The organism is Pseudomonas sp. WS 5051, from assembly GCF_012985715.1.
GTDB classification, from domain to species: domain Bacteria; phylum Pseudomonadota; class Gammaproteobacteria; order Pseudomonadales; family Pseudomonadaceae; genus Aquipseudomonas; species Aquipseudomonas bubulae.
Map to the genome: position 1 here is coordinate 57,672 of NZ_JAAQWV010000011.1, position 56,093 is coordinate 113,764.

A 56,093-nucleotide genomic window follows, 5' to 3' on the forward strand; every position below is an offset into this window, starting at 1 on the left:
GCTTTTGCTTAATGGGTCAGCGATAAAACAACGGATAGGCAATCTGCCCTACCACTTCATTGATCAATAGCCCGGACTGCCAGAACGCTTTGTACTCAGGCATCCAGCCCCCCAGCGGTCGCGCATTGTCGGCACTGAAAAAACCGACCGGCGCAGGCACCACGTCAAAACCAGCCTTTTCAAAACTCCACACCGAACGCGACATATGCCAGCCGTGCGTCACCACGACCACCCGCTTGACCCCCAGCGGCAGCAGAATGTCTGCGGTCATTTTGGCGTTTTCCCACGTTGTGCGGCTTTGCTCTTCTTTCCACCGTACTTGCACGCCGAAATCATCACGCAATGAATCCGCCATCAACTGCGCCTCACTGGGCGGCGAGCCGTAGTGCAAACCGCCAGTGGTCAACACCGGCAAGCCCGAAGCCTTCGCCAGTCGGGCGGCATAGCGCTGGCGCTCCAGACCGATGCCGGTGGGCTGATCGCTGCCCCAGGCCGGATCCCCCCGCTCACGCCCCGAGCCCAGCACCACAATGGCATCGGCACGCGCGGCCAGCGTCGACCACTCGCTCTGCGCCAGCGGTGGTTCGCGCTCCAGCACACGGGCGCCCCACTCCACCATTATTGGCAAACTCATCAGCCAGAAGCCGCCCAGCCCCAGGGCAAACAACACACCCGCCACTCGCGGGCGCGAACGCCGTAGCCACCAGGCAAGCGCCAGGAGCAACAGAAAAATGCCAGGGGGTAATAGAAGCTGTTTTAAAAAGTATCGAATAGGCATCGAGCATCTCCAAAGATGCCCGAAGCCTAAGGGGGTTGATTGAGCGCATCAACAACGCAGGTGAGAAACCCAAACACAAACGTGTAATGCATCAACCCGGAGGTACAACTTTCTTGATGCGGCTTTGTTGAAGGCCGGGCTTGAATCGCCGTATGGCCTAAGCTCCCTGCACCCTGTCTTTAAGCCAGATAACCTTGGCCCTGGGGGCATCCTGCATGTTCACGCTGCCTTGCGAGCGTTTAATTGCCTCACGCCCGATCCGGTTCAAATAGAGGTTGATCAACTCCAGCTCGGCATGACTCAAGCCTCGCAATTCCAACTCGACTGGGCGTTCATCACGTAATTGGACAGCCGTCTTTGCTGAATCAAGAGCCACACTCAAACGATCAATCAGCCGCTCATACACTTGCGATGTTGCTACGCTGCGTTGCAACTCTGCCATCCGTCCACCTCATTTAAGGAAATGAATCTCCCCCACAGGAGAGCTTAGCTGCGCTTGTAAAAGCGGCGTGCTGCTGCGACCAACGGAGTGATGAGGCAATCAGGGTTTCCCTCGATAGAGCGGGGTCATGTATGCTACGGGACTTCCTGTAACCCCTGCTCCAACCTGACCGGGCAACACTGTCGCCGGTCTATGTTGAAGAGGATTAGGCCACCCTTTATCAGTACAAGTAGCCATGCACGAACAATATCAGCCCCGTGAAATAGAAGCCGCCGCCCAATCATTCTGGGACAACCAAAAGTCCTTCGAAGTCAGCGAAGATCTAGGCAAAGAGACGTTCTACTGCCTATCGATGTTCCCGTACCCAAGCGGCAAGCTACACATGGGGCACGTGCGCAACTACACCATCGGTGACGTGATCTCCCGTTACCAGCGCATGCTTGGCAAGAACGTCCTGCAGCCCATGGGCTGGGACGCCTTCGGCATGCCGGCTGAAAACGCCGCCATGAAGAACAAGGTGGCGCCGGCCAAGTGGACCTACGAAAACATCGCCTACATGAAAACCCAGCTGCGCAGCCTGGGTCTGGCCGTTGACTGGTCCCGCGAAATCACGACCTGCAAGCCGGATTACTACCGTTGGGAACAATGGCTGTTCACCCGCCTGTTCGAAAAAGGTGTGATCTACCGTAAAAACGGCACCGTGAACTGGGACCCGGTGGATCAGACCGTTCTGGCCAACGAGCAAGTGATCGACGGCCGTGGCTGGCGTTCGGGCGCGGTAATCGAAAAACGCGAAATCCCGATGTACTACTTCAAGATCACCGCTTATGCGGATGAGTTGCTTGAAAGCCTCGACGATATGCCGGGTTGGCCCGAGCAGGTCAAAACCATGCAGCGCAACTGGATTGGCAAATCCCGCGGCATGGAAGTGCAGTTCCCTTACAACGTCGAGTCCATCGGCTCAGCAGGCGCGCTCAAGGTTTTCACCACCCGCCCTGATACCTTGATGGGCGCGACCTATGTCGCTGTGGCTGCCGAGCACCCGCTCGCCACCCAGGCAGCGCAGGGCAACCCCGAGCTGCAAGCGTTTATCGCCCAGTGCAAAGGCGGCAGCGTGGCAGAAGCCGACATGGCAACCCAGGAAAAAATGGGCCTGCCAACCTCCCTGTTCGTCGAGCACCCGCTGACCGGCGAAAAGCTTCCTGTATGGGTCGCCAACTATGTACTGATGCATTACGGCGACGGCGCGGTGATGGCTGTACCAGCACACGACGAGCGTGATTTCGAATTCGCCACCAAGTACAACCTGCCGATCAAGCCGGTTGTGCGTACCAGTGCTGGCGACGAGTCACCGGCACCGTGGCAGGACGCTTACAACGAGCACGGCCCGCTGATCAACTCCGGCGAATTTGACGGCCTGGATTTCGACGCCGCATTCGCCGCCATCGAAGCCGCCCTGACTGCCAAAGGCCTGGGCCAGGCGCGCACCCAGTTCCGCCTGCGTGACTGGGGCATCAGCCGCCAGCGCTACTGGGGCTGCCCGATCCCGATCGTGCATTGCGATACCTGCGGTGACGTACCAGTACCTGAAGCCCAGCTGCCAGTGGTCTTGCCAGAAGATGTCGTACCCGATGGCGCCGGTTCGCCACTGGCACGCATGCCTGAATTCTACGAGTGCAGCTGCCCTAAATGTGGCGCACCGGCCAAACGCGAAACCGACACGATGGACACCTTCGTCGAGTCGTCGTGGTACTACGCACGTTACGCCTCGCCGCACTATGAAGGCGGTCTGGTCGAGAAATCGGCAGCAGACCACTGGCTACCGGTGGACCAGTACATCGGCGGTATCGAACACGCCATTTTGCACCTGCTGTACGCGCGCTTCTTCCACAAGCTGATGCGTGACGAAGGCCTGGTCAGCTCCAACGAGCCGTTCAAGAACCTGTTGACCCAGGGCATGGTAATCGCCGAGACCTACTTCCGTACGCTGGACAACGGCGGCAAGGATTACTTCAACCCGGACGACGTGGAAATCGAACGTGATGCCAAGGCCAAGATCATCGGCGCCACGCTGAAGAGTGACGGCCTGCCGGTGGAAATCGGCGGCACGCAGAAAATGTCCAAGTCGCTCAACAACGGTGTTGACCCGCAATACATGATCGAACAGTACGGCGCAGACACCTGCCGCCTGTTCATGATGTTTGCTTCGCCGCCTGACGCAAGCCTGGAATGGTCCGACTCGGGTGTTGAAGGCTCCCACCGCTTCCTCAAGCGTGTATGGCGCCTGGCCCATGCCCATGTAGGCCAAGGCCTGCCGGGCGCGCTGGATATCGCCAGCCTGAACGATGAGCAAAAAGTCATTCGCCGTGCCATCCACCAGGCTATCAAGCAAGCCAGCCAGGACGTCGGCCAGCACCACAAGTTCAACACCGCCGTCGCCCAGGTGATGACCGTGATGAACGTGCTCGAAAAAGCACCGCAAGCGACTGAACAAGACCGCGCCCTGCTGCAGGAAGGTCTCGAGACTGTAGCTCTGGTACTGGCGCCGATCACACCGCACATCAGCCATGAGCTGTGGAACCGGTTGGGGCATGCAGGTGCAATCATCGACGCTGCATGGCCAACCCTGGATGAAACCGCGCTGGTTCAAGACACCCTGCAACTGGTTATCCAGGTCAACGGCAAGCTGCGCGGGCATATTGAAATGCCAGCTGCTGCCAGCCGTGAAGAGGTTGAAGCTGCTGCCCGCACCAACGAAAACGTACTGCGCTTTACAGAAGGCCTGACGATTCGCAAAGTGATCGTGGTACCAGGCAAATTGGTCAATATCGTCGCCAGCTAACTGGAACAGGCGCCCGCGTCATGCGCGGGCGCCCAACAAGACCTTCAGGGCCGCGTGGTCGGCCCATCTGGTTTCAAGGGGAGCAACACATGATCAAACGCAACTTGCTGGTGATGGGTCTCGCAGTTCTGTTGAGCGCCTGCGGCTTTCAACTGCGCGGTACCGGCACCAACCAGCTGACGATCACCGAACTCGATGTCAGCGCGCGCAACGCCTATGGCGACACTGTGCGCCAGCTGCGTCAGGTGCTGGAAAACAGCGGCGTGAAAATCACTGCCAACGCACCATACAAACTGGTTCTGACCGACGAGAAGGAAACCCAGCGTTCTGCCAGCTACACCGGCAATTCGGGTACCGCCGAGTATCAGTTGAACAACGTAGTGAAATACGAAATTCAGGGGCCTAGCCATCTGACGCTGCTGAGCGACAAGGTTGAAGCCTACAAAGTCTACCTGCAGGATGGCAGTAACGTGGCAGGCAGCACCCAGGAAGGCGACATGATCCGTAAGGAAATGCGCCGCGACCTGATCCAGCAACTGGTTCTGCGCCTGGAGCAATTGACCCCGGCCCAGCTGGAAGTACTGCAACAGCAAGCCGAAGCGAAGGCCAAGGCTGAAGCCGATGCCATCGAAGCTGCACGCAAGGCTCAAGAGGAAACTCCTCAACAGTCGCCTCTCGAACTGCAAAACCAGTAAGGCATACGGGGCGCTCAAGCGCCCCGCTATCGTTATGGTCCTATGAAACTCGCTCCCGCCCAACTCGCCAAGCATCTGCAAGGCCCTCTTTCGCCCGTCTACATCATCAGCGGCGATGACCCGTTGTTGTGTCAGGAAACCGCCGACGCCATCCGCAGTACCGCCCGCAAGCAGGGTTTCGATGAGCGCCAGGTGTTCAGCGCCGACGCCAGCTTTGACTGGGGCACGCTGCTGCAAGCCGGTGCCAGCATGTCGCTGTTTGCCGAAAAGCGCCTGCTGGAACTGCGCCTGCCTTCGGGCAAGCCTGGCGACAAGGGTGCTGCGGCGTTGATCGAATACTGCTCGCGCCCTGCCGAAGACACCCTGCTGCTGATCAGCCTGCCCAAACTCGACGGCAGTGCGCAAAAGACCAAGTGGGGCAAGGCGCTGATTGAAGGGGCGCAAACCCAGTTCGTGCAGATCTGGCCGGTGGACGCCAACCAGTTGCCGCAATGGATTCGCCAGCGCTTGTCGCAGGCCGGGCTGTCGGCCACCCATGATGCGGTGGAACTGATAGCAGCCCGGGTCGAAGGCAATCTTCTGGCTGCTGCGCAGGAAATCGAAAAGCTCAAGTTAATGGCTGAAGACGGGCAAATCACTGTCGAAACCGTGCAAGCCGCAGTGGCTGACAGTGCGCGGTTTGATGTGTTTGGCCTGGTGGATGCGGTACTTAACGGCGAAGCTGCCCATGCTCTGCGTATGCTCGAAGGCTTGCGCGGTGAAGGCGTAGAGCCTCCTGTGATCTTGTGGGCCCTGGCGCGTGAGCTGCGGGTACTGGCCAATATTGCCCTGCAGTACAGCCAGGGCACGCCATTGGACAAGGCGTTCAGCCAGGCGCGACCACCGGTGTGGGACAAGCGCAAACCGTTGATGAGCAAAGCCTTGCAGCGTTATTCGGCGCAGCGCTGGGCACAATTGTTGTTGGACGCGCAGCGTATCGATGCCCAGATCAAGGGCCAGGCAGCAGGGTCTGCCTGGAGCAGCCTGAGTCGTCTGGTGCTGCTGATGTGCGGGCAACGCCTGAATCTGCCAGCTGAATAAACACTGCTTTCTGTGGGAGCGGGCTTGCTCGCGATGCGGGCGTCGCGGCCTGACAGGCTGATAGCGTTGATGCTAACGCGAGCAAGCCCGCTCCCACCGATCACTATCCTGTAGACAATACGAAAAAACCGGCCGATGATTTGCGCTTGTTCAACTCAAGCGAGAGCACATGCCATGAGCAAGCGCCCCAACAAGGCCAAATCCATTGTTGCCCAACCCCTGTTCCGCAGCCGCCAGGAACGCCCCGCCAAAGGCAAAGGCAGCTACCGCCGCGAAGCCTTCCAGTCGAGAGACCGGGAGGCTTTTTACTTTCTGGCTGCCTGACGGCGGGGATGATAAGGTCTGCTTCTGTTTTGCATTACCTGGACCTGCGCATGCTCTCACGTCATACACGCCGTTGGCCGATGCGCCAACTGATCGCTGCTTCCAGCGTCATCCTTTTAGTCGCCTGCGCAGAGAAACCGACCGCAGCCGATGCTCAAACCTTGCCTGTGGTACCTCCGGCACCTGCGGTCATCAGCAGCGCGCCAGTGCCAGGCACCGACACCCCTCTTGTTCAGCCCACTCAAAGCTTCAGCGAATGGCAAGCCGATTTCCGCGCCCAGGCGCTTAAAGCCGGAATCAACCCGCTGGTATTCGATAACGCCTTTGCCGGCATTACGCCAGACATGAGCGTGATCAAGGCCGACCGCAGCCAGCCCGAATTCAGCCGCCCGGTCTGGGAGTACCTGGACGGTGCCCTGTCGCCTTTGCGTGTACGTAATGGCCAGCGTTTGCTGGAGCAGAATGCCGAACTGCTGGGCCGCATCGAGCAGCGTTATGGCGTTGATCGCCAGGCGCTGGTTTCGGTCTGGGGCATGGAAAGCAATTTTGGCTCGTTCCAGGGCAACAAGTCAGTCATTCGCTCCCTCGCGACCCTGGCCTATGAAGGGCGTCGCCCGGAGTTTGCTCAAAGCCAATTGATCGCTGCACTGAAGATCATTCAGGAAGGCGATATAAGCCCCGAGAAAATGCTCGGCTCGTGGGCGGGCGCAATGGGCCAGACCCAGTTCATCCCCACCACCTATGAAACCCACGCCGTGGATTTCGATGGTGATGGCCGTCGTGATATATGGAACAGCTCGGCAGATGCCCTGGCCTCGACTGCCCACTACCTGCAAAGTTCGGGCTGGAAGCAAGGCCAGCCGTGGGGCTTTGAAGTGACGCTACCTGCCGGGTTCGATTACGCCCTGGCAGATGGCGCAATCAAAAAGAGCGTTGCCGAATGGCAAAAACTGGGAGTCAAGGTACCTGCCAGCGCGGCAGGCTCAGAGCAGTTAAGCGCTGCCCTGCTGCTCCCTGCAGGCTATCGTGGCCCGGCGTTTCTGGTACTGGATAACTTCCGCGCCATCTTGCGTTACAACAACTCATCATCCTATGCACTGGCCGTGGGCTTGTTGTCGCAACGTTTCAACGGTGGCGGGACCATTTTGGCCGACTGGCCAAAAGACGACCGACCGCTGAGCCGCTCCGAGCGCGTCGAACTGCAAATGCTGCTGAGCCAGCGCAATTATGATGCGGGTAATGCAGACGGCATTATCGGCGCCAATACCCGCAAGGCTATTCGCAGCGCGCAGCAGGCCATGGGTTGGCCAGCAGACGGCTATCCGAGCCACAAGCTGCTGGAGAGTTTGCGTAGCCGGTAAGGTTGCTACCCTCTCCCTATGGGAGAGGGTCTTCAGGTTCAGGCGCTTACAACTACATCCTGCTCAAGCACCAGCAACTGCTGATCAGCATCCAGCCTGACCTGCGCACCCATCGGCAAGGTCAGGTTCGGATCGCAATGCCCGCTGCGCCAACCGGCCAGCACCGGAATACCCAGACCGCCCAGCTCCTGGGTGAGCAACCGCTCCAGCGCCGCAACATCAACTCCGGCCACGTCCCCCACCAGCACTCCGCGCAACCTGTCGAGCTTGCCCGCCAGGCGCAAATGCGTCAGCAGACGGTCGACCCGGTACAACGGTTCGTTGACGTCTTCGATAAACAGGATGATGTCTTCGCTGTCCAGTTCAAACGCCGTGCCCATCACCGCGCAGATCATCGACAGATTGCCACCCAGCAAACGGCCACTGGCGCAGCCCGGGGCAATGGTCGTCAACGGCCAGGCCGCGGGATGCTCCAGCACGGGCGGCTGTTGCCCGCCGAGCATACGCAGCAATGAAGTTTCGGTAGGCGGTTGTTTGTTGCCCAGCAGATCAGCGTTCACCATTGGCCCGTGAAAGGTCACAAAGCCCGCGTAACGGGTGATCGCCAGATGCAACGCGGTGATATCGCTGTAGCCGACAAACGGCTTGGGATGACGACGCAACAGCTCAAAGTCGATGCCATCGAGCAAGCGCGGGCTGCCATAGCCGCCGCGCAGGCAGAAAATGGCATCAATGCTGTCATCGGCAAAAGCCTCATGCAGGTCGCGTAAACGCTCTGCATCAGAACCGGCAAGATAACCCTCCCGCTGCCACACCCCCGGATAGACCCGCAGCTGGTAGCCGCGTGCATGCATCCATTGGGTCGCGAGGTTCAGGTCAAGTTCGGCAGGGCCTGCCGGGGCGATCAGGGCGATCACCCCGCCAGCGGGCAACGCGGGCACCGCGCTATGGGCCTTGAAGGACACTGGCGCGGTGAGCCGGTTAGTCATGGAGTCAGGCACTCACCAGCATGGATTTGACCAGCTTGGCTTGTTCATCAGCGTGGTACGAAGAACGTACCAGCGGACCGGATGCCACGTTTTTAAAGCCCATTTTGTAGCCTTCCTCGGCAAACCACGCGAAGGTGTCCGGGTGTACGAAACGCTGGACCGGCAAGTGGTTGCGTGACGGTTGCAGGTACTGACCCAGGGTCAGCATGTCGATGTCATGTTCGCGCATGCGCTTCATCACTTCGATCACTTCCTCGTCTGTCTCGCCCAGCCCCAGCATCAGGCCCGACTTGGTCGGAATGTGCGGCATCATCTGCTTGAAGCGTTGCAGCAGGGTCAGCGACCACTGGTAATCGGAGCCCGGACGCGCAGCCTTGTACAGGCGCGGCACAGTTTCGAGGTTGTGGTTGAACACGTCCGGCGGCTCGGCTGCGGTGATTTCAAGCGCAACATCCATGCGCCCACGGTAGTCCGGAACAAGTGTTTCGAGCAGCACGCCCGGCGACAGTTTGCGGATTTCGCGGATGCAGTCGGCAAAGTGCTGGGCACCACCGTCACGCAGGTCATCGCGGTCTACCGAGGTGATCACCACGTACTTCAGGCGCAGATCAGCGATGGCAATCGCCAGGCTTTCCGGCTCATTGGTGTCCAGTGGCTTCGGTCGGCCGTGGCCCACGTCACAGAACGGGCAACGACGGGTGCAGATGTCACCCATGATCATGAAGGTCGCGGTACCGCCCGAGAAGCATTCGCCCAGGTTCGGGCAGGAGGCTTCTTCGCACACGCTGTGCAGCTTGTGCTTACGCAGCAGGGACTTGATACGGTCGACTTCCGGAGAAACCGGAATGCGTACGCGAATCCAGTCAGGCTTCTTCGGCAGTTCGGTGGTCGGAATGATCTTTACCGGGATACGCGCAACCTTCTCGGCACCGCGCAACTTGACGCCGGTCTCAACCTTGGAACGGGCCTCGCTGGCGCGGGCCGCACGTTCTGAGATATCCAGCGTTGGGATCAGGGTTTGAACAGCGTCTTGCGCAGTAGTCATATCAATCGATTCCGCCCGTCAGGGTCGTCTGCTCAGCATAGTCGAGGTGTTTGACGAGCTGCGAGCGCAGCCGGGCACCAACCTCGGCAAATTCAATCGGCCCTGCATGGTCACGCAGCTGGGTCATCGCCAGCCCCGCATAGCCACAGGGGTTAATCCGTCGAAACGGTTCCAGGTCCATGTCCACATTCAGGGCCAGACCGTGGAAGGAGCAGCCATTGCGGATCCGCAGGCCCAAAGAGGCGATTTTCGCGCCATCGACATACACGCCCGGCGCATCGGCCTTGGCTGCAGCGCTCACGCCATAGCTGGCGAGCAAGTCGATCAGGCACTGTTCCATCCGCGTGACCAGCTCACGTACGCCATAGCCCAGCCGGCGCACATCGAGCATCAGGTAGGCAACCAATTGGCCGGGGCCGTGGTAGGTCACCTGGCCACCGCGATCCGACTTCACCACCGGGATATCTCCCGGTAGCAGCAGATGCTCGGCCTTGCCTGCCTGGCCTTGGGTAAACACCGGCGGGTGCTGCACCAGCCAGACTTCGTCTTGCGTGTCCGGCACCAGCTTGCGCTCATCGGTAAAACGCTGCATCGCCAGCCAGGTGCGCTCGTAATCAAGCTGGCCCAGCTCACGAATACCCAAGACCTGCGACATCACAACACCATATGTACGAAGCCGGTGGCTCGCAATTCGCTGTTGATGTTGTAGAGCTGATCCTGATCAGTTGCCACGATATGCAGCTGGATCGTCGTGTACTTGCCGTTGGTGCTCTGGCGCTCATCGACACGATCATCGTTGACCGTCGCGTGTTTCTTGACGATATCGATGATTTTGTCCTTATTGCCCACACCCGTGTCGCTGATCACCTTAACCGGGTAATCCACGTTGGGGAATTCGATCTTTGGCGCCTTTACTTCGGTATCGCTCATGGCGTATTGGCCTCGTAAGCCCGGAACAACAAAGGTGGCCCCGCGCAGGGTAGGCGCGGGGTCACACAGGTGGGTGCAATCAGTTGAACAGCCCGTAGAAGAATAGACGGATGCTATCCCACACGCGTCGGAAAATACCACCTTCCTCGACGGGCTCAAGGGCGATCAGGTCAGCACTGTGCACAACCTTGTCGTCAAGTTTGACCTCAACCTTGCCGATCACATCACCTTTGGCGATAGGGGCCATCAGTTGCGGGTTCATGGTCATGCTTGCAGCCAGCTTTTTCAGTTGGCCTTTTGGCAGGGTCATGGTCAGGTCATCCGCCAGGCCAGCCTTGACCTGGTTGGTGGTGCCTTTCCAGACCGGAGCCTGAGCCAGCTCGGTGCCCTTCTGGTAGAAGGTCTGGGTTTCGAAGAAACGGAAACCGTAGGTCAGCAGCTTCTGGGTCTCTGCAGCACGGGCCGCTTCACTGTTGGTGCCGAACACCACGGCGATCAGGCGCATGCCATCACGTACGGCCGAAGACACCATGCAATAGCCGGCTTCGTCGGTGTGACCGGTTTTCAGACCATCAACGGTTTTGTCGCGCCACAACAACAGGTTGCGGTTAGGCTGCTTGATACCGTTCCAGAAGAACTCTTTCTGCGAGTAGATCGCGTAGTGAGTCGGGTCTTCGTGGATGATGGCGCGAGCCAGCAACGACATGTCGTGAGCCGACGAGTAGTGATCCGGGTTCGGCAGGCCGGTCGGGTTCATGAAGTGGCTGTTGGACATGCCCAGCTCACCGGCGGTCTTGTTCATCATGTCGGCAAAAGCGTCTTCGCTGCCGGCAATGTGCTCGGACAGGGCGACGCTGGCGTCGTTACCCGACTGGATGATGATGCCATGCAGCAGGTCGCTGACCGACACCTGGGTGCCGACCTTGATGAACATCCGCGAACCACCGGTGCGCCATGCGTTTTCGCTGACAGTTACCGGGTCGTTTTCGCCGATCTGGCCACGACGGATTTCCAGAGTCGCGATGTAAGCGGTCATCAGCTTGGTCAGGCTGGCTGGCGGCAGACGCTGGTCGCCGTTGTTCTCGACCAGCACGTTACCGCTGCTGGCATCCATCAGAACATAGGACTTGGCTGCAAGTTGTGGTGGCGACGGCATCATCTCGACTGCCCAGGCGGCAGGAGTGACGATCAGCGGTACTAGCAGGCACAGGCGTTTGGCAAAGGTGGTGATGTTCATCCGTCTCTCGAAGTTGTTAATGGAAACTTACCCTCGCGGGCAAAACTGTACAGGCAGTCGTTTGACTGACTGCCGCGTATTCAGTTGCAGTCCCGGCCCCTGGAAGGGCTTTTATTCTTGACCTCTGCAACTGCGTTTGGGCCCCGACTGCTCAGGGCCCAACGCTTTGTTCGGTGTTACTGATCCGACGTCACAACGCTCGGCTGGCCCAGATTGGCCAGGCGCACGCTGTTTTGTGTTTGTGCCACCTCACCCGCCGAAGCTATTGGCCCCATGCGTACACGGTGCAAGGTTTGCTGATTGCGCACAATCGAACTGATAAACACGGGGGTACTGACCATGCCACTGAGTTTGGAACGAAGCAACTCGGCAGCGTCCGGATTGGCAAAGGCACCGACCTGAAGGTAGGTACCCTGGCCCTTGGCCATTGGACTGACCGGAACCACATCGGCAGCATGCTGCTGTGCGGGCGGAGTCCATTGTTCAACCTTGCCGGTGGACACGGTCGGGGCGGTGTTCTGGGCCACTTTCGGTTCGTTGAGCATCAGTGGCGCAGGGCGACCGCGCTGAGCCCACCAGGCCTGAGGGTCAATACCTTCAACCTTGACCCGGGCCGTACCGGTTTCGGCATAGCCGAGCTTTTTGGCAGCAGCGTAGGACAAGTCGATAATACGATCCGAATAAAACGGGCCACGGTCGTTGACGCGCAGGATCACGGCCTTGCCGTTATCCAGGTTGGTCACCTTGACGTAGCTGGGCAGCGGCAACGTCTTGTGCGCCGCGCTCATGCCGTACAGGTCATAGACCTCGCCATTGGCGGTGTTCTGGCCGTGAAACTTGGTGCCGTACCAGGACGCGGTGCCCGAGGCCACATAGGTCTTGGACTCTTGCATCGGGAAATAGGTCTTGCCCAGCACCGAGTACGGCGCCGCCTTGTAAGGCCCGGTGTGCAGGGTCGGCGTGGCGTCGGGAATGCGCGAAACGTCAACATCCCACCACGGTGCACCGTCCTTGTGGGCACGGTTGATATCCAGGCCCGGCTTGGAACTGACCGCGGTCGATGTTTGCGGGGGCGTCGAGCGACTGCTCGAGCAGCTCACCAGCAGCAACGCAACAGCGGCGCAGGCGGCGAGTTTCAAAGGTGTACGGGTCGCTAGAAACGGCATTACTTGTTGCCCCGTGCTTGAACCAGCAGATCGGACAGTTGATGCACTGCCATGGCGTACATCACGCTTCGGTTATAGCGTGTGATCGCATAAAAGTTTTTCAGGCCCATCCAGTATTCAGGGCCGTCGGCACCTTCCAGACGAAACGCCGTGACCGGCATATCGTCGCGCAACGCATCATGACTCGACCAGCCCAGCGCTCGCAACTCCCCGACGGTCTTGACCGGTTCGATGCCCTGGGTCAGGCCTTCATCGGCGCGATCACCGGTCACATCGGCGCGAATCACCACCGGCTCACCGGCTACCCAGCCATGACGTTTGAAGTAGCTGGCAACGCTACCGATGGCATCGTCCGGGTTGCTCCAGATATTGATATGGCCATCACCGTCGAAATCCACGGCATAGGCGCGAAAGCTGCTCGGCATAAACTGCGGCAAGCCCATGGCTCCGGCATAGGAACCCTTCAGGGTCAGCGGGTCAACCTGTTCTTCGCGGCTCAGCAACAGGAACTCTCGCAGTTCCTTGCGGAAAAACTCGGCGCGAGGCGGGTAATCGAAACCCAGGGTCGACAAGGCATCGATCACGCGGTAGTTACCGGTGTTGCGACCATAAAAGGTTTCGACGCCGATAATCGACACAATCACCTGGGCCGGAACGCCATATTCCTGCTCGGCGCGGGCCAGTACGGCTTCGTGCTCACGCCAGAAATCTACACCGCGGGCGACGCGAGCGTCGGTCAAGAACATCGGGCCGTATTCTTTCCACTGCTTGACCCGTTCGGCCGGGCGCGAAATGGCATCGAGGATGCTTTGCTTGCGCTCGGCTTCGCGGAACACGCCCATCAGCTGCTCGCCGGCAAATCCGTAATCACGGGTCATTTCGCCTACGAACTCAGCCACCTGGGGCGAGCCTTCGTAGTCACCGGCCAGCGCACCCTGTGCGGTCCCGAACAGACCCAGCAGGCCTACCCACGACGCGTATCGAGCAGCCCAGCCACGCATTGCTTGCATTGAATAATTCACCTTAATCAAACTTGTGCGATCCACTTGCGATGTGTGTGGATCGACATCAAAACCCCGAACGCTGACAACAGCGTCACGAGCGAAGTGCCGCCGTAACTGATAAAGGGCAATGGCACGCCCACCACCGGCAGCAGGCCACTGACCATACCGATGTTGACGAAAACATAAACAAAAAACGTCATGGTCAGACTGCCTGCCAGCAATTTTCCGAACAGGGTCTGGGCCTGGGCGGTGATCACCAGGCCACGACCAATCAACAACAGATAAATAAGCAGCAGCGCGCAAATGCCGACCAGACCGAACTCTTCGCCCATCACCGCGATGATGAAGTCGGTATGGCTCTCGGGCAGGAAGTCCAGGTGCGACTGGGTACCCAGTAGCCAGCCCTTGCCGAACACCCCGCCCGAACCAATCGCGGCCTTGGACTGGATAATGTTCCAGCCAGTGCCCAGCGGGTCGCTTTCAGGGTCGAGGAAGGTCAGCACGCGCTGCTTCTGATAGTCGTGCATCACGAAGATCCACATGGCCACCGCCACTGGAACCGTCGCTGCCAGTACGCTGAGGATCCAGCGCCAGCGCAGACCGCCCATGAACAATACAAACGCACCGCCTGCCAGTACCAGCAGCGCCGTACCCAGGTCGGGCTGGCGCACAATCAGGGCAAAAGGCACCCCGATAAGCATCAGGCTGACCGCCACATGCTTGAGTTGCGGCGGCAAGGTTCGCTTGGACAGGTACCAGGCGATGGTCGCAGGCATCAGGATTTTCATGAACTCGGAGGGCTGAAAGCGAATCACCCCGGGGATATTGATCCAGCGAGTGGCGCCCATGGCGTTGTGGCCCATGACATCCACCACCACCAGCAACATCACCCCGATCAGATAGCCGATCGGTACCCAGCGCGCCATGAATCGCGGTTCCAGCTGGGCGATGATAAACATCGATACCAGCCCGATACCGAACGAAGTCGCCTGTTTGCTCAGCAAGTCCCAGCTTTTGCCGCTGGCCGAATACAGTACAAACAGGCTGCCAGCCGCCAGGGTCAGCAGCAGAATCAGCAGCGGGCCATCGATATGCAAACGCTGAAGCAGCGTGGCACGGCGACGCATCACGTCCTCACTGGAGAGGATGCGGTCAAAATTACTCATCATTGGCCGGAACCTCTGCCTTTACGGGGCCGCCGTACTCGGGTTTGAGTTTGCCGTCTTCACCCAGCAACCAGGCATCCATGACCTTGCGCACCACGGGCGAGGCGACACGACTGCCGGCTTCGCCGTTTTCAATCATCACCGAGACGGTGATCTGCGGGTTGTTGGCCGGCGCGAAGCCGACGAACAAGGCGTGGTCGCGGTGACGCTCCTGCACCTTGGAACGGTCGTATTTTTCGCCCTGCTTGATCGCCACCACCTGGGCCGTACCGCTCTTGCCGGCAATCAGGTATTGCGCGCCAACGCCCGCCACCCGCGCCGTGCCGCGAGCGCCATGCACCACTTGCTGCATGCCGTGGTTGACCTTGGCCCAGTTGGACGGGTCACGCAGGACAATATCCGGCACCGGGTCCGGGTCCACCGGCGGTACGCCCTCGATGGTCTTGGCCAGGTGCGGACGGATCCACTTGCCTTTGCTGGCGATCAACGCGGTGGCCTGGGCCAGTTGCAAGGGGGTGGACTGCATATAGCCCTGGCCAATCCCCAGAATCAGCGTCTCGCCCGGGAACCAGGCCTGGCGTCGGGTGGCACGTTTCCACTCGCGGGACGGCATCAGCCCGGCGGACTCTTCGAACATGTCCAGCGAGACCTTGCGGCCGATACCGAACTGGTTCATGTAGCTCGACAGACGGTCAATCCCCAGCTTGTGGGCCAGGTCATAAAAATAGGTGTCGTTGGAGCGCATGATTGCGGTATCCAGATCGACGTAGCCATCACCGCTACGGTTCCAGTTACGGTATTTGTGATCGTAATTGGGCAGCTGGTAATAGCCGGGGTCATACACCCGCGAGGAGCCGGTGATCACGCCGCTGTCCAGGCCGGCAATCGCCACTGCAGGCTTGATCGTCGAGCCCGGCGGATACAGGCCGCGCAGGATGCGGTTGAACAATGGTCGGTCAATCGAATCACGCAGCTCGGCATAGGCCTTGAAGCTGATGCCGGTCACGAACAGATTGGGGTCAAAACTCGGCTGGCTGACCATCGCCAGCACTTCCCCCGTCATCGGGTTGAGTGCCACCACTGCGCCACGACGCCCTGCCAGCGCCTCTTCAGCTGCTTCCTGCAGTTTGATATCGAGGCTGAGTACGATGTCTTTGCCAGGGATCGGGTCGGTGCGCTTGAGTACTCGCAACACGCGGCCACGGGCATTGGTTTCGACTTCTTCGTAACCCACCTGGCCATGCAGCTCGGCTTCGTAGAAACGCTCGATGCCGGTTTTGCCGATATGGTGGGTGCCGCTGTAATTGACCGGATCGAGGGTTTTAAGCTCTTTTTCGTTGATCCGCCCCATGTAACCCACCGAGTGCGCAAAATGCGCGCCTTGAGGGTAATGCCGCACCAGTTGCGCAACCACTTCAACCCCGGGCAGGCGGAACTGGTTTACGGCAATCCGGGCGATCTGTTCTTCGTTGAGCTCAAATAGAATGGGCACCGGCTCAAACGGCCGCCGCCCCTGCTTCATGCGCTTTTCGAACAGGGCGCGATCCTCGGGCGCAAGCTGCAACACTTCAACAATAACGTCGAGCACTTGCTGCCAGTCACCAGAGCGTTCGCGGGTCATGCTCAGGCTGAAGCTGGGGCGGTTGTCTGCGATCACCACGCCATTACGGTCAAAAATCAGACCGCGGGTAGGCGGGATCGGCTGCACATGCACCCGGTTGTTCTCTGACAAGGTGGAGTGGTAGTCGTACTGCACCACCTGCAGGTAATAAAGCCGCGCGAGCAGCACACAAATCAGCGTCACGACCACAATCGCACCGACCACGACTCGTCCACGCACAAGGCGTGCGTCTTTCTCGTGGTCTTTAAGGCGGATCGGCTGAGTCATTCAGAGCGCTGACTATTTGTGATACGGGTGCCCGGACAGCACTGTCCAGGCGCGATACAACTGCTCACCGATCAGAATCCTCACCAACGGGTGCGGCAGCGTCAATGGCGACAGCGACCAGCGCTGGTCAGCGCGGGCACAGACTTCCGGCGCCAGCCCTTCCGGGCCACCGACCATAAAGTTCACCGTGCGCGAATCCAGGCGCCAGCGGTCAAGCTCAACCGCCAGCTGCTCGGTACTCCACGGTTTGCCGTGCACTTCGAGGGTTACGATGCGCTCGCCCGGGCCTACCTTGGCCAGCATGGCTTCGCCTTCCTGGCGGATGAAGCGGGCCACGTCAGCATTCTTGCCACGGGTGTTGAGCGGTATTTCCACCAGTTCAAGTGCCAGCTCGGATGGCAGACGCTTGGCATATTCATGCCAGCCTTCTTCCACCCACTTGGGCATACGCGAACCGACAGCGATCAAACGCAGGCGCACAGCGAACCCTTACTCTTGGTCTTTGTTGAGCTTCAGGAAGTGCTCATGGGTGTTTTCCGGGCTGTGGTGAGCAGCGCTGCCTGCACGGCTTTGTTCAGCACCGGCCCACAGACGCTCCAGGTCGTAGAACTGACGGGCACTGGCGGTCATCATGTGAACGATCACGTCGTCCATGTCCAGCAGAACCCAGTCGCTGTCGCCCTTGCCTTCTTCGCCCAGCGGCTTGACGCCCAGAGCCTTCACCGCTTCGCGGATCTTGTCGAGCATCGCACCGATCTGACGGTTCGAAGTACCGGTAGCGATGATCATGAAGTCAGTGATGCTGTGCTTGTCACGCACGTCGATGACCTGGATATCCTGGGCCTTGACGTCTTCCAGGGCGGCAACAGCAACCTTGACCAGCTCTTCACCCTTGAGAGGCTCGGCGCTGAAGGTTTTTTCCGGCAATGGCGCGCTTTTGAAGGTGCCTTTGCGCTTTACTTTGCTTACATCTTTGTCAGTCATATAAAACTCGTTTTGCTCGTATGTTCGGGTGTTTCAATACACGACAATTGGCGCCTTGAAACACACCCTTTTTCAGTTCGACGCACGGTAAAGCCCGTGCGCATCGATGTAGGCCAGGACCGCGTCGGGCACCAGGTAACGTACCGACTTACCGCTGGCCAGCAGTTGGCGGATCTGGGTGGCGGATACCGCGAGCGGCGTCTGCCAAACGAATGCAATCTGTCCGCTTGCCCCCTTCAGGGCCAGCGGGTCGCTTACCGAGCGCGCTGCCAGCAGGTTGCGCAAGGCATCCGGCGGTTCGCTGTCGGCATCCGGGCGCTGTAGCACCAGGATATGGCAATGCTGGAGCAACTCTTCCCAGCGATGCCATGTGGGCAGGCCGCAAAACGCGTCCCAACCCAACAGTAAAAACAACTGGTCATACGCGGCCATCTCGGCCCGCATCAATTCCAGTGTATCGATCGTGTAGGACGGTTTGTCCCTTTGCAGCTCCCGGGCGTCCACTACCAGCGTAGCCACTCCTGCGACAGCGCACTCGACCATCGCCAAACGGTCGTGGGCTGACACCTGGGGGGTGTCACGGTGCGGTGGCCTGGCATTGGGGGTAAGACGCAGCTCGTCGAGCCCCATCATCTCCGCCACTTCCAGCCCGCCACGCAGATGACCGATATGCACCGGATCGAAGGTTCCGCCCAGTACGCCTATGCGCTGGGGTAACACGTCGATCACAGGTGCCGGCGCTGACGCTTTCAGCTTGACCAAGTCAGACTGGCTCCTGACCGCGCAACTGGCCATCGCCGACCACAATGTACTTCTCGCAGGTCAGACCTTCGAGACCCACCGGGCCGCGGGCGTGCAGCTTATCAGTAGAAATGCCAATCTCCGCACCCAATCCGTATTCAAATCCATCGGCAAAGCAGGTTGGTGTGTTGAGCATCACGGAACTGGAGTCCACTTCGGCCATAAAACGCCGGGCATCGCCCTGGTGTTCGGTGACGATCGAGTCGGTGTGATGGGAGCCATAGTGATTGATATGCTCAATCGCCTGGTCCAGACCCTCCACGATACGAATCGACAGGATGGCGTCCAGGTACTCGGTGCTCCAGTCGTCTTCAGTGGCGGCAACCACGTCGATCAACTCCCGGGTACGCTCGCAACCGCGCAGTTCGACGCCCTTGGCGCGAAATTGTTCAGCCATTGCCGGCAAAAATTCTGCCGCGACGGCCTGATCCACCAGCAGGGTTTCCATCGCGCCGCAAATGCCATAACGGTAGGTCTTGGCGTTGAACGCAATGCGCTGCGCCTTGGCAAGATCGGCATGGGCACTGACGTATACATGGCAGATGCCGTCCAGGTGTTTGATCACCGGCACCTTGGCATCACGGCTGACCCGTTCGATCAGCCCCTTGCCGCCGCGAGGCACGATGACATCAACGTACTCGGGCATGGTGATCAGCGCGCCGACAGCGGCACGATCGGTCACTTCAACCACTTGCACCACGGCGGGCGGCAAACCGGCTTCGGCCAGGCCGCGCTGGATGCACACTGCAATGGCACGGTTGGAGTGAATCGCCTCGGAGCCACCGCGCAGGATGGTTGCGTTGCCCGACTTCAAGCACAGGCTGGCAGCATCAATGGTCACGTTAGGACGCGACTCGTAGATGATTCCGACTACACCCAGCGGTACACGCATCTTGCCGACCTGAATACCCGAAGGGCGGTAGCTCATGTCGCGAATCGCGCCGATGGGGTCTGGCAGGCTTGCCACCTGACGCAAACCGACAATCATGCTGTCGATGCGTGCAGGGGTCAGCGCCAGGCGCTCCAGCATGGCCGGCTCAAGGCCGTTGGCCCGGCCGGCGGCCAGGTCCAGTTCGTTGGCAGCAACCAGCTCCAGACGTGCGGCATCCAATGCAGCAGCAGCGCCGTGCAGGGCACGGTTTTTCTGCGCCGTACTGGCACGGCCGATCACGCGGGAGGCTTCGCGAGCAGCGCGACCCAGGCGGGTCATGTAGTCAAGAACGGACTCAGTCATGGTCTCAAGGGTCTTGGCAGGGAGGAAAGCGGCCGATTATAGCGGTCCCGCCGCCTCACGCACAGCGGTGGCAGGCGGATGGTCGAAATGGACCACAAATACACTGCGTTCAGCCCCGATTAAGCATGACTTGCTATGATCTGCACCTTTTCAGCTATCCACTGACCGTCCTGCACATGCCCATGATGCTGCCTGATGACTTTTTCGATCGAGATGCCCAGCTTGTTGCTTGCCAACTGCTGGGCAAAGTCATTCGCCATCGGGTCAACGGGCTGTGGCTCAGCGCCCGGATTATCGAAACCGAAGCCTATTACCTCACCGACAAAGGCAGCCACGCCTCGCTGGGCTATACCGACAAGCGCAAGGCGCTGTTTCTCGATGGCGGGCATATCTACATGTATTACGCCCGCGGCGGCGACTCGCTGAATTTCAGCGCCCACGGCCCCGGCAACGCAGTGCTGATCAAATCGGCCCATCCCTGGCTTGATGAGCTGGCGGGCCCGGACAGCCTGGCGCAGATGCAACGCAACAACCCGGACGCCAAAGGCAACCCCCGGCCCGAACACAAACTGTGTGCGGGGCAAACCCTGCTGTGCAAAGCGCTGGGGTTGAAGGTGCGCGAATGGGATGCAAAATGTTTCGACCCCGAACGCTTGTGGGTCGATGACGTCAGAGAACAACCTTCGAAAATTATCCAGACCACCCGTCTGGGCATCCCCCACGGGCGCGACGAGCATTTGATGTACCGCTTTGTCGATGCTGACTACGCTGCGTATTGCACGCGTAATCCGCTGCGTCGCGGGCAGGTTGAGGGGCGGGATTTCATCACCCTGGAGCACAACTGATCCTGTGGGAGCGGGTTTGCTCGCGATGGCATCGCCGCAATTGTCCTGACAGACCGCGGGGCCTGCATCGCGTGCAAACCCACTCCCATAACTAGAGCCGGGCCAGCTTCAAGACTGTAGCGCCTACAAACAACCTAATAAGCAGACAAGGAAATCGGAACATGGGCCCATGGCTCGATAGCATCACCGGCTGGCTGACAGCCAACCCGCAGTGGCTGGGCCTCGCGGTGTTTATTGTGGCTTGCGTGGAGTGTCTGGCAATTGCCGGCATCATTGTTCCCGGCACCGTATTGTTGTTCGCCATTGCCGTCATGGCCGGCAGCGGCGCCCTGTCCCTGGGCCAAACCCTGCTGCTGGGCTTTCTCGGCGGGTTGCTCGGCGACGCGGTGTCCTACGCCCTGGGCAGGCGCTTCCACCAGAACATTCGCCGCTTACCCCTCTTGCGCACTCATCCCGAATGGATGAACGGGGCCGAGAGCTACTTCCATCGCTACGGTATTGTCAGCCTGTTGGTCGGGCGCTTTATCGGCCCGCTGCGGCCCATGCTGCCGATGGTGGCCGGGATGTGCGACATGCCGATCCCGCGCTTTATCGGCGTCAGCCTGCTGGCCGGAGCAGGCTGGTCGGTGGCGTACCTGCTACCGGGCTGGGCCACCGGTGCTGCCATTCGCCTGCCACTGCCCGAAGGCTTCTGGCTACAGGCCGCCATTGTTGCCGCGGGCCTCGCCGCCCTGCTGGGCCTGAGCATCAATGCCAGTATCCGTCGCCAACCCCGGGCCACGCTGCTGATCGGCACACTCAGCTTCGCCCTGCTACTGGCCGTCTTTATCGGTTATCCACACATGACCGCCTTCGACCAGGGCATCACGGCCCTGGTACAAGAGCATCGCAGCAGTGCCATGGACAGCGCCGCCGTGCTGGTGACGCAAATCGGCAACTTCCGTACCCAGTTTCTGGCGGCAGCCCTGGTGTGCGTCATTCTGCTGTTTACCCGGCAATGGCGGGCAATGTGGTTCTTTGGCGGGGTCACGCTGTTTACCGCGCTGGCCAATACCGCGACCAAGCACTTCTTCGCCCGGGTGCGCCCCGAAGTGCTGGTGGACCCGCTGACCAGCTACAGCATGCCCAGCGGCCACAGTTCAGGGGCATTCGCATTTTTTATAGCCCTGGCCATTCTGGCCGGGCGCAACCAGCCACAACGCATGCGCGTCACCTGGGTATTGCTGGGTTGCCTGCTGGCGATAACCGTGGCGATGTCGCGGGTGTACCTGGGCGCTCACTGGCCAACGGACATCACCGCTGGGGCCCTGCTCGCCATCACTGTCAACGCATTCGCTCTGGCGTTAAGCCAGCGATACATGCCCCTTGAGCCGGTCCCGCAGAAAATCTGGTGGCTGATCTTGCCGTCAGTCACTGCGCTCTACGGGTTTTTCATGCTCGGGCACTTGTCCAGGGAACTGCTGCGCTACGCCTACTGAGATCAGTTGAGGGCTTCGCCCTGGATCTCATCGAGCAGCACTTGTATCCCGTCCAGACGCTGCTGCGGGTCATTGACCTGCAGCAGTTCGATCTTGTCTGCCTCGGCAAAGGGCAACAGGTACGCCAGTTGATTGGACAGCGACTGTTGCCCCGCCACCTCGGTGTTCATGTTCAGGGCCGCCACCATCGGGTGCTCGGCCAGCGCCTTGAGCAAGGCCAGCAGGTCCTGGTCTTCTTCCTGCAGGGGCTGCTCGGGGGCGTCATCCAGCCACTCGACTTGCGCCAGCAGTAGCTGATCGCGCTGCAACTCAGTGCCCAGCACTTCAAAGCGCCGCCCGCCCTCGACGCGAATGCCCAGCAGGCCGTTGTCCTGCTGCTGAAAATCGCGAATCAAGGCTTCACAGCCAATCCCGGCGATACCCTGGGGTGCATTGCCGACCTCACGGCCATCCAGGATGCACACCACACCAAAGCCTGTGCCCTGCTTCATGCAGCGGGCAACCATGTCCAGGTAGCGCGCCTCAAATATCTGCAAATCCAGCACACAACCTGGAAACAGCACAGTATTCAAAGGAAACAGCGGCAATGTCATAGCTTCACCCTTACACCATGAGGGTCACGGCCAACGGCAGGAACACCGCCGTACCCAGACCCATCAGACTCATCGCCAGCGCCGCGAAGGCGCCACACTCTTCACTTTCCTGCAGGGCCACCGAAGTGCCAACCGCGTGCGCCGTCATGCCCAGGGCCATACCTCGGGCCTCCGGGCTGTGAACCCCGAGCAGGCGCAACAGGCCCGGCCCGCAAATTGCGCCGATCACCCCGGTAATCAGCACAAACACTGCTGCCAGCGCCGCCACACCACCAATCTGCTCGGCCACCAGCATGGCAATCGGTGAGGTCACCGACTTGGGCGCCAGGGTCATCAGCATCATGTGCTCGGCCCCGAACCACCAGGCCAGGCCCACCACCAACGCAGTGGCGAACACGCCGCCAATTACCAGCGTAGTAAAAATGGGCCAGAACAACTGCCGGATCCGCCGCAGGTTCAGGTACAGCGGCACCGCCAGCGCCACCGTTGCGGGGCCCAGCAAAATACTCAGGATATCGGTGCTCTTGCGGTACTCCGCGTAGCTCAGGCCGCAACTGAGCAGCACACCGATCACCAGCAGCATCGAGGCCAGCACCGGCTGCAGGAAGAGCCAGCGGGTTTTCTCGTAAGCGGCGAGCACCAGTTGATAGGCGCCCAGGGTGATACCGATACCAAACAACGGATGATGGATGACTGACTCCCAGGCGCCCTGCCATTGCAGATTCATGGCCGCTCCTCGGGATGGCTGTGATTCTTGAGCAGACGCTGCATCAGTACGCCGACGAATGCCATCGAGATCAATAGCGACAGCACCAGCGCCCCGACAATCGCCCAGAAGTCAGCGGCAATATCGGCGGCGTACACCATCACGCCCACCGCGGGCGGCACCAACAGCAAGGGTAAATAACGCAACAACCCGCCGGCAGCCTGACTCAATGGCTCGCTGACTTGACCGCGCACCATCAAGAAGCCCAACAACAGCAGCAATCCGATAATGGGCCCGGGCAATACGGGGACGAACAAGTGATTGAGGGCGGTACCGAGCAATTGAAACAGCACCAGCCAAGTCAAGCCGCGTAGCAACATTTCACCTCTCCAGCGAATATTTTTGTGCCGCATTATAAGCACGTCCTACCGACCAACGGCCCAGGCTTGCACCTTGGCATACAATAACTGCCGATGTTTCATCCGGGCCTATAGACAGCTTCCATTGCTGCGGCATACTCGGTGGCTTAATTATCCGGATCCCGTTATGCGCCCATTTGCCCCCCTTGCTTTGACCCTGCTGCTGACGGCCTGTGGAGACGGTGAATCACTGTTACCGCCCGACGCACGCCTGCCCGATGGCGGGCGCTATCGAGGCGAAGTGGTCAACGGGTTGCTGCAGGGCCAGGGCCGTATCGACTATCCGAATGGCAATTGGTACGCAGGGGAGTTCAAAAATGGCCAGTGGCACGGCCAGGGCGAGTGGCACGCCAGCAATGGCGATAGCTATCGCGGCGGTTTCGCGCAAGGCCTGTACAGCGGCCATGGCCGCCTGACCACCCACGACAGCACCTACGAGGGCGGGTTCAAGCTGGGCAACCGCGAGGGCGAGGGCACGCTCAAGCAAGGCACCCTGAGCTATCGCGGCGACTTCAAGGATGACCAGTTCTCGGGCGATGGCCATCTGGAGCTGGAAGACGGCAGCCAGTACCAGGGCCAGTTTGCCCACGGCAAACCCCACGGCACCGGCAGGCGCAGCGATGCCAGCGGCAATGAGTTCGTCGGCGAGTTCGTCAATGGCGAACTTGAAGGCAACGGCATCTTCAACAGCGCCGACGGCGACCAGTACGAGGGCGCGTTCAAGCACAACCAGCTCAACGGCAAGGGCCGCTATGAGAATGCCGACGGCGATGTGTGGAGCGGCGACTTCAAGGACGGCGCATTAACCGGCAAGGGCGAACTGACAGGCATCGACGGCAGCCACTACAGCGGCATGTTCAACGAGTGGCGCTTCAACGGTCCCGGCCATTTGAACCTGCCCGACGGCAGCACCTATGTTGGCGAGTTCGCCGCAGACACCTATCAGGGCCAGGGCACCCTGACCCTGAGCGACGGTACCGTACAAAGCGGCTACTGGCTAAACGGCCAGCGAGTGCGCGATGCCAAAGGGACAGTCTTGCCCGACCCGCTGGAGCTGGGGCTGCTCAACCAGGGCACATTGCTCAACAAGGCGCTGGACGGCGTTGCCCCATCCACCCCGGCAATCGAGCTGTACAGCCTGGTGCTGGCGGGCGACGGCAAGCAGAGCGTGTTCAAGCGCGAAGCCGATTACGTCAGCGACATGCTGGCCAGCCGTTTTGGCAGCCGTGGCCGGATCACCCTGGTGAACCACCGCGACCATCTGCTCGATAGCCCCATGGCCACCCGCGAAAACCTGTACCGCGCGGCAAAAACCCTGGCCGGGCGCACCGGCCCTGAAGACCTGATTTTCATTTATCTGACCAGCCACGGCACCCAGGAACACGAGCTGGTACTCGATCAACCGCGCATGGAGCTGGCAGACCTGCCCGCCGACGAGCTGGCTGCAGCCTTGGCCCCACTGAAAAACCGCGACAAGATCATCGTGATTTCATCCTGCTATTCAGGCGGTTTTATCCCCGCGCTCAAGGATGAAAAAACCCTGATCATGACCGCATCCCAGGCTGACCGCGTGTCTTTTGGCTGCTCTGAAGAAGCCGACTTTACCTACTTCGGCAATGCCTTGTTTGCTCAGGCGCTGAACCAGACCGACGACCTGCAAAAAGCCTTCAAACTGGCCAGGCAGTACGTGGCCGAACGCGAACAAGCGGATGGCTACGAGCCATCCGAACCGCAAATCTGGGCGCCAAAAGGCGTTCTGAACCACTGGCAACGCTTGCGTCAACAACAAGCGAAACAGGCTTTGCAGTAAGCAAATAACCCTGGAATGGCTAAGCTGGTTGTATCAAGGGAGAAACATTATGCACTTGACGCCTTCACATATTTTGCTCGCAGGCGCTACCGGCCTTACCGGCGAACTGCTACTTGACCGCCTGCTCAACGAGCCCACCATCACCCGCGTGCTCGCCCCTTCACGCAAGCCTCTGGCGGCACATCCGCACCTGGAAAACCCGGTAGGTGACCCCGCCGTGTTCCTGCCTCAACTCAGTGGCCGGGTCGATGTCGCCTTCTGCTGCCTGGGCACCACGATCAAGCAGGCAGGTTCCGAGGCAGCCTTCCGCGCGGTGGATCACGACATGGTGGTGGCTTTCGCCAAACGCGCGCGGGAGATGGGCGCACGCCATCTGGTGGTGGTCAGTGCCATCGGCGCCGATCCCAAGTCCTCGGTGTTCTATAACCGGGTCAAAGGTGAAATGGAGCAGTCGCTGCGCGCGCAAAACTGGCCGCAACTGACCATTGCCCGTCCTTCCCTGCTACTGGGCGATCGCGTCGAGCCACGTCTGGCCGAACAGATCGCCGGGCCACTGTCCAAACTGATTCCGGGCAAGTACCACGGTATCGAAGCCTGCCAGCTGGCCCGTGCGCTGTGGCGCCTGGCACTGGAAGAACAGGATGGCGTGCGGGTGATCGAATCCGATGAGTTGCGCAAGCTGGGTAAATAGTCACCCGCCCTGCTGGCTACAAACCACCGCTGGCCTGAAACCCGACACCCAGCACCGTCAGCACGGACAACGGCAATAGCACGGTATCGAGCAACGCGCTGGCGGGCAGGTCCAGGCCCGGATAGCGCGGAGCCTCGGCGCCAAAGCGATCCTTGGCACAGCACCCGCCCTCAAGGGCATACACGTCCAGCCGCGTACCCGAGTACACAACGGGAGCGCCCGGCTTGGCCGCATCCAGCGTTCGCACGCTGGCGCAACCACAAACCAGAGCCGCCACCAGCAGGGCCAATAGCGCCTTACTCATCGCCGCCCACATGGTACTCGCCCCAGCGCGGGAGCATGTCCTGGGGGATATTGAGCAGGTTGAGAATGCGCGCCACCACAAAATCCACCAGGTCATCGATAGTCTGCGGTTGATGATAAAAGCCGGGCGATGCAGGCACTATTACCGCGCCCATATTGGACAGCTTGAGCATGTTCTCCAGATGGATACTGGAATACGGCGCCTCACGCGGCACCAGAATCAGCTGGCGACGCTCCTTGAGCGTCACGTCTGCGGCCCGCTCGATCAGGTTGTTGCAAGCGCCGGTGGCAATCCCCGACAGGGTGCCGGTGGAACACGGCACCACTACCATCGCAGCGGGTGCTCCCGACCCCGAAGCCACGGGCGACATCCAGTCCTCCTTGCCGTATACGCGAATCTGCCCTGCGGCAGCGCCCGTGTATTCAGTCAGAAAAGCCTGCATTGCTTGTGGCTTTGGCGGCAGGCTGACATCCGTTTCGGTTGCCATGACCAATTGTGCGGCCTTGGAGATCAGGAAGTGGACTTCGCGGTCTTCGCGCACCAGGCAATCGAGCAGGCGCAAGGCGTACGGCATGCCGGAAGCACCGGTGACCGCCAGGGTTATGCGTTCCGGGCCACTCATTGCAGCGCTTCCGCCAGCTTGCCATGCAGCCCGCCGAAGCCGCCATTGCTCATGATCACCACATGGGTACCGGGCTTAACCTGGGCCTTGACCTCGGCAATGATGGCGTCCAGCGAATCGCACACCTTGGTCGGCACCGGGCTCGATGCCACCGTCGCGGCCAGATCCCAACCCAGATTGGCCGGGGCATACCAGACCACATGATCCGCCTGCACCACGCTTTGCGGCAGGCCATCGCGGTGGGCTCCGAGCTTCATGGAGTTGGAGCGCGGCTCAATCACCGCGATCAAGGGCGCGTCACCAATGTGCTTGCGCAGGCCATCGAGGGTGGTCGCGATCGCAGTCGGATGGTGGGCAAAGTCGTCGTAGAGGGTAATGCCGTGGACTTCGGCGACTTTCTCCATACGTCGTTTCACGCTTTTGAAAGCGCTCAACCCATCTATCGCCATGCTCGGCACCACGCCGACATGGCGCGCTGCGGCCAGGGTCGCCAGGGCGTTGGCCACGTTATGCTGGCCGGTCATGTTCCAATCGACGGTACCTTGCAGCGCGCCGTCAAACAGCACCTCAAAGCGAGAGCCGTCATCACTGAGCAGCCTGGCTTGCCATTGACCATCGACGCCCGTGGTTTGTACCGGCGTCCAGCAGCCCATTTCGATTACACGCTGCAATGCAGGCTCGGTGGTCGGGTGGATAACCAGCCCTTCACTCGGGATAGTGCGCACCAAATGGTGGAATTGCCGCTCAATGGCCGGCAAGTCCGGGAAGATGTCAGCGTGATCGAACTCGAGATTGTTGAGGATTGCCGTGCGCGGACGGTAGTGGACAAACTTCGAGCGCTTGTCGAAAAAGGCGCTGTCATATTCATCGGCTTCTACCACAAAGAACGGCGTATCACCCAGACGGGCCGACACGGCAAAGTTCTGCGGCACACCGCCAATCAGGAAACCCGGGGCCATGCCCGCGTACTCCAGCACCCAGGCCAGCATGCTGCTGGTCGTGGTTTTACCGTGGGTACCTGCCACGGCCAGTACCCAGCGGCCTTGCAGCACATGGTCAGCCAGCCATTGCGGGCCGGACACGTAAGGCAGGCCCTTGTTGAGCACGTACTCAACTGCGGGGTTGCCACGGGACAGCGCATTGCCGATCACTACTACATCTGGCGCCGGATCGAGCTGAACCGGGTCATAGCCCTGGGTTAGTTCAATACCTTGAGCCTGCAGCTGGGTGCTCATCGGCGGATAGACGTTGGCGTCTGAGCCAGTAACGTGATGGCCCAGTTCTTTGGCCAGAACCGCCAGCGACCCCATGAAAGTGCCGCAAATACCCAAAATATGAATGTGCATAGTTGACCTCGTAAACCATCGGCGAAGGGTAGCGTAGCAAGGTTCTTTTCGCACCTGATGATTCTGAAACCCTCACCCTAGCCCTCTCCCTGAGGGAGAGGCGACTAAAAGCAAAAGCGGATTTGCGCAACGCCTCAGGTCAGCCCCCTCACTCTCCGGGAGACGGTTGGGGTGAGGGGCTTTTAAGCATTACCGCTCAATCCCATGCTTGCGCAGCTTTCTATACAGGGTGTTGCGGCTCACCCCCAGTTGCAGCGCGGTATGGGTCATATGCCAGCGGTGCAGTTCGAGCGCCAGCAACAAGGCCTGCTTTTCGGCATCCTCAAGCGGGTATTCACATGCTTCAGGGGCTTTGGGCGGAGCCAGGCGAATAGTGGCCGGCAGATCTTCGTACTGGATCACGTCGTTTTCGCAGAGTGCAGCCAGGGTTCGCAGCACATTGCGCAGCTGACGCACGTTGCCTGGCCAGGCAAAATCCAGCAACGCCTCACGTGCCGCCGGGCTGATAAACAGGCGCTGCCCTCCCGCCTCTTCGGCCAGCAAGAAGTCCAGCAACTGCGATTTGTCCGTGCGCTCGCGCAACGCTGGCAAACCGATTTCCAGTCCATTAAGGCGGTAATACAGGTCTTCACGAAAACTGCCGTCCGCCACGCGCTCCTGCAAGTTACGGTGGGTGGCGCTGATAATGCGCACGTTGACCGCCATCGGCTCGCCACCAATGGGCACCACCACACGGTCCTCCAGCACTCTTAACAACCGGGTTTGCAACGCCAGCGGCATATCGCCAATTTCATCCAGAAACAGGGTGCCGCCATCGGCCTGCTGCAACTTGCCCTGCATGCCTTCCTTGCGTGCCCCGGTAAAACTACCACCGCGATAGCCGAACAGTTCGCTCTCGATCAGGCTTTCGGGGATCGACGCGCAGTTGAGCGCCACAAACGGCTTGCTGCTGCGCAAGCTGGCTTGATGCACAGCCTTGGCAAAGGCTTCTTTGCCGGAGCCGGTTTCACCATTGACCAACAGCGGCACATCGCGCTCAAACACCCGTAATGACCGGCGAAAATCCGTCTGCAGGGCCTCATCACCCAGGCAGATGCTGCTCGGGCGCGGTGGTTCGGCTTGCACCATGGCCGGGGCAGGCCCGTTCCGTGGTTGGCCGCGCAGTGCCGCAAATAATCGACGCCCGTCGCGGGTATGCAGCGGCCAACTGGCATTCGCCTGGAGGGTGGCCCGACTGAAAAGCTCATCCCGCGGGCAATCGAAAACACTGTCGACCGATTGCCCGAGCAAACTGCCACGCACATGCCCTAGCAGGTTCAGGGCACTCTGGTTAACCGCGCCTATAACTCCGTCGCCATCAAACGCCAGCATGCCTTCGCTGAACAATCCGATAGACTCGGCGTGCAGATGAAAACGCAGCAGCCACTGATTCTGAAAGTGCCCGAGGAAGTAGCTGTTTTCGATGATTTTCGCTGACAGATTAACCAGCGCCATCGTATGAAACTGGCTCTGACGGGAAGCCTCATGGCGGGCCGAAGACACGTCGAGCACCGCCAGCAACTCGCCCTGCGGATCGAACACCGGGCTGGCCGAGCAGGTCAGCCCGGTGTGCCGGCCACGAAAGTGTTCATCCTGATGGATGGTCAGTGCCTGACGCTCGACCAGGCAGGTACCGATGCCGTTGGTACCCTCCCTGGCTTCGCTCCAGTCGGCTCCCAGCCACAGCCCCGCCTGCTCGAACACCTTGCGTTCGGAGGGGGCAGTGACACAGTTGAGGATCACGCCACGGGCATCAGTCAATAGCACCGCGTGCCCGGCACCGGAGAGTTGCTGATGCAGGCTGTTCATTTCGTGACCGGCGATTTTCAGCACCTGCTGCAAACGCTCGCGGCCTTCAAGGATACGGCCTTGCTCAAGTACGGTCGGGGCTACGGTTTGCGCAGGATCGAGGTGATAGTCCTCCAGGCAACGCTGCCAGGAACGGACGATGGACGGGTCACACCCTTGCGGGCGACCGCGGGTGACATCAATGACTTGCCGTGCGTGACGGCGCAAATCGGTGCTGTGCATTTCTTATTGTTCTCCGCTCTGTCTCGGTGGTCCCGTGCTCAACAGAGGCAACTCGCCCTCAGCGGCAACAAAGATCCAGTCCAAACCGAACGCCCAGCATCCTCTTGCTCACCGGCCTTTGCAATCGCGAACTGACCGGCCGGTCATCGGTTGTGCCAGGACTGGTACAAATTGTCACCACAGCTGTATCAGGTGTGCCACAAGCCCCTCTCCCCAACGACCGGGTAAAACCCGCAAAGCCTTGGAAGACAAGGCCTGCACAAAGATGGCCCAGCCCTTGCTCATACTTTTGCCAGCGCCACAGCGCGTCCTCCCATAAGCACAATAAAGCCAGGAGACACTCACCATGCGTTACGCACAACCCGGTACTGAAGGCTCGATTGTTTCGTTCAAGAGCCGTTACGGTAACTACATCGGCGGCGAATTCGTGGCACCGGTCAAAGGCCAGTATTTCACCAACACCTCGCCGGTCAACGGCAAAGCCATTGCCGAATTCCCGCGTTCTACTGCCGAAGACATCGAAAAAGCCCTCGACGCTGCCCACGCCGCTGCTGATGCCTGGGGCGCGACCTCAGTGCAGGCACGTTCGCTGGTGTTGCTGAAGATTGCTGACCGCATTGAGCAAAACCTCGAACTGCTGGCCATTACCGAAACCTGGGACAACGGCAAAGCCGTACGCGAAACCCTGAACGCCGACGTGCCGCTGGCTGCGGATCATTTCCGTTACTACGCCGGCTGCATCCGCGCTCAAGAAGGCAGCGCCGCCGAAATTGACGGCAATACCGTGGCGTATCACATCCACGAACCGCTGGGCGTGGTCGGGCAGATCATTCCGTGGAACTTCCCGCTGCTGATGGCCGCCTGGAAACTTGCCCCTGCACTGGCGGCGGGCAACTGCATCGTGCTCAAACCGGCTGAACAAACGCCGCTGAGCATCACCGTTTTTATGGAACTGATCGGCGACCTGCTGCCACCGGGCGTCCTCAACGTCGTGCAGGGGTTCGGTAAAGAAGCAGGCGAAGCGCTGGCTACCAGCAAACGCATTGCCAAGATCGCCTTTACTGGCTCCACACCTGTAGGCGCTCACATCATGAAATGTGCCGCCGAGAACATCATCCCGTCGACCGTGGAACTGGGTGGCAAGTCGCCAAACATCTTCTTCGAAGACATCATGCAGGCCGAGCCGGCCTTTATTGAAAAAGCCGCTGAAGGTCTGGTGCTGGCATTCTTCAACCAGGGCGAAGTGTGCACCTGCCCGTCGCGGGCGCTGGTGCAGGAGTCGATCTACGACGACTTTATGAAAGTGGTGATGCGCAAGGTCGAGGCAATCAAGCGTGGAGACCCGCTGGACACCGACACCATGGTCGGCGCCCAGGCCTCCGAACAGCAATTCGACAAGATCCTGTCCTACCTTGAAATTGCCAGGAACGAAGGCGCTGAACTGCTGACCGGCGGTGCCGTAGCCAAGCTCGAAGGCGATCTGGCAACCGGCTATTACATCCAGCCGACCCTGCTCAAGGGCACCAACAAAATGCGCGTCTTCCAGGAAGAAATCTTTGGCCCGGTGGTCAGCATCACCACCTTCAAGGACGAAGCCGAAGCGCTGGCGATTGCCAACGACACCGAGTTTGGCCTCGGCGCCGGCCTGTGGACCCGCGACATCAACCGCGCCTATCGCATGGGCCGTGCCATCAAGGCGGGTCGCGTGTGGACCAACTGTTACCACCTCTACCCGGCACACGCCGCGTTCGGCGGGTACAAAAAATCCGGCGTCGGCCGTGAAACCCACAAAATGATGCTCGACCACTACCAACAGACCAAAAACCTGCTGGTGAGCTACGACATCAACCCGCTGGGTTTCTTCTAACCCAGAACCCTGTAGGAGCGGGCTTGTTCGCGAAAGGATCGCTGCGCTGTACTGAACGACCGCAGCGCCTGCATCGCGAGCAAGCCCGCTCCCACAAACTGGCATCAATAGCTCTACACCGGGCCTTCTGGCCTAGCTCTTGCTTATCTCCCTGTCATATTTTCTCAAACTATAAAAGAACAGGTGAATTCCCATGCCTAGCGAACCTACTGCCGCTGCGGCGGCGTCCTCTGTCGATTTTGAAAAAGTCGGCTCCGATTATTTCCAACAACGTGAACTGAAAAAAGGCGCTGCCGGCTGGGTCCTGCTGGTGGGCCTGGGCGTGGCCTATGTGATTTCCGGCGACTACGCCGGCTGGAACTTCGGCCTGGCCCAGGGCGGCTGGGGCGGAATGTTTATCGCCACATTGCTGATGGCCACCATGTACTTGTGCATGTGCTTTTCACTGGCCGAATTGTCCTCGATGATCCCCACCGCCGGTGGCGGCTACGGCTTTGCCCGCAGTGCTTTCGGGCCGTGGGGCGGGTTCCTCACCGGTACGGCGATCCTGATTGAATATGCCATCGCCCCTGCCGCGATTGCCTGTTTTATCGGCGCCTATTGCGAGTCGCTGTTCGGTATTGGCGGCTGGATGATCTACCTGGCGTTCTACATCATCTTTATCGGCATCCATATTTTCGGGGTCGGGGAAGCGCTCAAGCTGATGTTCATCATCACCGCCGTGGCGGCCATTGCCCTGGGGGTGTTTCTGGTCGCGATGGTGCCGCACTTCAGCGTCGCCAACCTGCTGGATATCCCTGTCACCGAGGCCAAGGGCGCCAGCGCATTTCTGCCCTTCGGTTATGTCGGTGTCTGGGCAGCCATCCCTTATGCGATCTGGTTTTTCCTCGCTGTCGAAGGCGTGCCGCTGGCTGCTGAAGAAACCAAGAACCCCAAGCGTGACCTGCCTCGCGGCCTGATCGGCGCCATGCTGGTTCTGGCCACCTTTGCCCTGCTGATTCTGGTGATCGGCCCGGGCGGCGCCGGCGCGCACCACTTGATGGCATCGGGTAATCCGCTGGTCGAAGCCCTGAGCAAGGCGTATGGCGGCTCGACCTGGATGGGCGGCTTTGTGAACTTGGTGGGCCTGGCCGGTTTGATTGCCAGCTTCTTCTCGATCATTTACGCCTATTCACGTCAGATCTTCGCCTTGTCCCGCGCCGGCTATTTGCCGCGCAAACTGTCCGAAACCAACAAGAGCAAGGCGCCGGTGCTGGCCTTGATCATCCCCGGCATTATCGGTTTTGGTCTGTCACTGACCGGCCAGGGCGACTTGCTGATTCTGGTGGCGGTATTTGGCGCGACCATTTCCTATGTGCTGATGATGGCCGCGCATATCACCCTGCGTATTCGCCGCCCTAAAATGGAGCGCCCGTATCGCACGCCGGGCGGGATTTTCACTTCGGGCACTGCTTTGGTGCTTGCCTGTGTCGCGGTGGTGGCCGGTTTCCTGGTTGACCCGCGGGTGGTGATTGGCGCTGCGGTGATCTATGGAGTATTAATTGCCTACTTCGCTTTTTACAGTCGGCACCATTTGGTGGCCGGTACGCCGGAAGAGGAATTCGCGGCTATTCAACAGGCCGAAAAAGCCTTGCACTGACCGCTGAGAATCCCGCCAGACGCCTTGCGTCTGGCGTCATGGAGCACCTAAATGGCAACTTTCTCTCATGCGGTTGGCACCCAGACCTACCGTTTCGATAGCCTTAAAGATGTAATGGCCAAGGCTGGCCCGGCCCGTTCCGGGGATTTTCTGGCCGGCGTGGCTGCGCAAAACGACGGCGAACGGGTGGCCGCGCAAATGGCGCTGGCTGACATCCCGCTCGCCTATTTTCTGCAAGAAGTTCTGATCCCCTACGAGACCGATGAGGTCACCCGGCTGATTATCGACAGCCATGATCTTCAAGCCTTCGCCCCGGTCAGCCACCTGACCGTCGGTGGCTTTCGCGACTGGCTGCTCAGCGACGCAGCCAGCGAGGACAGCCTGCGGGCCCTGGCGCCGGGCCTGACCCCGGAAATGGCCGCCGCCGTGTCGAAGATCATGCGCGTACAGGACCTGATTCTGGTCGCGCAAAAGATCCGTGTGGTTACCCGGTTTCGCGGCACCATGGGCCTGCGCGGCCGACTTTCGACACGCCTGCAACCCAACCACCCCACCGATGACCCGGCCGGCATTGCCGCCAGCATTCTCGACGGGCTGCTCTACGGCAACGGCGATGCCATGATCGGCATCAACCCGGCCACTGACAGCATTGCCTCGATCTGCGACCTGCTGAACATGCTCGACGCCATCATCCAGCGCTATGAAATCCCCACCCAGTCCTGCGTACTGACCCACGTCACCACCTCGATCGAAGCCATCAATCGCGGCGTGCCGCTGGATCTGGTATTTCAGTCCATTGCCGGCACCGAGGCCGCCAACGCCAGTTTTGGCATCAACCTGAATGTGCTGCAGGAAGGCTACGAGGCAGGTTTAAGCCTCAATCGCGGGACTCTGGGCAATAACCTGATGTATTTCGAAACAGGTCAGGGCAGCGCGCTGTCGGCCAACGCCCATTTCGGCGTGGATCAACAAACCTGTGAAACCCGCGCCTACGCCGTGGCACGGCATTTCAAGCCGTTTCTGGTCAATACCGTGGTCGGTTTTATCGGCCCCGAGTACCTGTACAACGGCAAGCAGATCATCCGCGCCGGCCTTGAGGACCACTTCTGCGGCAAGCTGCTGGGTGTGCCCATGGGCTGTGATATCTGCTACACCAACCATGCCGAAGCGGACCAGGACGACATGGACACCCTGCTGACATTGCTGGGGGTGGCCGGGATCAACTTCATCATGGGCATTCCGGGGTCGGACGACATCATGCTCAACTATCAGACCACGTCGTTCCATGACGCCCTGTATGCCCGCAAAACCCTGGGGTTAAAACCCGCCCCGGAGTTTGAACAGTGGCTCAGCAAGGTGGGCATTTTTACTCAGAACGATGGCCGCATCGAGTTCGGCCATCAGCTGCCACCTGCATTTCGCCAGGCGCTGGCTCATTTGGGAGGACGCTAGGCATGGCCGACAACCTTAACCCGTGGCTGGAACTGCGCCGCCTGACCCCCGCACGTATTGCCCTGGGACGCACCGGCACCAGCATGCCGACCCAGGCCCAGCTCGACTTTCAATTCGCCCATGCCCAGGCCCGGGATGCGGTGCATTTGCCGTTTGATCACCCCGGCCTGAGTGCACAGTTAACCGAGCGCGGGCGCGAGAGTCTGCTGTTGCACAGTGCCGCGGCTGACCGCCACAGCTACCTGCAACGCCCGGATCTGGGACGCAAGCTCAACGACGACTCTGCGCAGCAATTGCGCGACTACGCAGCGGCCAACCCCGGCGGCATCGATGTCGCCGTGGTGGTAGCGGATGGTTTGTCGGCACTGGCCGTGCATCGCCACACCTTGCCCTTCCTGGCACGCATGGAAGAGCACACGACGACTGAAGGCTGGTCGCTGTCGCCGGTGATTCTGGTAGAGCAAGGGCGAGTTGCCGTGGCCGACGAAATTGGCGAACTGCTGGGCGCACGCATGGTGGTGATGTTGATCGGCGAACGCCCCGGGCTCAGCTCCCCCGACAGCCTGGGGCTGTACTTCACCTACGCGCCGAAAATCGGCCTGACCGATGCGTATCGCAACTGTATTTCCAATGTACGGCTTGAAGGCCTGAGCTACGGCATGGCCGCTCATCGGCTGGCGTACCTGATGCGCGAAGCCTGCCGGCGGCAATTATCGGGAGTGAATCTGAAGGATGAAGCCCAGGTGCAGACCCTGGATGTCGAGGCGCCCAGCGAAAACTTTCTGCTCAAGGGCGATTAACTCTGCGTAGTAGCTGCCGAAGGAACGAGGCTGCTGCTACGGCTTTTGACTACCAATACACGCTTCGCTACAAACTCACACTGCAGAATTCGTCTCAATCCGTATAATCCGGTTCTTCAAAAAAGTACGAAAAAACTACAATTGTTGTAGTTAACTACGCATCCCTACCCGCACAGACCTGCAGAGCCGGGTCATCAACACAGGTGCTTCACATGGATTTCAACCCGATCGACATTATCCTGCACCTCGATGTGTACCTCGACATGCTGGTAAACAATTACGGGCCATGGATCTACGCCATCCTGTTTCTGGTGATTTTTTGCGAAACCGGTCTGGTGGTCATGCCGTTTTTGCCGGGTGATTCGCTGCTCTTTATCGCGGGCGCCGTAGCTGCCGGCGGCGGCATGGACCCGGTACTGCTCGCAGGCTTGCTGATGCTGGCTGCGATCATGGGCGACAGCACCAACTACGTTATCGGACGAACGGCAGGCGAGCGCTTGTTCAGCAACCCGAATTCGAAAATCTTCCGTCGCGACTACCTGGAAAAAACCCACGACTTCTATGAGCGTCATGGCGGTAAAACCGTAACCATGGCCCGTTTCCTGCCGATTTTCCGCACCTTCGCTCCGTTTGTTGCCGGTGTGGCGCGCATGTTCTACCCGCGCTTCTTTATGTTCAGCGTATTCGGCACCATCCTGTGGGTTGGCGGCCTGGTCACTCTGGGTTATTTCTTCGGCAATGTGCCATTTATCAAGAAGAACCTGTCGCTGCTGGTGGTGGGCATCATTCTACTGTCGCTGGTACCGATGATTATTGGCGTGATCCGCAGCCGTCTGGGCCGTACTCCAGCCAAAGCCAAAGCCTGATCGGGAGACACCACCATGTGGTCTCTAAGTGAATGGCGGCGCCAGCGAATCCTTGCGCAGCACCCGGTAACGCCTGACGTATGGCACAACGTGCGCCAGCATCTGAGCATTCTCGACGGGCTGAATGACGAGCAGGACAAATGGCTGCGCGACAGCAGCGTATTGTTTCTGCAAGCCAAGCACCTCACCCCCATGCCCGGGGTTGAGCTGACCGAAGAGGGCCGGCTGTTGCTGGCCGCTCAGGCGCAATTGCCGCTGCTCAACCTGGGTGACCTGGACTGGTACCAGGGGTTTCACGAAATCGTGCTCTACCCCGACGACTTCGTCAGCCCCCAGCGCCATCGTGATTCCAGCGGTGTAGAGCATGAATGGGAAGGCCATCACAGCGGTGAAGCCTGGCAGCATGGCCCGGTGGTTCTGGCCTGGCCGGGCGTGCTGGCCAGCGGTGGCTGGGAAGGCTACAACCTGGTCATCCACGAACTGGCGCACAAGCTGGACATGCTCAATGGTGCCGCGAATGGCATGCCGCCCTTGCACAGCAGCATGCATGTCAGTGACTGGACCCAAGCCATGCAACAGGCCTACGACCATCTCAATCACTACCTCGACCACCACAACCCCGACCACGCGCCTATCGACCCCTATGCCGCCGAAAACCCGGCGGAGTTCTTTGCGGTCACCAGCGAGTACTTTTTCAGCGCACCCGACCTGTTGAACCATGCCTACCCGCTGGTCTATCAACAACTGAGCCTGTTTTATCGTCAGGACACGCTGGCACGCCTCAAGCAGCTGCAAAGCGAACACCCCGAATACCGCGCGCAGCACTGATCGCCCAAGGGTGACGTCCTTATAGGAATACGCCTATAATCGCCGCCACTTTTTGGCCAAATCGGCCAAACAAACTGGCCTACTAACGGGGGCACCGCCCAATGAGCTACAGCAAGATTCCGGCTGGCAAAGACCTGCCGAATGACATCTACGTCGCTATCGAGATTCCGGCTAACCACGCGCCGATCAAATATGAAATCGACAAAGACAGCGATTGCCTGTTCGTTGACCGCTTCATGGCCACCCCGATGTTCTACCCGGCCAACTACGGTTTTATCCCTAACACCCTGGCTGACGACGGTGATCCGCTGGACGTGCTGGTGGTTACCCCTTACCCGGTAGCTCCAGGCTCGGTTATCCGTGCTCGCCCGGTTGGCATCCTGCACATGACTGACGACGGCGGCGGCGATGCCAAAGTGGTTGCAGTGCCTCACGACAAGCTGTCCCAGCTGTACGTTGACGTGAAAGAGTACACCGACCTGCCACCCCTGCTGATCCAGCAGATCCAGCACTTCTTCGAGAACTACAAAGATCTCGAAAAAGGCAAATGGGTGAAGATCGAAGGTTGGGGCGATGCTGAAGCTGCCCGTGCCGAAATCACCAAATCGGTTGCGGCCTACAAAGGCTAAGCAAGCGGTTAAAAAAAACCTCGGCTCGCCGGGGTTTTTTTATGCCTGCATAAACGCAATAAAACAGCCTGTTTACGGCGCGCAAAATGCCCAGTCAATGCCAGTAGGAAATATCGCTGCAAGTCTAGGAATTTTCTGGTTTTACCGTTTTTTTTTGAACGCTTAGTTTATTTAAACAGGCTTGGCTTGCCCGTAGACTCTGTGTTCATGAATACATCCGGTGATCGCCTGAAAGCCCTCCTGCGGGAGTGCCATTTAACCGCTTCGGACTTCGCAGCCAATCGCCGCGTTACGCCGCAGCACGTCAACAACTGGTTCAAACGGGGCATTCCGATGGCTCGCCTGGACGAAATCGCCGAACTGCTGTGCGTCAACAGCCGCTGGCTACGTACCGGCGAGGGCGTCAAGCATCCGGGCCTTGTCAGCAGCAACGATGAAAAATCGCCTGCCCAGACCGGACAGCCCAAACCGGCTAATGCCTGCGATATTGACGCGCCCTTCTACAACGAAACCTTGCACCCCGACGGATCAGGCAAAACCCATGTGGTGAAAATTCCTGATTGCACCGTGCGGCTCAGTTGCTCGACCCTGCAGGCCCTGGATGTCAGCCCCGACCAGGCCATTTGCGCACCCATGATTGGCAACAGCATGGCGCACAGGATCCAGGATGGTTCCACAGTCGCCATCGACCGCAGCCTGACCCAAATCGTCGACGGTGAAATCTACGCGCTCGAGCAGGATGGCATGCTGCGCATCAAATACCTCTACCGCCTGCCCAACAACGGCCTGCGCATCCGCAGCCACAACTGCCTGGAGTATCCGGACGAAGTCTTTGACGCAACAGAAGTCCATGCGCAGCAGATACGGATACTGGGCTGGGTATTCTGGTGGTCCACGCTTAGCCAGCGACGCCCGCCAGTGCCTTACAAACTGGACGAACAACCTTAGGTCTGGGAAAAGTACTCAAACCCCAGTATGATTCGTCGCACTTGTGCACTCCCCCTCGCGGCACGCGAGCCGGAATGCAGGGCCAGGCAGCAAAAAGCCGCTACGCCCCACAACCAGCCACAACGCGCTGGATGTCCCGATTGAAGGCGAGTACGGCTTACCAAAAATAAGCCAAACCCGCCCCCGAGAAGCCGGCCACAAGCCGGCTTTTTAATGCCTGAAATAATCCTCGTTCACTCGACACTCCTCGATAGCGACGCCATCACCCGCCAGTTCGCGTTCGATCTGTTCGATGCTGGGCAAACTGGTCTGCAACTCTGCTGGCAGTGACTCTACCAACTGGTACTCGGCCACGCCGATGGGCCGGGTGTTATCGCGCAAGGCGTACTCGGCCACCACCTTGTTCTTGCTGGAGCACAGCAACAGGCCGATGGTGGGGCTGTCCTGGGGATCCTTGACCTGCCCATCCACGGCGGCCAGATAAAAACCCAACTGCCCAAGGTGCTCCGGTTTGAATTTACCGGCCTTGAGTTCAACCACTACATAGCAGCGCAGCTTGAGGTGGTAGAACAGCAGATCGATGAAAAACTCGTCACCTCCCACATTCAAAAGCACTTGTTTGCCGACGAAGGCAAAACCTGCGCCCAGCTCCAGCAAAAAGTCGGTGACATGCCTGACCAAAGCAGTTTCTATCTCTCGTTCATGCGCATCAGCGCCAAGGCCAAGAAAGTCGAAACGGTAAGGATCTTTCAACGATTCACGGGCCAAATCGGACTGGGGTTTGGGCAAGAAGTTTTCAAAATTGCTCACGGCCTTGCCACTGCGCTCCAGTAAACGACCCTCGATCTGCATGACCAGCGTATTTCGCGACCAGTTGTGTTCGATGGCCTTGGCCGCATACCAACGGCGGGTTTCGGGACCGGGGAGTTTGTCCAGCAGCACCAGATTGTGCCCCCAAGGCAATTGTGCAACAGCCTGCTGCACAATTGCCGTATCAGGCCATGCCTGGGCAAAGGCACGCATATATTTGAGGTTGCGTGGCGAGAAACCTTTCATGTGCGGGAAGGCTGCGCGCAGATCCAGCGCCAGACGCTCAATCACTTTCGTGCCCCAACCTTGCTGTGTCTGGCGGGTCAAAATGTCGTGACCGATTTGCCAGTACAGCAGTACCAGCTCGCGGTTCACCGCCAACGTGGCGCGCTGCTGGGCGCCATGAATGCGGCCTTTAAGATCGCTCAACCAGTCACTGTAGCCCTCGGGCTGCGCACTCAAACCAACAGGAGTTTCACTCATGGCTTTTTCTCTCGTGACCACGCCAGCGTGCTCGAAACATCTGCAGTGCACAGATCCAATCGCTGGCAGGGCACACAACATAAGCCTTTAAATTCGGTCTTTTCGTACGACACTTCGCTTTCATTCTCGTGAAACTTCCGAGAAAAATCCCGTTCGCTTGCGCCTGCCAATTTCGGGAAATAGTCTCGGGCCATCGCTGCAAAATCAGCGGTCGGGTTTAGTCGCCCGATCTGTAATCCGGCGCAAGGCAACACCTCCGCAAGGTGCTTTTTACGGCCTGCGTTTTATGGTGGCCGTGCGCAGGGCGCCCTTGTGGCGCGCCGGGTTCCGGATGCACCGGTCGACTAACCTGCGTACGGCTGCCACCCACTCGTTTAGTAGCGACAAGTGAAAACCCCCTCACCTGGATACATGGGCGCCCTGTCGATTTGCCCCAAAACCCGCCGTCTGCTAGTGTCAGCCGGTTTTAACGCCTACCGAGAATGCCGCCATGGCCCGCAAAAAAGCTTCCCCGGATTTCGAACAGTCACTCGCTGACCTGCAAACACTGGTCGAGCGTCTGGAAAATGGCGAGCTGTCGCTGGAAGATTCCCTGACCGCCTTCGAACAAGGCATCCGCCTGACCCGTGATTGCCAGGGCGCACTGGCCCAGGCCGAGCAGAAAGTACAGATCCTGCTTGAGCGTGACGGTGAGCTGGCACAAGAGCCTTTTGATGCGGAACAGTCCGAATGATTGATGCTTACCAGATCAGCAGCCAGGCCCGTGTCAATGCGGCGCTTGAAAGCCTGTTTGTCGCTCCGGCTCCCGAGCTGGCCCGTCTTTATGAGGCCATGCGCTACAGCGTCATGAATGGCGGCAAACGGGTTCGCCCGCTGCTGGCCTATGCCGCCTGCGAAGCCCTCGGCAGTACACCTGAGCAAGCCAATGGCGCGGCCTGTGCCGTGGAATTGATCCACGCCTATTCGCTGGTGCACGACGACTTGCCCGCAATGGACGATGACGATCTGCGTCGCGGCCAGCCAACCACCCACAAAGCGTTCGACGAAGCCTGCGCCATTCTGGCGGGCGACGGCCTGCAAAGCCTGGCGTTCAGCGCTTTGCTCGACCCGCGCCTGAGCAACCTGAACGCCGACACCCGTTTGCGCATGGTCACGGCCCTGGCTTTTGCTGCAGGTCCGGCGGGCATGGTCGGCGGGCAAGCGATCGACCTCGGTTCGGTGGGGCTCAAGCTCGACCAGGCCGCGCTGGAATACATGCACCGGCACAAGACCGGCGCCCTGATCGAAGCCAGCGTGCAACTGGGCGCCCTGGCCAGCGGTCATGCAAACGAAGACAACCTGCACGCACTGAGCGTTTATGCACGGGCCATTGGCCTGGCGTTTCAGGTTCAGGACGACATTCTGGATGTTGAAAGCGATACCGCAACTCTGGGTAAACGCCAGGGGGCCGACATAGCACGGGACAAACCGACCTACCCCGCCCTGATGGGGCTGGAGCAGGCCAAAGGCTATGCGCTTGAGCTGCGCGACCAGGCGCTCAACGCCCTGCGACATTTTGATGCAGCCGCCGAACCGCTGCGTGAACTGGCACGTTATATCGTTGAGCGACGCCACTAAAGGGCGCTCCTCGGTAACGTTTTCTGACAGCTCTAATGCCAAGGTCTTACGAACGAATGCCAGACTGCGTGGGCAGCTTACGTTCCATAAGGTAAACTGCCGCCTCTTCTTATACCTATAACGATTCGCCTGATGCCAACGACGTTTCAAGAGATTCCCCGCAACCGTCCGACTACGCCCCTGCTTGACCGGGCAGGCACGCCTGCGGGCCTGCGCCGCCTGGCAGAAGCCGAGCTGGAAACCCTGGCCGATGAGTTGCGCCTGGAATTGCTCTATACCGTCGGCCAGACGGGCGGGCATTTCGGTGCCGGCCTGGGTGTCATTGAGCTGACCATCGCGTTGCACTACGTGTTCGACACCCCGGACGACCGGCTGGTGTGGGACGTGGGCCATCAGGCGTATCCGCATAAAATCCTCACCGGCCGTCGCGAGCAGATGGCAACGTTGCGTCAGAAAGACGGCATTGCCGCTTTCCCGCGTCGTGCCGAGAGCGAGTACGACACCTTTGGTGTCGGCCACTCCAGCACCTCGATCAGCGCAGCGCTGGGCATGGCCATTGCCGCCCGCTTGCAAAAAAGCGAGCGCAAGGCGATTGCCGTGATCGGTGACGGCGCATTGACTGCGGGCATGGCGTTTGAGGCGTTGAACCACGCGCCCGAAGTCGACGCCAACATGCTGGTGATCCTCAACGACAACGACATGTCGATCTCGCGCAATGTTGGTGGTTTGTCCAACTACCTGGCCAAGATCCTGTCGAGCCGCACCTATGCAAGCATGCGCGAAGGCAGCAAAAAGGTGCTCTCGCGTCTGCCTGGTGCGTGGGAAATTGCGCGGCGCACAGAAGAATATGCCAAGGGCATGCTGGTACCCGGCACCCTGTTCGAAGAGTTGGGCTGGAACTATATCGGCCCGATCGATGGCCACGACCTGCCGACCTTGATCGCGACGCTGCGCAATATGCGCGACCTCAAAGGGCCGCAGTTTCTGCATATCGTCACCAAAAAAGGCAAGGGCTTCGCTCCGGCCGAAGCGGACCCGATCGGCTATCACGCCATCACCAAGCTCGAACCGCTCAATGCTCCGAAAGCTGCACCGAAGGCACCCAGCGGGCCCAAGTACTCCGCCGTGTTTGGCGAGTGGCTGTGCGACATGGCCGCTGCCGATGAGCGCCTGGTGGGCATCACCCCGGCCATGAAAGAAGGCTCGGATCTGATTGCGTTCAGCGAGCGGTATCCAAAGCGCTATTTCGACGTGGCGATTGCAGAGCAACATGCCGTGACCTTTGCTGCCGGCATGGCCTGCGAAGGCTCCAAGCCGGTAGTGGCAATTTACTCGACGTTCCTGCAGCGCGGTTACGACCAGCTGGTGCATGACGTCGCGGTGCAGAATCTTGACGTGCTGTTCGCCATCGACCGTGCCGGCCTGGTGGGCGAAGACGGCCCGACCCACGCAGGCAGCTTCGATCTGTCGTTCCTGCGCTGCATCCCGGGCATGCTTATCATGACCCCGAGCGATGAGAACGAACTGCGCAAAATGCTCACCACCGGCCACCTGTACAACGGCCCGGCGGCAGTGCGTTACCCTCGCGGCACAGGCCCGAACGCAGTGATCGAAAAAAACCTCGAGCCGCTGGAAATCGGCAAGGGCGTGATTCGTCGCCAGGGTTCGAAAGTCGCCATGCTGGTATTCGGCGTGCAACTGGCAGAAGCCCTGCAAGTGGCAGAAAAAATCGACGCCACCGTGGTCGACATGCGCTTCGTCAAGCCGATGGATGAAGAGCTGGTTCGCGAAATGGCTGCCAGCCATGAGCTGCTGGTGACCATCGAAGAGAACGCTGTCATGGGCGGCGCAGGCGCCGGCGTCAGCGAGTTCCTGGCCCGTGAAAACGTGCTCAAGTCTGTGCTGCACCTGGGCTTGCCGGATATTTACGTCGAACATGCCAAACCGAGCCAGATGCTGGCCGAATGCGGCCTGGATGCGGCAGGTATCGAAGCCTCGGTACGTCAGCGCATGGAACTCCTGGGGCTCTGAGCCACTTGGTCTGCGCGATTTCGTAGCAGCTGCCGCAGGCTGCGTTCGATTGCGAAGCGATCGTAAATCCGCCCCCCTCGGTGATACTGATACACCGCGAGGCATGGTTTACGGTGGCTACGCCACCGAACGCAGCCTCGTTCCTACGGCAGCTGCTACGGTCCGCCCAACACCCTGTTGAGACACCATGAAACGCCTTCGTCTTGCTCTGATCCTCGGTTTTATCCCCGCCTGCCCTTTGCTTGCAGAGCCGCTGGAGCGCGAAGATGCGCTCAAACTCCCGCAGATCCTGATCACCGGCAATCGCCAGGTCGAGGCTCGCTCGGACAGCACAAGCGCCAACAGCGTGTTCACCCGTGACGATATCGACCGCCTGCAACCCACCAGCCTGACCGACTTGCTCGGCCGGGTACCCGGTGTACAAGTGGCCCGCAGCGGTGGACGCGGCGGTTTGCCGGGGATTTACATTCGCGGCACCAAGTCGGCGCAAAGCCTGGTGCTGGTCGACGGCCAGCGCATGGCCAATGCCACTTCGGCCGACAGTAATCTGCAGTACCTCAATATCGATCAGATCGAGCGGGTTGAAGTGCTGCGCGGCTCGCGCTCGGTGATCTACGGCAGCGATGCGATTGGCGGTGTGATCCAGATTTTCACCCGACGCGGTGCCGATCAAGCCCCGCAGCTTCGCCTGCATAGTGCAGTGGGCAGTTATGGCAGCTCGCAAAACAGCCTGGGCATCTCCGGTGGCGACGGGCAAACGCGCTACAACCTCAGTGGCAGCCTGGAACAAACCGCCGGGATCAACCGCACCCACGAATCCTTCCCCAGCGACAGCGACCACGACGCCTATCGCAACAAGTCACTGAGCCTGAACCTGAGCCACTACCTGAACCAGGAGCTTGAAATTGGCCTGACGGCCATGAAAAACGTCGGCAAGACCGAACTCGACAATTCGTTCGGGCGCTGGGACCCGCAGACCCAGACTGTCAGTGGCCAACAGCTCTACAGCGATTTTGATATCAGCAGCGTCGGCAGTTTTATCGACGCGCAACTGAACGAACGCTGGAACTCGCGCCTGGAGCTGGGCCACAGCGAAAACCGTGAAAAAACCCGGGACAAACTCAGCGCCGAGATCTACAGCTTCAACACCTATCGCGACTCGCTGAACTGGCAGAACAACCTGACGCTGGACGATCAAAACAGCCTGATCCTCGGCGCCGACGCCTATCAAGACCGGGTACGCAGCAGCACCGTTTTCGAGGAAGACAGCCGCTGGAACCGCGCCGCGTTTGTTCAGCACCGCTTCCACGGCGAGTACTTCTCGACCGAGCTGGGCCTGCGTCACGACCAGAACCAGCAATTTGGCAGCCACAACACCTGGAGCGCCAGCCTGACGGTGCCGCTGAACGCCGACAACGACGTTATGCTGACTTACAGTGAAGGGTTTCGCGCACCGACGTTCAATGACTTGTACTACCCGCAGTTCGGCAATCCCGATCTCAAGCCGGAATACTCAAAAAGCTACGAGCTGCAATGGCGCAGTCAGCTAAGTGAGACCAGTCGCCTGGAAACCTCGCTGTATCGCACCGATATTCGCGACGCGATTGTGGCCGATGCCGACTTTATTCAGCAGAACATCGGCGCAGCACGGATCACCGGTTTCGAAAGCGCGTTGCAGCAAGAATGGTTCGGCTGGCAGAGCAGCCTGGGTATCGCGATTATTGACCCGCGCGATCGTGATACCGGCCATACCCTGAGCCGCCGCGCACGCCGTACCTTGAGCTTGGATCTGGATCGGCAATTTGACAAGGTAGGTGTCGGCGCCAGCTGGCAAGCGGTGAGCAGCAGCTTCAATGATGAAGACAACAAGCAGCCCGTTGGCGGTTATGGCTTGCTGGGATTACGCGGCAACTGGCAGGCCAGCTCAGAAGTGCGGCTCGACCTGAAGGTCGATAACCTGCTGGACAAAAGCTTCACCCGCGCGCTGTACAGCTATGACGGCAACTACTATGGCTACCGCGAAGAACGGCGCTCGCTGCAGCTGGCAATTACCTGGACGCCGACGTTCTAAACCTGTGGGCGCGGGATGGCTCGCGATAGCATCACCGCGACTTACCTGACACTGCGCATCACCTGCATCGCGAGCAAGCCCGCTCCCACAGATAATTTTTATCTCTGTAATTGCTCACACAATCTGGCCGTCGCTTCCAGCATCTGCCCGCTCGGACGCTCCAGGCCCTTGTCGGCCAATAGCAGCAAACGCCCATGCTTGACCGCATCGATCTGCGGCCAGGCTTTCCAGGCATCCAGCTGCGCCTGGGTGCCGGCGATAATCACCTCAGGATTACGCTGTAACACAGACTCTATACCAACCTGCGGCGCCGGCAGTTTGAGGTCGTCAAACATATTGCTTGCCCCGCACACTGCCAGCGCATCACTGATGATTTGCCCGCCGCCGATGGTGTACAGCGGCTGATCCCACACCTGATAAAACACCCGCACAGGCACGTCAGTCCGGTACTGTTCACGCAGTTGTGCCAGACGTTGGCGCAGTTGCGTTGCCTGCTCCCTTCCACGCTGCGGGCGACCCAGGGCGATGGCCAGGGCTTCAACCTGATCGGCCAGTTGATCGAGGCTTGCCGGTTCGGCGGTGAAGGTGGGGATATTCAGGTTACGCAATTGCTCGCGCTGGGCAACACCCACACTGCCTGGCCAAAGCAAAAGCAGGTCGGGTTGCAGGCTGAGCAGACGCTCCATGTCCAGTTGCCCGTAGCGGCCCACAGAAGGCACGCCGGCAAGCTCAGGTAACGGCTCCCCTGCTTCCAGACGCCCTACCAGCAAATCGGCGGCGCCGAGTTCGACAACCATTTCAGAAAGGGACGGTGACAGGCTCACCACGCGGCTGACAGCCTGGGCAGAAAAGCTGACAGTCAGCAACAGAGCTGCCAGCCAGACGCGCATCAGCCTACCTGGCGGGGGACGCGATAGAGGTAAAACAGCACCAGCGTTGACAGTACCAGCAGCAATAGCGGTACGCCTTCAAGCCCGACAAACACCGCCAGCGTGGCAATCCAGGTGGGCAGCCCCGCCGCCAGCAGGGACCGCTGACGTGCACGCGCCAACTCATCCCAGGCTGCAGGTTCCTGTGGGGTGTCGAGGGCTTTCTGCAGATTGATCAGGCCATGTTTGTAAGGCCCGAACGTGCGCAGGGTGACGAACATCGAAGCCACGCCCGCAATAAATAACGGCATTGCCAGCTCAGGCAGCAACGGCTCGGCGCTGCCGAAAAACCAGCAGACCAGCACCAGAGGCAGCAGGGTCAGCAGCAGCTGTTGCCACCAACTGAAACTCAGGCGCCGACGACGCTGGCCACGGGTCATGCCGGGTCAGCCTCGCTCTGATGCTGGTTACCCATCATGTGCCCTAGCTTGTTGGCTTTGGTCGCCAGGTACAGCTTGTTGTGCGGGTTGTGCCCGGTGTGCAGCGGCACACGCTCGGCCACGGTGATGCCCATGTCAGTCAGGGCTTTGACCTTGCGCGGATTGTTGGTCATCAGGCGCAGCGAATGCACGCCTACGTGCTCCAGCATCGGCAGGCAAATGGCGTAATCGCGCTGGTCGGCGGCAAAGCCGAGGCGCTCGTTGGCTTCAACGGTATCGGCGCCGCCATCTTGCAACTCGTAGGCACGGATTTTGTTGAGCAAGCCGATGCCACGGCCTTCCTGACGCAGGTACAGCAATACGCCACGACCTTCGCGGGCAATGGCCTGCAAGGCGGCTTCAAGCTGCGAGCCGCAGTCGCAGCGCTGGCTGAACAGGGCGTCACCGGTCAGGCATTCGGAATGCACACGCCCCAGAACCGGCGCACCGTCTGTAACGTCGCCCAAACTGAGCACAACGTGTTCACGACCCGTGGCCTTCTCAAGGAAGCCATGCATAGTGAACTCGGCAAAGGGGGTGGGTAATTTGCAAGCGGCAACGAAAACGACAGGCACCGTGTGCTCCTGATCAGTTTGAGTACTGGAAATTCGCAGAGGCGACATTGTAACAGGAGGTTCCTACAGACGCTTAGGCTGAATTACCGAGGATAAATATCTAAAAGTTTGATGACTTACGCTACACAGGCCCCGTGGGAGCGGGCTTGCTCGCGAAACAGGCGATGCGGTGTATCAGGCTGAACGTGGCGCTGCCATCGCGAGCAAGCCCGCTCCCACAGGGTCACGCACGAAAATGCTGATAGCCGTGGACTGCCGGAGTAATGTCCAGGCCTTCGTCATCCAGCAGCGTGACGCCCTGCCCTTCAACCACGCGACCAATCACATGGATAGGCCAGCCATCGGCCAGCAGGGTCGGCACCTCAACCTCAGGCAAGGTAAACGCCAGTACATAGTCATCCCCGCCGCTCAACGCTGCCTGTTGCGCTCCCGCCTCGCCCAGGAACTCTTCCAGCGCCAGCGAGACCGGCACCCGGTCGAGTTCAATCGCCAGCCCCACCTTCGACGCCGCCGCGATATGCCCGCAATCGGCCAGCAGGCCATCGGAAATATCCAGCGCCGAGGTGGCTTTACCACGCAGGGCCTGGCCCAGCGCCAACTGCGGTTGTGGCGACCAGTAATGGGCCAGCAACGGTTCGCCTATCATCGATACCGCGGTGCGCTGCCCCAGCACCAACGGCAACGCCCCGGCCGCATTGCCCAGCTCGCCACCCACACACAGCAGGTCACCGGGGCGCGCGCCGCTGCGGGTCAGGGCATGGCCCGTGGGCACTCGCCCGAAAACTGTAAGGGTCAGACACAATGGCCCGCGCGTGGTGTCGCCACCGATAAGGCGCAGGCCACAGGTCTGGGCCATCAGGTTCAAACCACGGGCATAGGTTTGCAGCCACTCGGCGTCAAACGTCGGCAGTGTCAGGGCAAGGGTAAATGCGACAGGAGTTGCGCCCATGGCCGCCAAATCACTGGCCGCCACTGCCAGCGAACGCTGACCGAGCAGGAAAGGGTCGCAGGGATCTGCGAAGTGCACCCCGGCTACCAGGGTGTCGGTGGAAATCGCCAGCTGTTCCCCGAAGGGAACATCCAGCAGGGCGCAGTCGTCGCCAATACCCAGGGCAACACCCTCGCCGCCCTGCGCACAGGGCGCGGCAGCGAAGAAGTTGCGGATCAGCTCAAACTCGCCCATGGCCGACAGCGCGGTTTAGCGCTTGTAAGCCTTTACTTCAGCTTCACGCAGGCGTGGCGCCAATTTGTCGAGCACACCGTTGACGAACTTGTGGCCGTCGGTGGAGCCGAACACTTTCGCCAGCTCGATGCCTTCGTTGATTACAACGCGGTAAGGCACGTCAACACGCTTGATCAGCTCCCAGGTGGACAGGCGCAGAACAGACAGCTCAACCGGATCGAGTTCTTCGATGGTGATGTCCAGGCACGGAACCAGGGCAGCATCGATCTCGCCTTTGTGCGCAGGCACGCCGTGCAGGATTTCACGGAAGTAGGCAGCATCAACGTCGGAGAAGTCGTTATCGACGCGGAATTGCGCTTCGATTTCGTTCAGCGACTGCTTGGCCATGTGCCATTGGTACAGAGCCTGAGTTGCGAGTTGACGCGCTTCACGGCGCTTGGCGCTCTTGGAAGGCTTGCCAGCGTCCGCAGGTTTCGGCTCGCGCGGGTTGAAACGATCGCTTTCGTCGGAAATCACTTGGCCTCCAACTGTGCCAACAGGCTAACCATTTCAAGGGCGGACAAGGCAGCTTCTGCGCCTTTGTTGCCAGCTTTGGTGCCCGAGCGCTCGATGGCTTGTTCAATCGAGTCAACGGTCAGCACGCCGAAGGCAACCGGTACGCCGAACTGCATGGACACTTGGGACAAGCCCTTGGTGCACTCGCCAGCAACGTATTCGAAATGCGGAGTACCGCCACGAATCACGGCGCCCAGGGCGATGATGGCGGCGAATTCGTTGCGCTGGGCAACTTTTTGCGCGACCAGCGGGATTTCAAACGCGCCAGGTGCGCGGATGATGGTGATGTCGCTTTCGTTCACACCGTGGCGAACCAGGGCATCAACGGCACCACTCACCAGGCTTTCGACGACGAAGCTGTTGAAACGGCCAACTACGAGTGCGTAGCGACCTTTGGGGGCGATGAAGGTACCTTCGATGGTCTTCAGGGTCATTCGGTATGTCTCGTATTAAAGAGCCAGAGCGCATTTGCATGCGCTCTTTAGGATATTGGGCCACGAATTCGGACTGGACACGACCGGTCTTTATTCGGAGGGCACGTATTCTACAACTTCCAGATCGAAACCGGATATGGCATTGAACTTCATTGGTGAACTCATCAGGCGCATTTTGCGTACACCGAGGTCACGCAGGATCTGCGAACCGGCACCGACAATGCTGTAGGTGGTCGGTTTTTTCACCGGCGCGTGGTCTGCCGTTTCGCGGATATTGGCCAGCAATACATCGCCATCCAGGGGGTGACCGAGCAACAGCACCACACCGCTGCCGGCTTCAGCCACCGCGCTCATGGCGGCGCGCAGGCTCCAGCGGCCGGGCTGTTTGACCATCAGCAGGTCGCGCAGCGGGTCCATGTTATGCACGCGCACCAGGGTCGGTTCTTCGGCGCAGATCTTGCCCAGGGTCAGTGCCATATGCACATCGCCTTCGACTGAATCACGATAGGTCACCAAATTGAATTGGCCCAGTTCGCTGTCCAGTGGCTGCTCGGCAATCCGCTGAACGGTACGTTCGTGAATCATGCGGTAGTGGATCAGGTCGGCAATGGTGCCGATCTTGATGCCGTGCTCGGCCGCGAAAGCTTCCAGTTCAGGGCGACGGGCCATGGTGCCATCGTCGTTCATCACTTCGCAGATCACTCCGCTTGGCTCGAACCCGGCCATGCGCGCCAGGTCGCACGCCGCTTCGGTGTGCCCTGCACGGGCCAGGGTGCCACCGGCTTGAGCCATCAACGGGAAGATATGGCCCGGGCTGACGATGTCTTCGGCTTTGGCGTCCTTGGCGGCCGCCGCTTGCACGGTGCGCGCGCGGTCAGCGGCAGAGATGCCGGTAGTGACGCCGGTGGCCGCTTCGATCGAGACCGTGAACTTGGTGCCAAAACCGGAACCGTTGCGCGGTGCCATCAACGGCAGCTTGAGCAGTTCGCAACGCTCGCGGCTCATCGGCATGCAGATCAGGCCACGGGCAAAGCGCGCCATAAAGTTGATGTGCTCGGCCTGACAACACTCGGCGGCCATGATCAGGTCGCCTTCGTTCTCGCGGTCTTCGTCATCCATAAGGATGACCATCTTGCCTTGGCGGATATCTTCAACCAGTTCTTCGATGCTGTTGAGCGCCACGCGGCACCCCCTTACGTCAGGATTTGAGAAAGCCGTTGGCGGCCAGAAAACTTTCGCTGATGCCACCCGAGGTCGGCTCGGCAGCTTTGTCACCCAGCAGCAAACGCTCAAGGTAGCGCGCCAGCAAATCGACCTCGAGGTTGACCCGGCGACCCGGACGGTAGTCCCCCATGATGGTTTCGCTCAGGGTGTGCGGAATGATGGTCAGCGAGAACTCGGCGCCATTGACCGCGTTCACCGTCAGGCTGGTGCCGTCGACCGTGATCGAGCCTTTATGGGCAATGTACTTGGCCAGTTCTTTGGGTGCACGGATGCGGAACTCGATGGCACGGGCGTTCTCCTCACGGGAGATCACCTCGCCCACGCCATCAACGTGACCGCTGACCAGATGACCGCCCAGGCGCGTGGTCGGGGTCAGGGCCTTTTCCAGGTTGACCCGGCTGCCGCTTTTCAAGTCGTTGAACGCGGTGCAATCGAGGGTCTCGCGGCTGACGTCAGCGGCAAAGCCGTTGCCCGACAGCTCAACGGCGGTCAGGCACACGCCATTGATGGCGATACTGTCGCCGAGTTTGACGTCGCTCAGGTCGAGCTTGCCGGTGTCGATGGAAACTCGCACATCACCGCCCTTGGGGGTCAATGCACGGATGCTGCCGATGGATTCAATGATGCCGGTAAACATGGCGTTCCCCTTGAGAACAAAGCCTGCGTAACACGAAGGCTGAGAATTATACGCTCGCTGACGGCACAGGTATGGCAGTGACTCGCCAGTCATCGCCTACCGCGCGCATGTCGGTAATTTTGAGCAATGGCGCTTCGCTCATATGGGTCAGCGGCAGCTCCAGTAATGGCCGCGCCGTAGAGCCCAAAAACTTGGCCGCGACAAATATCTGGTATTCATCCACCAACCCCTGCTCGGCAAAAGCCCCCGCCAGACGCGGCCCGGCCTCCACCAGCACTTCGTTGACGCCGCGGGCGGCCAGCGCCTGCAACAACTTGCGCAGGTCGACCTGGCCATTGGCGCCGTGGATCACCAGGCACTCGGGCCCGGTACGGTATTGCTCGGCAGGCGGCACGCAGGTGGCAACCAGCGCTGGCCCGGCCTTGAAGAACGGTGCATCCAGCGGCACCCGCAAACGCCCGTCGATCAACACCCGCAACGGCGGACGACTGAGCGCCAGCGCGGTCAGCTCGGGGCTCAGGCCCAGTTCAGGGCCGCGCACGGTCAGGCGGGCGCCATCGGCCAGCACGGTATCCGCACCCGTCAGCACCACACTGGCCTGGGCCCGCAAACGCTGCACCGCCGAGCGCGCTTCTGGCCCGGTGATCCACTGGCTTTCGCCGTTGGCCATCGCGGTGCGGCCATCAAGGCTCATGGCCATTTTGACCCGTACGAACGGCAGACCGTGCTCCATGCGCTTGAGAAAACCAGGGTTCAACGCCCGGGCATCGGCTTCCAGCACACCACTGCGCACTTCAATACCGGCATCGGCCAAACGCTTGAGGCCACGCCCGGCAACTTCCGGGTTGGGGTCCTGCATGGCTGCAACCACACGCGCCACACCTGCGCTAATCAGCCCTTCGGCGCACGGTGGGGTGTGCCCATGATGGCTGCACGGCTCAAGGGTGACATAGGCCGTGGCGCCCCGCGCCAGCTCACCGGCCGCGCGCAAGGCGTGGACTTCGGCATGGGGCTCGCCGGTGCGCACATGCCAGCCTTCGCCGACGATCTGCCCGTCACGTACGATGACGCAACCGACACGGGGGTTGGGGTGAGTGGTGTACAGCCCGTTGCGCGCCAGCTCGATGGCCCGCGCCATGTAATGGGTGTCTAAAATCGATTGTTCTGTGGACTGGATCATTCTTTGGAAGGCTCACGGGCAAGACGGTCGATCTCTTCGCGGAACTCGTTCAAGTCCTGGAAACGTCGATAGACCGAGGCAAAGCGGATATAGGCCACTTCGTCGAGCTTTTGCAGCTCGCCCATGACCAGTTCACCAACAACCAGCGATTTGACTTCGCGTTCGCCAGTGGCGCGCAGCTTGTGCTTGATCCGGGCCAGCGCGGCTTCAAGGCGCTCGACACTCACCGGACGCTTTTCCAGCGCACGCTGCATGCCGGCGCGCAGCTTTTCTTCATCGAACGGCTGGCGGCTGCCGTCCTGCTTGATAAGGCGGGGTAATACCAACTCAGCTGTTTCAAAGGTGGTGAAACGTTCACCACAGGCCAGGCATTCACGCCGGCGGCGCACCTGGTCGCCCTCGGCAACCAGACGCGAGTCGATGACTTTAGTGTCGTTGGCACCGCAGAAGGGACAGTGCATGGTGGCAGCCAACAAAAATGGGGAGCGCCATGTTAGCGCATCCCACTGGCAAGACAAGCCATAGGCTTTACGGTATACAGACGGGCTACTATCTTTTACACAATCTGATACACCGACTGACCTGCCGCTGGAGCCGTGTATGCCGCTACGAACGCTTGTTTTGCTGTGCCTTGCCAGTTTGCTGGTCGCTTGTAGCAGTGAGCCGCCAAAATCGGCACAGCCCCAAGTGCTGACGCAGCCAAAAACCGATGCCCCGGCTGACCTTGGCCCGCTGCCGTCATATCAGCGCGAGTTGAGCGGAGTGCTGACCGGTGTGCCGGCAGGCGCCGAGGTCGAGCTGGCCATGCTGATCGTTGACGATCGTGGCCGCCCCCAAGGCTTGATGGCCAGCAGCAAGATCCTCGGCAACAGCCAGGCGCTGCCCTTCAAGCTGCGCTTCAACCCGCAAGCCTTCCCGACCGGCATGCGGGTCGAGCTGCGCGGCCGCGCCAGCCAGTCCGGGCAATTGATCCTGCATCTGCCTTCGCGGATCATCAACCAGCCCACCACGCAGGCGCTGGGTACCCTGGCCTTCGTCAAAGCACCATGAATATACCGTTTGGCCTGCAGCAGTCGTTGAGCGAGTTGCTGGGTGATGCGCGGCTGGTGGCGACCGACTTGCCCGGCACCGCGCTCAAACTCTGGTTGATCGATGCCCACAATATGGATCGCGCCTTCACCCCCGACGAAACCCGGCGCATTCTCTACGAACCTCCCTACTGGGCCTTTTGCTGGGCCAGCGGGCTGGCGCTCGCACGCTTTCTGGCCGAGCAACCGCAGTGGGTCAAGGGCAAGCGCGTTCTGGATTTTGGTGCCGGTTCGGGCGTTGCAGCGATTGCAGCAGCCAGGGCCGGGGCGCTGGAAGTGGTGGCCTGTGACCTTGACCCGCTGGCACTGGCGGCCTGCAGGGCCAATGCCCAGCTCAACGATGTCGCGCTGGGCTACTCCAGCGATTTTTTTGCCGAGGCGGACCGGTTCGATCTGATCCTGGTGGCTGATGTGCTCTACGACCGCGAAAACCTGCCGCTGCTGGATCAGTTCCCTAGCCGCGGCCAGCAGACCCTGGTAGCCGATTCCCGCGTACGCAACTTCAAGCACCCGCTTTATCGGCAACTGGCCATGCTCAAGGCCCTGACCCTGCCCGACCTGGCCGAGCCCCACGAATTTCGCAACGTCAGCCTGTATCACGCACAACGCGAGCCTGTGCCTTTCAGCCACTGCGCCCAGCCTTTATAGTTGCTCTTATTTACCTGCTTCGAGACACGAAATGAATCAGCCTACGCCTTCTTACAGCTTCGACGTGACCTCCACTGACTTCGACAGGCTGGTGGTCCAGGCCTCATTCGACCAACCCGTACTGGTGGATTTCTGGGCCGAGTGGTGCGCTCCCTGCAAGGTGATGCTGCCGATCCTGGAGCAAATTGCCGAGGACTATCAGGGCGAACTGCTGCTGGCCAAGGTCAACTGTGATGTCGAGCAGGATATTGTTGGCCGCATTGGCATTCAGACCTTGCCCACCGTGGTGCTGTTCAAGGACGGCAAAGTGGTCGACGGTTTCCAGGAAGC

Annotated in this window: 57 protein-coding genes (1 of these 57 only partly in view); 24 read left to right on the plus strand and 33 right to left on the minus strand. The window is 60.0% G+C overall.

The annotated features are described in order from the left end of the window. Positions 1 to 16: 16 nt before the first annotated feature. Both HBN79_RS17485 and HBN79_RS17490 read right to left on the minus strand, forming a co-directional pair. Positions 17 to 778: a YdcF family protein gene (locus HBN79_RS17485; RefSeq protein ID WP_095031785.1), complete on the minus strand. Its 762-nt coding sequence runs from the start codon at positions 776 to 778 to the stop codon at positions 17 to 19. Between the two features lie 157 nt (positions 779 to 935). Next, entirely contained in the window at positions 936 to 1,220 is a 285-nt protein-coding gene (locus HBN79_RS17490; protein WP_094999426.1) for a hypothetical protein, read from the minus strand. Positions 1,221 to 1,455: 235 nt separating this feature from the next. On the opposite strand from HBN79_RS17490, the gene leuS reads away from it, so the two are divergent. The 5 genes from leuS (at position 1,456) to HBN79_RS17515 (ending at position 7,522) form a co-directional block, all read left to right on the plus strand. Next, on the plus strand, positions 1,456 to 4,062 hold the full coding sequence (gene leuS, locus HBN79_RS17495) for a leucine--tRNA ligase (protein ID WP_095024989.1): 2,607 nt from the start codon (positions 1,456 to 1,458) through the stop codon (positions 4,060 to 4,062). An 89-nt stretch (positions 4,063 to 4,151) separates the two neighbouring features. After that, positions 4,152 to 4,757 carry an LPS assembly lipoprotein LptE gene (gene lptE / locus HBN79_RS17500; protein WP_094999428.1) on the plus strand — a complete coding sequence of 202 codons (606 nt, stop codon included), beginning with the start codon at positions 4,152 to 4,154 and terminating at the stop codon, positions 4,755 to 4,757. Positions 4,758 to 4,799: 42 nt separating this feature from the next. After that, on the plus strand, positions 4,800 to 5,837 hold the full coding sequence (gene holA, locus HBN79_RS17505) for a DNA polymerase III subunit delta (protein ID WP_094999429.1): 1,038 nt from the start codon (positions 4,800 to 4,802) through the stop codon (positions 5,835 to 5,837). A 174-nt stretch (positions 5,838 to 6,011) separates the two neighbouring features. After that, complete coding sequence (gene arfA, locus HBN79_RS17510) at positions 6,012 to 6,161, plus strand: alternative ribosome rescue factor ArfA (protein ID WP_003444166.1); 150 nt, start codon at positions 6,012 to 6,014, stop codon at positions 6,159 to 6,161. Positions 6,162 to 6,211: 50 nt separating this feature from the next. Continuing rightward, positions 6,212 to 7,522, plus strand: a complete 1,311-nt coding sequence (locus HBN79_RS17515; protein ID WP_094999430.1) for a lytic murein transglycosylase — start codon at positions 6,212 to 6,214, stop codon at positions 7,520 to 7,522. Positions 7,523 to 7,560: 38 nt separating this feature from the next. On the opposite strand, the gene HBN79_RS17520 is transcribed toward HBN79_RS17515, so the two are convergent. The 13 genes from HBN79_RS17520 to HBN79_RS17580 all read right to left on the minus strand — a co-directional run bounded on the left by HBN79_RS17520 (position 7,561) and on the right by HBN79_RS17580 (position 19,966). Beyond that, positions 7,561 to 8,511, minus strand: a complete 951-nt coding sequence (locus tag HBN79_RS17520; RefSeq protein WP_169916957.1) for an LD-carboxypeptidase — start codon at positions 8,509 to 8,511, stop codon at positions 7,561 to 7,563. Positions 8,512 to 8,515: 4 nt separating this feature from the next. Continuing rightward, on the minus strand, positions 8,516 to 9,556 hold the full coding sequence (lipA, locus tag HBN79_RS17525) for a lipoyl synthase (RefSeq protein WP_094999432.1): 1,041 nt from the start codon (positions 9,554 to 9,556) through the stop codon (positions 8,516 to 8,518). 1 nt (position 9,557) lies between these two features. Then, entirely contained in the window at positions 9,558 to 10,211 is a 654-nt protein-coding gene (gene lipB, locus HBN79_RS17530; protein ID WP_094999433.1) for a lipoyl(octanoyl) transferase LipB, read from the minus strand. Further along, entirely contained in the window at positions 10,211 to 10,486 is a 276-nt protein-coding gene (locus HBN79_RS17535; protein ID WP_016779266.1) for a DUF493 domain-containing protein, read from the minus strand. The genes lipB and HBN79_RS17535 overlap by 1 nt, the downstream gene beginning before the upstream one ends. 79 nt (positions 10,487 to 10,565) lie before the next feature. Next, positions 10,566 to 11,723 carry a D-alanyl-D-alanine carboxypeptidase family protein gene (locus HBN79_RS17540; protein WP_094999434.1) on the minus strand — a complete coding sequence of 386 codons (1,158 nt, stop codon included), beginning with the start codon at positions 11,721 to 11,723 and terminating at the stop codon, positions 10,566 to 10,568. A gap of 176 nt (positions 11,724 to 11,899) precedes the next feature. Continuing rightward, positions 11,900 to 12,889, minus strand: a complete 990-nt coding sequence (locus HBN79_RS17545) for a septal ring lytic transglycosylase RlpA family protein (RefSeq protein ID WP_094999435.1) — start codon at positions 12,887 to 12,889, stop codon at positions 11,900 to 11,902. Next, entirely contained in the window at positions 12,889 to 13,899 is a 1,011-nt protein-coding gene (gene mltB / locus HBN79_RS17550) for a lytic murein transglycosylase B (RefSeq protein ID WP_094999436.1), read from the minus strand. Before mltB ends, HBN79_RS17545 begins: the two co-directional genes overlap by 1 nt. 17 nt (positions 13,900 to 13,916) lie before the next feature. Continuing rightward, positions 13,917 to 15,020 (minus strand): rod shape-determining protein RodA, encoded by a 1,104-nt coding sequence (gene rodA / locus HBN79_RS17555; protein WP_165484550.1) that lies wholly within the window; start codon positions 15,018 to 15,020, stop codon positions 13,917 to 13,919. A gap of 31 nt (positions 15,021 to 15,051) precedes the next feature. Further along, on the minus strand, positions 15,052 to 16,947 hold the full coding sequence (gene mrdA, locus HBN79_RS17560) for a penicillin-binding protein 2 (RefSeq protein WP_094999438.1): 1,896 nt from the start codon (positions 16,945 to 16,947) through the stop codon (positions 15,052 to 15,054). Between the two features lie 12 nt (positions 16,948 to 16,959). Continuing rightward, positions 16,960 to 17,427, minus strand: coding sequence for a 23S rRNA (pseudouridine(1915)-N(3))-methyltransferase RlmH (gene rlmH, locus HBN79_RS17565; RefSeq protein WP_003444191.1), 468 nt, complete (start codon positions 17,425 to 17,427; stop codon positions 16,960 to 16,962). Between the two features lie 9 nt (positions 17,428 to 17,436). Next, positions 17,437 to 17,931: a ribosome silencing factor gene (gene rsfS / locus HBN79_RS17570; RefSeq protein ID WP_016779261.1), complete on the minus strand. Its 495-nt coding sequence runs from the start codon at positions 17,929 to 17,931 to the stop codon at positions 17,437 to 17,439. A gap of 72 nt (positions 17,932 to 18,003) precedes the next feature. Then, entirely contained in the window at positions 18,004 to 18,726 is a 723-nt protein-coding gene (nadD, locus tag HBN79_RS17575; RefSeq protein ID WP_232527619.1) for a nicotinate-nucleotide adenylyltransferase, read from the minus strand. Next, positions 18,695 to 19,966, minus strand: a complete 1,272-nt coding sequence (locus tag HBN79_RS17580) for a glutamate-5-semialdehyde dehydrogenase (RefSeq protein ID WP_095031788.1) — start codon at positions 19,964 to 19,966, stop codon at positions 18,695 to 18,697. Before HBN79_RS17580 ends, nadD begins: the two co-directional genes overlap by 32 nt. A gap of 176 nt (positions 19,967 to 20,142) precedes the next feature. On the opposite strand from HBN79_RS17580, the gene HBN79_RS17585 reads away from it, so the two are divergent. Continuing rightward, positions 20,143 to 20,811 (plus strand): DNA-3-methyladenine glycosylase, encoded by a 669-nt coding sequence (locus HBN79_RS17585; protein WP_169916969.1) that lies wholly within the window; start codon positions 20,143 to 20,145, stop codon positions 20,809 to 20,811. Between the two features lie 161 nt (positions 20,812 to 20,972). Next, positions 20,973 to 22,289, plus strand: a complete 1,317-nt coding sequence (locus HBN79_RS17590) for a bifunctional DedA family/phosphatase PAP2 family protein (RefSeq protein ID WP_095024992.1) — start codon at positions 20,973 to 20,975, stop codon at positions 22,287 to 22,289. A gap of 2 nt (positions 22,290 to 22,291) precedes the next feature. On the opposite strand, the gene HBN79_RS17595 is transcribed toward HBN79_RS17590, so the two are convergent. From HBN79_RS17595 to HBN79_RS17605, 3 genes are read right to left on the minus strand one after another with little or no spacing between them, the layout of a single operon-like run. Beyond that, entirely contained in the window at positions 22,292 to 22,882 is a 591-nt protein-coding gene (locus HBN79_RS17595; RefSeq protein WP_094999442.1) for an LON peptidase substrate-binding domain-containing protein, read from the minus strand. 10 nt (positions 22,883 to 22,892) lie between these two features. Beyond that, positions 22,893 to 23,609 (minus strand): LrgB family protein, encoded by a 717-nt coding sequence (locus tag HBN79_RS17600; protein WP_094999443.1) that lies wholly within the window; start codon positions 23,607 to 23,609, stop codon positions 22,893 to 22,895. Next, a complete protein-coding gene (locus HBN79_RS17605; RefSeq protein ID WP_094999444.1) occupies positions 23,606 to 23,968 on the minus strand; it encodes a CidA/LrgA family protein in 363 nt (120 codons plus the stop codon). The genes HBN79_RS17600 and HBN79_RS17605 overlap by 4 nt, the downstream gene beginning before the upstream one ends. 166 nt (positions 23,969 to 24,134) lie before the next feature. Between HBN79_RS17605 and HBN79_RS17610 the strand changes: the two genes are divergently transcribed. Next, entirely contained in the window at positions 24,135 to 25,817 is a 1,683-nt protein-coding gene (locus HBN79_RS17610; RefSeq protein WP_095019054.1) for a C13 family peptidase, read from the plus strand. Between the two features lie 49 nt (positions 25,818 to 25,866). After that, positions 25,867 to 26,508 carry an oxidoreductase gene (locus HBN79_RS17615; protein WP_094999446.1) on the plus strand — a complete coding sequence of 214 codons (642 nt, stop codon included), beginning with the start codon at positions 25,867 to 25,869 and terminating at the stop codon, positions 26,506 to 26,508. 16 nt (positions 26,509 to 26,524) lie between these two features. On the opposite strand, the gene HBN79_RS17620 is transcribed toward HBN79_RS17615, so the two are convergent. The 4 genes from HBN79_RS17620 to HBN79_RS17635 form a co-directional block, all read right to left on the minus strand. Beyond that, complete coding sequence (locus tag HBN79_RS17620) at positions 26,525 to 26,812, minus strand: YceK/YidQ family lipoprotein (protein WP_094999447.1); 288 nt, start codon at positions 26,810 to 26,812, stop codon at positions 26,525 to 26,527. Beyond that, positions 26,805 to 27,434, minus strand: coding sequence for a flavin prenyltransferase UbiX (ubiX, locus tag HBN79_RS17625; RefSeq protein ID WP_094999448.1), 630 nt, complete (start codon positions 27,432 to 27,434; stop codon positions 26,805 to 26,807). Before ubiX ends, HBN79_RS17620 begins: the two co-directional genes overlap by 8 nt. Beyond that, the gene (gene mpl / locus HBN79_RS17630; RefSeq protein ID WP_094999449.1) at positions 27,431 to 28,780 is read right to left on the minus strand and encodes a UDP-N-acetylmuramate:L-alanyl-gamma-D-glutamyl-meso-diaminopimelate ligase; all 1,350 of its coding nucleotides are present in this window, start codon (positions 28,778 to 28,780) and stop codon (positions 27,431 to 27,433) included. The genes ubiX and mpl overlap by 4 nt, the downstream gene beginning before the upstream one ends. 189 nt (positions 28,781 to 28,969) lie before the next feature. Continuing rightward, positions 28,970 to 30,850 (minus strand): sigma-54-dependent Fis family transcriptional regulator, encoded by a 1,881-nt coding sequence (locus HBN79_RS17635; protein WP_169916958.1) that lies wholly within the window; start codon positions 30,848 to 30,850, stop codon positions 28,970 to 28,972. Positions 30,851 to 31,196: 346 nt separating this feature from the next. Here HBN79_RS17635 and HBN79_RS17640 point away from each other — a divergent pair, with 346 nt between their 5' ends. The 8 genes from HBN79_RS17640 to HBN79_RS17675 all read left to right on the plus strand — a co-directional run bounded on the left by HBN79_RS17640 (position 31,197) and on the right by HBN79_RS17675 (position 39,879). Beyond that, entirely contained in the window at positions 31,197 to 32,717 is a 1,521-nt protein-coding gene (locus tag HBN79_RS17640) for an aldehyde dehydrogenase family protein (protein WP_095020958.1), read from the plus strand. Between the two features lie 193 nt (positions 32,718 to 32,910). Continuing rightward, positions 32,911 to 34,356, plus strand: a complete 1,446-nt coding sequence (gene eat, locus HBN79_RS17645; protein ID WP_094999452.1) for an ethanolamine permease — start codon at positions 32,911 to 32,913, stop codon at positions 34,354 to 34,356. Positions 34,357 to 34,407: 51 nt separating this feature from the next. Beyond that, positions 34,408 to 35,808 (plus strand): ethanolamine ammonia-lyase subunit EutB, encoded by a 1,401-nt coding sequence (locus HBN79_RS17650; protein ID WP_095020960.1) that lies wholly within the window; start codon positions 34,408 to 34,410, stop codon positions 35,806 to 35,808. Between the two features lie 2 nt (positions 35,809 to 35,810). Next, positions 35,811 to 36,608, plus strand: a complete 798-nt coding sequence (gene eutC, locus HBN79_RS17655) for an ethanolamine ammonia-lyase subunit EutC (RefSeq protein WP_095023464.1) — start codon at positions 35,811 to 35,813, stop codon at positions 36,606 to 36,608. Between the two features lie 212 nt (positions 36,609 to 36,820). After that, the gene (locus HBN79_RS17660; RefSeq protein ID WP_094999455.1) at positions 36,821 to 37,474 is read left to right on the plus strand and encodes a DedA family protein; all 654 of its coding nucleotides are present in this window, start codon (positions 36,821 to 36,823) and stop codon (positions 37,472 to 37,474) included. 15 nt (positions 37,475 to 37,489) lie between these two features. Further along, a complete protein-coding gene (locus HBN79_RS17665) occupies positions 37,490 to 38,302 on the plus strand; it encodes a M90 family metallopeptidase (RefSeq protein ID WP_094999456.1) in 813 nt (270 codons plus the stop codon). A gap of 101 nt (positions 38,303 to 38,403) precedes the next feature. After that, entirely contained in the window at positions 38,404 to 38,931 is a 528-nt protein-coding gene (gene ppa, locus HBN79_RS17670) for an inorganic diphosphatase (RefSeq protein ID WP_016779241.1), read from the plus strand. Positions 38,932 to 39,138: 207 nt separating this feature from the next. Then, positions 39,139 to 39,879: an XRE family transcriptional regulator gene (locus HBN79_RS17675; protein ID WP_094999457.1), complete on the plus strand. Its 741-nt coding sequence runs from the start codon at positions 39,139 to 39,141 to the stop codon at positions 39,877 to 39,879. Between the two features lie 210 nt (positions 39,880 to 40,089). Here HBN79_RS17675 and HBN79_RS17680 read toward each other — a convergent pair whose 3' ends face one another. Then, entirely contained in the window at positions 40,090 to 41,172 is a 1,083-nt protein-coding gene (locus tag HBN79_RS17680) for a PDDEXK nuclease domain-containing protein (protein WP_095019060.1), read from the minus strand. Positions 41,173 to 41,662: 490 nt separating this feature from the next. Here HBN79_RS17680 and HBN79_RS17685 point away from each other — a divergent pair, with 490 nt between their 5' ends. From HBN79_RS17685 to HBN79_RS17700, 4 genes are all read left to right on the plus strand, one after another. Then, positions 41,663 to 41,905, plus strand: a complete 243-nt coding sequence (locus tag HBN79_RS17685; protein WP_019824297.1) for an exodeoxyribonuclease VII small subunit — start codon at positions 41,663 to 41,665, stop codon at positions 41,903 to 41,905. Next, positions 41,902 to 42,789, plus strand: coding sequence for a (2E,6E)-farnesyl diphosphate synthase (gene ispA, locus HBN79_RS17690; RefSeq protein ID WP_095023465.1), 888 nt, complete (start codon positions 41,902 to 41,904; stop codon positions 42,787 to 42,789). Before HBN79_RS17685 ends, ispA begins: the two co-directional genes overlap by 4 nt. Positions 42,790 to 42,921: 132 nt before the next feature. Next, entirely contained in the window at positions 42,922 to 44,820 is a 1,899-nt protein-coding gene (gene dxs, locus HBN79_RS17695; protein WP_094999460.1) for a 1-deoxy-D-xylulose-5-phosphate synthase, read from the plus strand. Between the two features lie 187 nt (positions 44,821 to 45,007). Further along, entirely contained in the window at positions 45,008 to 46,891 is a 1,884-nt protein-coding gene (locus tag HBN79_RS17700; protein ID WP_095019062.1) for a TonB-dependent receptor, read from the plus strand. A 98-nt stretch (positions 46,892 to 46,989) separates the two neighbouring features. Here HBN79_RS17700 and HBN79_RS17705 read toward each other — a convergent pair whose 3' ends face one another. The 10 genes from HBN79_RS17705 to nrdR all read right to left on the minus strand — a co-directional run bounded on the left by HBN79_RS17705 (position 46,990) and on the right by nrdR (position 54,488). Further along, a complete protein-coding gene (locus HBN79_RS17705; RefSeq protein WP_095031790.1) occupies positions 46,990 to 47,781 on the minus strand; it encodes a cobalamin-binding protein in 792 nt (263 codons plus the stop codon). Then, complete coding sequence (locus tag HBN79_RS17710; RefSeq protein ID WP_094999463.1) at positions 47,781 to 48,200, minus strand: MFS transporter; 420 nt, start codon at positions 48,198 to 48,200, stop codon at positions 47,781 to 47,783. The genes HBN79_RS17705 and HBN79_RS17710 overlap by 1 nt, the downstream gene beginning before the upstream one ends. Beyond that, positions 48,197 to 48,814: a GTP cyclohydrolase II gene (gene ribA / locus HBN79_RS17715; protein WP_165446501.1), complete on the minus strand. Its 618-nt coding sequence runs from the start codon at positions 48,812 to 48,814 to the stop codon at positions 48,197 to 48,199. The genes HBN79_RS17710 and ribA overlap by 4 nt, the downstream gene beginning before the upstream one ends. Positions 48,815 to 49,037: 223 nt before the next feature. Further along, positions 49,038 to 49,997 carry a thiamine-phosphate kinase gene (gene thiL, locus HBN79_RS17720; RefSeq protein WP_095020965.1) on the minus strand — a complete coding sequence of 320 codons (960 nt, stop codon included), beginning with the start codon at positions 49,995 to 49,997 and terminating at the stop codon, positions 49,038 to 49,040. A gap of 15 nt (positions 49,998 to 50,012) precedes the next feature. Next, the gene (gene nusB / locus HBN79_RS17725; RefSeq protein WP_094999466.1) at positions 50,013 to 50,513 is read right to left on the minus strand and encodes a transcription antitermination factor NusB; all 501 of its coding nucleotides are present in this window, start codon (positions 50,511 to 50,513) and stop codon (positions 50,013 to 50,015) included. Then, positions 50,510 to 50,986 (minus strand): 6,7-dimethyl-8-ribityllumazine synthase, encoded by a 477-nt coding sequence (gene ribE, locus HBN79_RS17730; RefSeq protein ID WP_003444275.1) that lies wholly within the window; start codon positions 50,984 to 50,986, stop codon positions 50,510 to 50,512. Before ribE ends, nusB begins: the two co-directional genes overlap by 4 nt. Before the next feature lie 90 nt (positions 50,987 to 51,076). Then, positions 51,077 to 52,168: a bifunctional 3,4-dihydroxy-2-butanone-4-phosphate synthase/GTP cyclohydrolase II gene (gene ribBA / locus HBN79_RS17735; protein WP_094999467.1), complete on the minus strand. Its 1,092-nt coding sequence runs from the start codon at positions 52,166 to 52,168 to the stop codon at positions 51,077 to 51,079. A gap of 16 nt (positions 52,169 to 52,184) precedes the next feature. Continuing rightward, positions 52,185 to 52,847, minus strand: coding sequence for a riboflavin synthase (locus HBN79_RS17740; RefSeq protein ID WP_086795767.1), 663 nt, complete (start codon positions 52,845 to 52,847; stop codon positions 52,185 to 52,187). A gap of 46 nt (positions 52,848 to 52,893) precedes the next feature. Beyond that, entirely contained in the window at positions 52,894 to 54,027 is a 1,134-nt protein-coding gene (gene ribD, locus HBN79_RS17745; RefSeq protein WP_165446500.1) for a bifunctional diaminohydroxyphosphoribosylaminopyrimidine deaminase/5-amino-6-(5-phosphoribosylamino)uracil reductase RibD, read from the minus strand. Continuing rightward, entirely contained in the window at positions 54,024 to 54,488 is a 465-nt protein-coding gene (gene nrdR, locus HBN79_RS17750) for a transcriptional regulator NrdR (RefSeq protein ID WP_029611200.1), read from the minus strand. Before nrdR ends, ribD begins: the two co-directional genes overlap by 4 nt. Positions 54,489 to 54,627: 139 nt before the next feature. Here nrdR and HBN79_RS17755 point away from each other — a divergent pair, with 139 nt between their 5' ends. The 3 genes in view from HBN79_RS17755 to trxA are tightly spaced (at most 31 nt apart) and all read left to right on the plus strand, a layout consistent with a single transcriptional unit that may run on beyond the window. Beyond that, complete coding sequence (locus HBN79_RS17755) at positions 54,628 to 55,077, plus strand: hypothetical protein (RefSeq protein ID WP_094999468.1); 450 nt, start codon at positions 54,628 to 54,630, stop codon at positions 55,075 to 55,077. Continuing rightward, the gene (locus tag HBN79_RS17760; RefSeq protein WP_169916959.1) at positions 55,074 to 55,763 is read left to right on the plus strand and encodes a 50S ribosomal protein L11 methyltransferase; all 690 of its coding nucleotides are present in this window, start codon (positions 55,074 to 55,076) and stop codon (positions 55,761 to 55,763) included. Before HBN79_RS17755 ends, HBN79_RS17760 begins: the two co-directional genes overlap by 4 nt. Before the next feature lie 31 nt (positions 55,764 to 55,794). Next, positions 55,795 to 56,093, plus strand: the start of a protein-coding gene (trxA, locus tag HBN79_RS17765) for a thioredoxin (protein ID WP_094999470.1). The gene runs 577 nt beyond the window's last position; the window shows 299 of its 876 coding nt (coding positions 1–299); the start codon lies at positions 55,795 to 55,797; the stop codon falls past the right edge of the window.

Bases quoted from the DNA above. Each gene is read 5' to 3' on its own strand.
- HBN79_RS17485 (WP_095031785.1), bottom strand. From the start codon at position 778: ATGCCTATTCGATACTTTTTAAAACAGCTTCTATTACCCCCTGGCATT.
- HBN79_RS17490 (WP_094999426.1), bottom strand. From the start codon at position 1,220: ATGGCAGAGTTGCAACGCAGCGTAGCAACATCGCAAGTGTATGAGCGG.
- leuS (WP_095024989.1), top strand. From the start codon at position 1,456: ATGCACGAACAATATCAGCCCCGTGAAATAGAAGCCGCCGCCCAATCA.
- lptE (WP_094999428.1), top strand. From the start codon at position 4,152: ATGATCAAACGCAACTTGCTGGTGATGGGTCTCGCAGTTCTGTTGAGC.
- holA (WP_094999429.1), top strand. From the start codon at position 4,800: ATGAAACTCGCTCCCGCCCAACTCGCCAAGCATCTGCAAGGCCCTCTT.
- arfA (WP_003444166.1), top strand. From the start codon at position 6,012: ATGAGCAAGCGCCCCAACAAGGCCAAATCCATTGTTGCCCAACCCCTG.
- HBN79_RS17515 (WP_094999430.1), top strand. From the start codon at position 6,212: ATGCTCTCACGTCATACACGCCGTTGGCCGATGCGCCAACTGATCGCT.
- HBN79_RS17520 (WP_169916957.1), bottom strand. From the start codon at position 8,511: ATGACTAACCGGCTCACCGCGCCAGTGTCCTTCAAGGCCCATAGCGCG.
- lipA (WP_094999432.1), bottom strand. From the start codon at position 9,556: ATGACTACTGCGCAAGACGCTGTTCAAACCCTGATCCCAACGCTGGAT.
- lipB (WP_094999433.1), bottom strand. From the start codon at position 10,211: ATGTCGCAGGTCTTGGGTATTCGTGAGCTGGGCCAGCTTGATTACGAG.
- HBN79_RS17535 (WP_016779266.1), bottom strand. From the start codon at position 10,486: ATGAGCGATACCGAAGTAAAGGCGCCAAAGATCGAATTCCCCAACGTG.
- HBN79_RS17540 (WP_094999434.1), bottom strand. From the start codon at position 11,723: ATGAACATCACCACCTTTGCCAAACGCCTGTGCCTGCTAGTACCGCTG.
- HBN79_RS17545 (WP_094999435.1), bottom strand. From the start codon at position 12,889: ATGCCGTTTCTAGCGACCCGTACACCTTTGAAACTCGCCGCCTGCGCC.
- mltB (WP_094999436.1), bottom strand. From the start codon at position 13,899: ATGCAAGCAATGCGTGGCTGGGCTGCTCGATACGCGTCGTGGGTAGGC.
- rodA (WP_165484550.1), bottom strand. From the start codon at position 15,020: ATGCGTCGCCGTGCCACGCTGCTTCAGCGTTTGCATATCGATGGCCCG.
- mrdA (WP_094999438.1), bottom strand. From the start codon at position 16,947: ATGACTCAGCCGATCCGCCTTAAAGACCACGAGAAAGACGCACGCCTT.
- rsfS (WP_016779261.1), bottom strand. From the start codon at position 17,931: ATGACTGACAAAGATGTAAGCAAAGTAAAGCGCAAAGGCACCTTCAAA.
- nadD (WP_232527619.1), bottom strand. From the start codon at position 18,726: ATGGCCAGTTGCGCGGTCAGGAGCCAGTCTGACTTGGTCAAGCTGAAA.
- HBN79_RS17580 (WP_095031788.1), bottom strand. From the start codon at position 19,966: ATGACTGAGTCCGTTCTTGACTACATGACCCGCCTGGGTCGCGCTGCT.
- HBN79_RS17585 (WP_169916969.1), top strand. From the start codon at position 20,143: ATGCCCATGATGCTGCCTGATGACTTTTTCGATCGAGATGCCCAGCTT.
- HBN79_RS17590 (WP_095024992.1), top strand. From the start codon at position 20,973: ATGGGCCCATGGCTCGATAGCATCACCGGCTGGCTGACAGCCAACCCG.
- HBN79_RS17595 (WP_094999442.1), bottom strand. From the start codon at position 22,882: ATGACATTGCCGCTGTTTCCTTTGAATACTGTGCTGTTTCCAGGTTGT.
- HBN79_RS17600 (WP_094999443.1), bottom strand. From the start codon at position 23,609: ATGAATCTGCAATGGCAGGGCGCCTGGGAGTCAGTCATCCATCATCCG.
- HBN79_RS17605 (WP_094999444.1), bottom strand. From the start codon at position 23,968: ATGTTGCTACGCGGCTTGACTTGGCTGGTGCTGTTTCAATTGCTCGGT.
- HBN79_RS17610 (WP_095019054.1), top strand. From the start codon at position 24,135: ATGCGCCCATTTGCCCCCCTTGCTTTGACCCTGCTGCTGACGGCCTGT.
- HBN79_RS17615 (WP_094999446.1), top strand. From the start codon at position 25,867: ATGCACTTGACGCCTTCACATATTTTGCTCGCAGGCGCTACCGGCCTT.
- HBN79_RS17620 (WP_094999447.1), bottom strand. From the start codon at position 26,812: ATGAGTAAGGCGCTATTGGCCCTGCTGGTGGCGGCTCTGGTTTGTGGT.
- ubiX (WP_094999448.1), bottom strand. From the start codon at position 27,434: ATGAGTGGCCCGGAACGCATAACCCTGGCGGTCACCGGTGCTTCCGGC.
- mpl (WP_094999449.1), bottom strand. From the start codon at position 28,780: ATGCACATTCATATTTTGGGTATTTGCGGCACTTTCATGGGGTCGCTG.
- HBN79_RS17635 (WP_169916958.1), bottom strand. From the start codon at position 30,850: ATGCACAGCACCGATTTGCGCCGTCACGCACGGCAAGTCATTGATGTC.
- HBN79_RS17640 (WP_095020958.1), top strand. From the start codon at position 31,197: ATGCGTTACGCACAACCCGGTACTGAAGGCTCGATTGTTTCGTTCAAG.
- eat (WP_094999452.1), top strand. From the start codon at position 32,911: ATGCCTAGCGAACCTACTGCCGCTGCGGCGGCGTCCTCTGTCGATTTT.
- HBN79_RS17650 (WP_095020960.1), top strand. From the start codon at position 34,408: ATGGCAACTTTCTCTCATGCGGTTGGCACCCAGACCTACCGTTTCGAT.
- eutC (WP_095023464.1), top strand. From the start codon at position 35,811: ATGGCCGACAACCTTAACCCGTGGCTGGAACTGCGCCGCCTGACCCCC.
- HBN79_RS17660 (WP_094999455.1), top strand. From the start codon at position 36,821: ATGGATTTCAACCCGATCGACATTATCCTGCACCTCGATGTGTACCTC.
- HBN79_RS17665 (WP_094999456.1), top strand. From the start codon at position 37,490: ATGTGGTCTCTAAGTGAATGGCGGCGCCAGCGAATCCTTGCGCAGCAC.
- ppa (WP_016779241.1), top strand. From the start codon at position 38,404: ATGAGCTACAGCAAGATTCCGGCTGGCAAAGACCTGCCGAATGACATC.
- HBN79_RS17675 (WP_094999457.1), top strand. From the start codon at position 39,139: ATGAATACATCCGGTGATCGCCTGAAAGCCCTCCTGCGGGAGTGCCAT.
- HBN79_RS17680 (WP_095019060.1), bottom strand. From the start codon at position 41,172: ATGAGTGAAACTCCTGTTGGTTTGAGTGCGCAGCCCGAGGGCTACAGT.
- HBN79_RS17685 (WP_019824297.1), top strand. From the start codon at position 41,663: ATGGCCCGCAAAAAAGCTTCCCCGGATTTCGAACAGTCACTCGCTGAC.
- ispA (WP_095023465.1), top strand. From the start codon at position 41,902: ATGATTGATGCTTACCAGATCAGCAGCCAGGCCCGTGTCAATGCGGCG.
- dxs (WP_094999460.1), top strand. From the start codon at position 42,922: ATGCCAACGACGTTTCAAGAGATTCCCCGCAACCGTCCGACTACGCCC.
- HBN79_RS17700 (WP_095019062.1), top strand. From the start codon at position 45,008: ATGAAACGCCTTCGTCTTGCTCTGATCCTCGGTTTTATCCCCGCCTGC.
- HBN79_RS17705 (WP_095031790.1), bottom strand. From the start codon at position 47,781: ATGCGCGTCTGGCTGGCAGCTCTGTTGCTGACTGTCAGCTTTTCTGCC.
- HBN79_RS17710 (WP_094999463.1), bottom strand. From the start codon at position 48,200: ATGACCCGTGGCCAGCGTCGTCGGCGCCTGAGTTTCAGTTGGTGGCAA.
- thiL (WP_095020965.1), bottom strand. From the start codon at position 49,997: ATGGGCGAGTTTGAGCTGATCCGCAACTTCTTCGCTGCCGCGCCCTGT.
- ribE (WP_003444275.1), bottom strand. From the start codon at position 50,986: ATGACCCTGAAGACCATCGAAGGTACCTTCATCGCCCCCAAAGGTCGC.
- HBN79_RS17740 (WP_086795767.1), bottom strand. From the start codon at position 52,847: ATGTTTACCGGCATCATTGAATCCATCGGCAGCATCCGTGCATTGACC.
- ribD (WP_165446500.1), bottom strand. From the start codon at position 54,027: ATGATCCAGTCCACAGAACAATCGATTTTAGACACCCATTACATGGCG.
- nrdR (WP_029611200.1), bottom strand. From the start codon at position 54,488: ATGCACTGTCCCTTCTGCGGTGCCAACGACACTAAAGTCATCGACTCG.
- HBN79_RS17755 (WP_094999468.1), top strand. From the start codon at position 54,628: ATGCCGCTACGAACGCTTGTTTTGCTGTGCCTTGCCAGTTTGCTGGTC.
- HBN79_RS17760 (WP_169916959.1), top strand. From the start codon at position 55,074: ATGAATATACCGTTTGGCCTGCAGCAGTCGTTGAGCGAGTTGCTGGGT.